The organism is Sorangium sp. So ce204, from assembly GCF_051526795.1.
In the GTDB taxonomy this organism is placed as follows: domain Bacteria; phylum Myxococcota_A; class Polyangia; order Polyangiales; family Polyangiaceae; genus Sorangium; species Sorangium cellulosum_B.
Genome location: NZ_CP150317.1, coordinates 8373361 through 8429956, shown reverse-complemented (window position 1 = coordinate 8429956; position 56596 = coordinate 8373361). Strand labels below are relative to the sequence as shown.

General features: G+C 73.1%; 50 protein-coding genes and 1 pseudogene (2 of these 51 running past the window's edge). 26 read left to right on the top strand and 25 right to left on the bottom strand.

The window, feature by feature from the left end; genetic code table 11:
* From ptsP to WMF22_RS31315, 4 genes are all read left to right on the top strand, one after another.
* Positions 1-353: the final stretch of a phosphoenolpyruvate--protein phosphotransferase gene (gene ptsP, locus WMF22_RS31330; protein ID WP_438032157.1), read on the top strand. Its footprint begins 1618 nt before the window's first position; only the last 353 of its 1971 coding nucleotides appear in the window; the start codon falls outside the window, past its left edge; its stop codon occupies positions 351-353.
* The gene (locus tag WMF22_RS31325; protein WP_438032156.1) at positions 350-2569 is read left to right on the top strand and encodes a bifunctional metallophosphatase/5'-nucleotidase; all 2220 of its coding nucleotides are present in this window, start codon (positions 350-352) and stop codon (positions 2567-2569) included. Before ptsP ends, WMF22_RS31325 begins: the two co-directional genes overlap by 4 nt.
* Positions 2566-4011, top strand: a complete 1446-nt coding sequence (locus tag WMF22_RS31320; protein ID WP_438032155.1) for a hypothetical protein — start codon at positions 2566-2568, stop codon at positions 4009-4011. The genes WMF22_RS31325 and WMF22_RS31320 overlap by 4 nt, the downstream gene beginning before the upstream one ends.
* Before the next feature lie 73 nt (positions 4012-4084).
* Positions 4085-5890, top strand: a complete 1806-nt coding sequence (locus WMF22_RS31315) for a hypothetical protein (RefSeq protein ID WP_438032154.1) — start codon at positions 4085-4087, stop codon at positions 5888-5890.
* Between the two features lie 88 nt (positions 5891-5978).
* Here the strand turns inward: WMF22_RS31315 and WMF22_RS31310 are convergent, their stop codons facing one another.
* A complete protein-coding gene (locus WMF22_RS31310) occupies positions 5979-6785 on the bottom strand; it encodes a helix-turn-helix domain-containing protein (RefSeq protein ID WP_438032153.1) in 807 nt (268 codons plus the stop codon).
* Positions 6786-7297: 512 nt separating this feature from the next.
* Positions 7298-8986 (bottom strand): acyl-CoA dehydrogenase family protein, encoded by a 1689-nt coding sequence (locus WMF22_RS31305; RefSeq protein WP_438032152.1) that lies wholly within the window; start codon positions 8984-8986, stop codon positions 7298-7300.
* Between the two features lie 297 nt (positions 8987-9283).
* Here WMF22_RS31305 and WMF22_RS31300 point away from each other — a divergent pair, with 297 nt between their 5' ends.
* The 9 genes from WMF22_RS31300 (at position 9284) to WMF22_RS31260 (ending at position 17260) form a co-directional block, all read left to right on the top strand.
* Positions 9284-9763, top strand: coding sequence for an RrF2 family transcriptional regulator (locus WMF22_RS31300; RefSeq protein ID WP_049876407.1), 480 nt, complete (start codon positions 9284-9286; stop codon positions 9761-9763).
* A 9-nt stretch (positions 9764-9772) separates the two neighbouring features.
* Positions 9773-10834, top strand: a complete 1062-nt coding sequence (gene cysK, locus WMF22_RS31295) for a cysteine synthase A (RefSeq protein WP_438032151.1) — start codon at positions 9773-9775, stop codon at positions 10832-10834.
* On the top strand, positions 10831-11835 hold the full coding sequence (locus WMF22_RS31290) for a HesA/MoeB/ThiF family protein (protein ID WP_438032150.1): 1005 nt from the start codon (positions 10831-10833) through the stop codon (positions 11833-11835). The genes cysK and WMF22_RS31290 overlap by 4 nt, the downstream gene beginning before the upstream one ends.
* Entirely contained in the window at positions 11828-12106 is a 279-nt protein-coding gene (locus WMF22_RS31285; RefSeq protein WP_437293659.1) for a MoaD/ThiS family protein, read from the top strand. The genes WMF22_RS31290 and WMF22_RS31285 overlap by 8 nt, the downstream gene beginning before the upstream one ends.
* 1 nt (position 12107) lies before the next feature.
* Complete coding sequence (locus WMF22_RS31280; RefSeq protein ID WP_437293658.1) at positions 12108-12458, top strand: hypothetical protein; 351 nt, start codon at positions 12108-12110, stop codon at positions 12456-12458.
* Positions 12455-13405 carry a PLP-dependent cysteine synthase family protein gene (locus WMF22_RS31275; RefSeq protein ID WP_437293657.1) on the top strand — a complete coding sequence of 317 codons (951 nt, stop codon included), beginning with the start codon at positions 12455-12457 and terminating at the stop codon, positions 13403-13405. Before WMF22_RS31280 ends, WMF22_RS31275 begins: the two co-directional genes overlap by 4 nt.
* Entirely contained in the window at positions 13399-13971 is a 573-nt protein-coding gene (locus WMF22_RS31270; protein ID WP_437293656.1) for a Mov34/MPN/PAD-1 family protein, read from the top strand. Before WMF22_RS31275 ends, WMF22_RS31270 begins: the two co-directional genes overlap by 7 nt.
* A 129-nt stretch (positions 13972-14100) precedes the next feature.
* Positions 14101-15846: a sulfate adenylyltransferase gene (sat, locus tag WMF22_RS31265; protein WP_437293655.1), complete on the top strand. Its 1746-nt coding sequence runs from the start codon at positions 14101-14103 to the stop codon at positions 15844-15846.
* A 70-nt stretch (positions 15847-15916) separates the two neighbouring features.
* Positions 15917-17260, top strand: coding sequence for a hypothetical protein (locus tag WMF22_RS31260; protein ID WP_437293654.1), 1344 nt, complete (start codon positions 15917-15919; stop codon positions 17258-17260).
* Positions 17261-17266: 6 nt separating this feature from the next.
* On the opposite strand, the gene WMF22_RS31255 is transcribed toward WMF22_RS31260, so the two are convergent.
* The 5 genes from WMF22_RS31255 to WMF22_RS31235 form a co-directional block, all read right to left on the bottom strand.
* On the bottom strand, positions 17267-19240 hold the full coding sequence (locus WMF22_RS31255) for a serine/threonine protein kinase (protein WP_437293653.1): 1974 nt from the start codon (positions 19238-19240) through the stop codon (positions 17267-17269).
* Positions 19241-19663: 423 nt separating this feature from the next.
* Positions 19664-19987: a thioredoxin gene (trxA, locus tag WMF22_RS31250; RefSeq protein ID WP_438032149.1), complete on the bottom strand. Its 324-nt coding sequence runs from the start codon at positions 19985-19987 to the stop codon at positions 19664-19666.
* 221 nt (positions 19988-20208) lie between these two features.
* Positions 20209-20655, bottom strand: coding sequence for an Rrf2 family transcriptional regulator (locus tag WMF22_RS31245; RefSeq protein ID WP_438032148.1), 447 nt, complete (start codon positions 20653-20655; stop codon positions 20209-20211).
* A gap of 110 nt (positions 20656-20765) precedes the next feature.
* On the bottom strand, positions 20766-22562 hold the full coding sequence (locus WMF22_RS31240) for a hypothetical protein (protein WP_438032147.1): 1797 nt from the start codon (positions 22560-22562) through the stop codon (positions 20766-20768).
* A gap of 112 nt (positions 22563-22674) precedes the next feature.
* Positions 22675-24135, bottom strand: a complete 1461-nt coding sequence (locus WMF22_RS31235) for a PLP-dependent aminotransferase family protein (RefSeq protein ID WP_438032146.1) — start codon at positions 24133-24135, stop codon at positions 22675-22677.
* 154 nt (positions 24136-24289) lie between these two features.
* Between WMF22_RS31235 and yedA the strand changes: the two genes are divergently transcribed.
* Both yedA and WMF22_RS31225 read left to right on the top strand, forming a co-directional pair.
* On the top strand, positions 24290-25474 hold the full coding sequence (yedA, locus tag WMF22_RS31230; RefSeq protein ID WP_438032145.1) for a drug/metabolite exporter YedA: 1185 nt from the start codon (positions 24290-24292) through the stop codon (positions 25472-25474).
* A gap of 160 nt (positions 25475-25634) precedes the next feature.
* Entirely contained in the window at positions 25635-26729 is a 1095-nt protein-coding gene (locus WMF22_RS31225; RefSeq protein WP_437293648.1) for an SMP-30/gluconolactonase/LRE family protein, read from the top strand.
* A 34-nt stretch (positions 26730-26763) separates the two neighbouring features.
* Here WMF22_RS31225 and WMF22_RS31220 read toward each other — a convergent pair whose 3' ends face one another.
* Complete coding sequence (locus WMF22_RS31220; RefSeq protein WP_437293647.1) at positions 26764-27048, bottom strand: hypothetical protein; 285 nt, start codon at positions 27046-27048, stop codon at positions 26764-26766.
* A gap of 347 nt (positions 27049-27395) precedes the next feature.
* Between WMF22_RS31220 and WMF22_RS31215 the strand changes: the two genes are divergently transcribed.
* A complete protein-coding gene (locus tag WMF22_RS31215; protein ID WP_438032144.1) occupies positions 27396-29657 on the top strand; it encodes a hypothetical protein in 2262 nt (753 codons plus the stop codon).
* A 15-nt stretch (positions 29658-29672) separates the two neighbouring features.
* Positions 29673-31964 carry a M20/M25/M40 family metallo-hydrolase gene (locus WMF22_RS31210; protein WP_437293645.1) on the top strand — a complete coding sequence of 764 codons (2292 nt, stop codon included), beginning with the start codon at positions 29673-29675 and terminating at the stop codon, positions 31962-31964.
* 139 nt (positions 31965-32103) lie between these two features.
* Here WMF22_RS31210 and WMF22_RS31205 read toward each other — a convergent pair whose 3' ends face one another.
* The 3 genes from WMF22_RS31205 to WMF22_RS31195 form a co-directional block, all read right to left on the bottom strand.
* The gene (locus tag WMF22_RS31205) at positions 32104-32916 is read right to left on the bottom strand and encodes a fibro-slime domain-containing protein (RefSeq protein WP_438032143.1); all 813 of its coding nucleotides are present in this window, start codon (positions 32914-32916) and stop codon (positions 32104-32106) included.
* Between the two features lie 325 nt (positions 32917-33241).
* Positions 33242-34279, bottom strand: a complete 1038-nt coding sequence (locus tag WMF22_RS31200) for a 1-aminocyclopropane-1-carboxylate deaminase/D-cysteine desulfhydrase (protein ID WP_437293643.1) — start codon at positions 34277-34279, stop codon at positions 33242-33244.
* A 168-nt stretch (positions 34280-34447) separates the two neighbouring features.
* Positions 34448-34909: a PaaI family thioesterase gene (locus WMF22_RS31195; RefSeq protein ID WP_437293642.1), complete on the bottom strand. Its 462-nt coding sequence runs from the start codon at positions 34907-34909 to the stop codon at positions 34448-34450.
* Positions 34910-35063: 154 nt separating this feature from the next.
* Here WMF22_RS31195 and WMF22_RS31190 point away from each other — a divergent pair, with 154 nt between their 5' ends.
* Entirely contained in the window at positions 35064-35975 is a 912-nt protein-coding gene (locus WMF22_RS31190) for a glutathione S-transferase family protein (protein ID WP_438032142.1), read from the top strand.
* Positions 35976-36048: 73 nt separating this feature from the next.
* Here the strand turns inward: WMF22_RS31190 and WMF22_RS31185 are convergent, their stop codons facing one another.
* Together WMF22_RS31185 and WMF22_RS31180 are read right to left on the bottom strand one after the other, a co-directional pair.
* Entirely contained in the window at positions 36049-36738 is a 690-nt protein-coding gene (locus tag WMF22_RS31185; RefSeq protein WP_438032141.1) for a hypothetical protein, read from the bottom strand.
* Positions 36739-36788: 50 nt separating this feature from the next.
* A complete protein-coding gene (locus tag WMF22_RS31180; protein WP_438032140.1) occupies positions 36789-37850 on the bottom strand; it encodes a GH12 family glycosyl hydrolase domain-containing protein in 1062 nt (353 codons plus the stop codon).
* Between the two features lie 563 nt (positions 37851-38413).
* On the opposite strand from WMF22_RS31180, the gene WMF22_RS31175 reads away from it, so the two are divergent.
* From WMF22_RS31175 to WMF22_RS31160, 4 genes are all read left to right on the top strand, one after another.
* On the top strand, positions 38414-39103 hold the full coding sequence (locus WMF22_RS31175) for a RibD family protein (protein WP_437293637.1): 690 nt from the start codon (positions 38414-38416) through the stop codon (positions 39101-39103).
* 91 nt (positions 39104-39194) lie between these two features.
* Entirely contained in the window at positions 39195-40181 is a 987-nt protein-coding gene (locus WMF22_RS31170) for a zinc-dependent alcohol dehydrogenase (protein WP_437293636.1), read from the top strand.
* Positions 40182-40203: 22 nt separating this feature from the next.
* Complete coding sequence (locus WMF22_RS31165) at positions 40204-40602, top strand: 6-pyruvoyl trahydropterin synthase family protein (protein WP_437293635.1); 399 nt, start codon at positions 40204-40206, stop codon at positions 40600-40602.
* A gap of 52 nt (positions 40603-40654) precedes the next feature.
* Positions 40655-41698, top strand: coding sequence for a glycosyltransferase family 4 protein (locus WMF22_RS31160; RefSeq protein WP_438032139.1), 1044 nt, complete (start codon positions 40655-40657; stop codon positions 41696-41698).
* A gap of 51 nt (positions 41699-41749) precedes the next feature.
* Here WMF22_RS31160 and WMF22_RS31155 read toward each other — a convergent pair whose 3' ends face one another.
* Positions 41750-42628, bottom strand: coding sequence for a 1-acyl-sn-glycerol-3-phosphate acyltransferase (locus WMF22_RS31155; RefSeq protein ID WP_438032138.1), 879 nt, complete (start codon positions 42626-42628; stop codon positions 41750-41752).
* Between the two features lie 139 nt (positions 42629-42767).
* Between WMF22_RS31155 and WMF22_RS31150 the strand changes: the two genes are divergently transcribed.
* Positions 42768-44237 (top strand): cytochrome P450, encoded by a 1470-nt coding sequence (locus WMF22_RS31150; RefSeq protein WP_438032137.1) that lies wholly within the window; start codon positions 42768-42770, stop codon positions 44235-44237.
* A gap of 120 nt (positions 44238-44357) precedes the next feature.
* On the opposite strand, the gene tpx is transcribed toward WMF22_RS31150, so the two are convergent.
* From tpx to WMF22_RS31120, 6 genes are all read right to left on the bottom strand, one after another.
* Positions 44358-44852, bottom strand: a complete 495-nt coding sequence (gene tpx, locus WMF22_RS31145; RefSeq protein WP_437293631.1) for a thiol peroxidase — start codon at positions 44850-44852, stop codon at positions 44358-44360.
* 203 nt (positions 44853-45055) lie between these two features.
* Positions 45056-45427: a hypothetical protein gene (locus WMF22_RS31140; RefSeq protein ID WP_437293630.1), complete on the bottom strand. Its 372-nt coding sequence runs from the start codon at positions 45425-45427 to the stop codon at positions 45056-45058.
* Positions 45428-45679: 252 nt separating this feature from the next.
* Entirely contained in the window at positions 45680-46984 is a 1305-nt protein-coding gene (locus WMF22_RS31135; protein ID WP_438032136.1) for an SGNH/GDSL hydrolase family protein, read from the bottom strand.
* Positions 46985-47090: 106 nt separating this feature from the next.
* Positions 47091-48284 (bottom strand): hypothetical protein, encoded by a 1194-nt coding sequence (locus WMF22_RS31130; RefSeq protein WP_438032135.1) that lies wholly within the window; start codon positions 48282-48284, stop codon positions 47091-47093.
* A gap of 373 nt (positions 48285-48657) precedes the next feature.
* Positions 48658-50028 carry an endo-1,4-beta-glucanase gene (locus WMF22_RS31125; protein ID WP_438032134.1) on the bottom strand — a complete coding sequence of 457 codons (1371 nt, stop codon included), beginning with the start codon at positions 50026-50028 and terminating at the stop codon, positions 48658-48660.
* A gap of 156 nt (positions 50029-50184) precedes the next feature.
* The gene (locus WMF22_RS31120) at positions 50185-50724 is read right to left on the bottom strand and encodes a tetratricopeptide repeat protein (protein WP_438032133.1); all 540 of its coding nucleotides are present in this window, start codon (positions 50722-50724) and stop codon (positions 50185-50187) included.
* 103 nt (positions 50725-50827) lie between these two features.
* On the opposite strand from WMF22_RS31120, the pseudogene WMF22_RS31115 reads away from it, so the two are divergent.
* Together WMF22_RS31115 and WMF22_RS31110 are read left to right on the top strand one after the other, a co-directional pair.
* Positions 50828-51094: pseudogene (locus WMF22_RS31115) on the top strand (phage integrase N-terminal SAM-like domain-containing protein); the annotation flags it as partial.
* Between the two features lie 97 nt (positions 51095-51191).
* Positions 51192-51770 carry a DUF6000 family protein gene (locus tag WMF22_RS31110; protein ID WP_437293625.1) on the top strand — a complete coding sequence of 193 codons (579 nt, stop codon included), beginning with the start codon at positions 51192-51194 and terminating at the stop codon, positions 51768-51770.
* Positions 51771-51836: 66 nt separating this feature from the next.
* On the opposite strand, the gene WMF22_RS31105 is transcribed toward WMF22_RS31110, so the two are convergent.
* From WMF22_RS31105 to WMF22_RS31085, 5 genes are all read right to left on the bottom strand, one after another.
* On the bottom strand, positions 51837-52610 hold the full coding sequence (locus tag WMF22_RS31105; protein WP_438032132.1) for an SRPBCC domain-containing protein: 774 nt from the start codon (positions 52608-52610) through the stop codon (positions 51837-51839).
* The gene (locus WMF22_RS31100) at positions 52607-52927 is read right to left on the bottom strand and encodes an ArsR/SmtB family transcription factor (protein WP_437275476.1); all 321 of its coding nucleotides are present in this window, start codon (positions 52925-52927) and stop codon (positions 52607-52609) included. Before WMF22_RS31100 ends, WMF22_RS31105 begins: the two co-directional genes overlap by 4 nt.
* A 360-nt stretch (positions 52928-53287) precedes the next feature.
* Entirely contained in the window at positions 53288-54220 is a 933-nt protein-coding gene (locus WMF22_RS31095) for a tetratricopeptide repeat protein (protein WP_437293622.1), read from the bottom strand.
* Positions 54220-54696, bottom strand: coding sequence for a hypothetical protein (locus tag WMF22_RS31090; RefSeq protein WP_437293621.1), 477 nt, complete (start codon positions 54694-54696; stop codon positions 54220-54222). The genes WMF22_RS31095 and WMF22_RS31090 overlap by 1 nt, the downstream gene beginning before the upstream one ends.
* Before the next feature lies 1 nt (position 54697).
* The gene (locus WMF22_RS31085; protein ID WP_438032131.1) at positions 54698-56044 is read right to left on the bottom strand and encodes an AAA family ATPase; all 1347 of its coding nucleotides are present in this window, start codon (positions 56042-56044) and stop codon (positions 54698-54700) included.
* 194 nt (positions 56045-56238) lie between these two features.
* Here WMF22_RS31085 and WMF22_RS31080 point away from each other — a divergent pair, with 194 nt between their 5' ends.
* Positions 56239-56596, top strand: the start of a protein-coding gene (locus WMF22_RS31080; protein WP_438032130.1) for a hypothetical protein. Its footprint extends 458 nt past the window's final position; only the first 358 of its 816 coding nucleotides appear in the window; the start codon lies at positions 56239-56241; its stop codon lies beyond the right edge, outside the window.

Genomic DNA, 56596 nt, shown 5'->3' with positions numbered 1-56596 from the left:
GCTCGCTGGCCTACCTGGCCTCGCCGTTCGATCCGTCGATCCTGCGGCTGATCACGAAGGTGATCCAGGCAGGTCAGGACTTCGGCAGGCCGGTGTCCCTCTGCGGGGCGATGGCGAGCGATCCGCTCGCCGCCCTGCTGCTGCTCGGCCTCGGCCTCCGCGACTTCTCGATGGAGGCGGCGGCGATCCCGGAGATCAAGGAGACGCTCCGGCGCATCACGGTCGCCGAGGCCGAGGCGGTCGCGGCGGAGGCGCTCGCCTGCGCGACGGCGGAGGAGGTCGAGTGCTGCGTCGCCGCCGCGTTCGCGCCGGACCTCTACGACCTGCTCACGGGAGAGCGCGCCACCCGGTGAGCGGCGCGCTGGGTGCGGTGGGGCCGGCGCCCGCGGTGCCGGTCGCGTCCGGCGTGGCGCGCGCGCTGGCCGCCTGCGCTGTGGCGCTCGGCCTGTGCGCGGCGGGCTGCGAGGAGGAGGCGCCGCCGACGCGGCTCGTCGGGCAGGTGCACCTGACGCTGCTCCACACGTCGGACATCCACTCGCGGCTCTTCCCGTACAACCTGCAGCTCGGCCAGGTGGACGCGGGGCTCGGCCTCGGCGCGGCGGCCTCGATCGCGAACGTCGGCGGCGCCGCGCGCATGTCCCATCTCCTCGGGCGCGAGCGCGCACGGTCGTCGCGCGCGCTTCACCTCGACGGCGGCGACTGCTTCCAGGGGGCGCCGATCTTCAACTTCTACTCGGGAGAGGCGGAGATCCGCGCCCTCGGCGCCATGGGCGTCGACGCGATGATCGTCGCCAACCACGAGTTCGACCGCGGCGCGCTGAACCTCGGTATCCAGCTCCAGCAGAACGCCGGCTTCCCCGTCCTCGCGGCGAACTACCAGCTCGAGGACCCAGCGCAGCCCGGCGCCTCGCCGCTCGGCGCCATCCTGCAGCCGTTCACGGTCTTCGACCTCGAGGGCCTCAAGGTCGGCGTCGTCGGCATGGGCAACCTCTCCAGCCTGACGTCGATCTTCGAGGCGCCGAACCGGCTCGGCGTCACCCCGCTGAACACGACCGAGGTCGCCCAGTTCTACGTCGACCTGCTCCGCCCCACGGTGGATGTCATCGTCTTCGTCACCCACCTCGGCCTCGACGGCGACGAGCGGATGATCGAGACCACGACGGGCATCGACGTCGTGCTCGGCGGGCACAACCACGTCGTCCTCCAGCCGCCGAAGCGCGTCCGCGACTGCTCGCGGTACTACGACGACGAGGAGCAGCGCCACTACATCCTCCTGAACGACGAGCGCTCGCCCGGGGAGGGCGCGAAGCGCCGGCGTTACTGCGCGCCGCGCGACGTGCTGCTCGCGCACTCCGGCGCGTTCGCGAAGTTCGTCGGGCGGCTCGACCTCGTGCTGTCCAGGGACGCCTCCGAGCTCGGGGGCGGCTACGACCCGCTGAACGGCTTCGAGGTGCTCTCGGACCGGTACGAGCTCTTCCCGGTGACCGAGGGCGTGCCCGCCGATCCGATCGTCGCCTCGGTGCTCGAGCCGTACGCGCAGGGGCTCGACGCGCTCGCGAACCTCGATCTCCTTGTCGGCTACGCGCCGGGCGGCTCCCGCCGCGCCTCGGCGAGCGGCGGCGACTCGCCGCTCGGCAACCTCATCGCCGGGGCGATGTGGCTGCGCCTCGGCATCCAGACCGATTTCGCGCTCACGAACACGACGGGCATCCGCGCCGACCTCGTGCCCGGCCCGGTGACGGTCGAGCAGATGTTCAACGTCTTCCCCTTCGACAACTCGATCTCGAAGTTGCAGCTCTCCGGCCTCGAGGTGCAGGAGCTCTTCGACTTCGTGGCGCGCCGATCGAGCGGCCGCGGGTGCGTCTCGCAGGCGCAGATCGCGGGCGCGCGGGTCGTCATCGACTGCGCCGCGCGCTCGGCCGACGGCGCCGCGTCCGGCGTCGCGACCCACGTGTACATCGGCGCGCGCCAGCCGGCGATCGCGTGCCCGAACGGCGACGCCGACTGCCCGGGCGGCGAGGTGGGCAGCTGCGACGTCGAGGCGAGGCGCTGCTGGCAGCCGCTCGATCCGATCGCGACCTACGAGCTCGCGACGTCGAGCTACCTCGCCCAGGGCGGCAGCGGGTTCCGCGTGCTCCAGCGCAACACGACGCAGCTCGACACCCAGGTGCAGCAGCGCGACGCGCTGATCGACGCCATCCGCGCGGGCAGCCCGTGCGGCGCGGACGGGCGCGGCGAGCTCGCGTCGTGCCAGCGGGACGCCGACTGCGCGGGCGCGGGCGAGGGCTTCGTCTGCGCGTGCCCCGAGTCGGTGGTCGAGGGGCAGGCGTGCAAGACCGGCGAGGCGCCGTGCTCCCGGGGCGCGTGTGTGCTCGCGCGTTGCCGCGATGACGTCGCCGCCTACCAGCGCGACGTCTGCGCCGAGGCGCCGACCGACTGGGTGCGGGAGCAGTGCGAGAGCGCGCTCGCCCCGTGCAGCGCCGCGGGCGAGCAGTGCAAGTACCTCGCGTGCGTCGACCGGCGGCTCGGCAACTTCTCCGACGGCCGCTTGCGGATGGTGGGCCAGTGACGCCGCGGGCGAGGCGCTGGGCGGCGCTCGCGGCCGCCGCGCTCGCCGGGTGCGGCAGCGACGGCGGGCCGCCCCGGGGCGTCTCGAGCTTCTGGGTCCAGGTCGTGCAGGTGAACGGGGAAGCGCCCCCCTCCGCCGACGCGCCGCTGCCGGCCAACCGCGGCGACACGGTGGACACCTGGTCGTTCAGGATCGAGGCGCGCGACGCTGCCGGCCGGCGGACGCCCTTCGACGGCATGGTCAGGCTGAGCGTCGATCCCGGGGCGGTGCTCGACGTCGAGGCGGCCGGCGAGGGCGTCGCGGTCGGCCGCAACATCCGCCTGCGGGACGGCGTCGCCGAGGGGAGCGCCCGCGTGACGGCCGTCTACGGGCCCATCCGGCTGTGGGTCGAGGACCTCGGCTACCGGCCCGCGTCCCGGGGCGACCGCCCCGCGTGCGCCAACGGCGTCAACGACGACGCGCCCGGCGACGCGCTCGTCGATTTCCCCGCCGATCCCGGGTGCGCCTTCGCGGACGACGACACCGAGGAGGGCGGCTCCTTCAGCGCCGGTGTCTCGAAGCCAATCGCCTACGCCTTGCCGCGCATCGCCGACGTGCAGGGCGGCGGCTCGGCGACGCCCTACCCGTCCGAAGCGATGCGGATCGACACCGCGGCTCCCCAGCAGGTCGTCGTCACGCGGGTCTCGAGCGACGGCTTCTACGTCACCGATCTGGCCGGCCAGGCCAGCGGCTTCAACCACCTCTTCGCGTACAATTTCAACACGCCTGCCAACCTGCGTGTCTGCGATCGGCTCGAGTACCTGGCGGGCACCGTCGACGAGTTCTTCGGCTTCACCCAGCTCTCGTTCCCTTCGTACGAGATCGCGCGCGCGCAGGGAGGAGCGGAGTGCCTGGTCCCGGAGCCGACGGTGCTCGACGGGCCGACGATCGCCGGCGACCTGGCCATGGAGCGCCTCGAGAGCGGGCTCGTGCGCGTCGAGGGGTTCCACATCGGCGAGCGCTTCGGTCCGAGGCCCGCGAGGGGCAACGTCTTCGCCGCGGAGCAGTCGAACTGCGATCTGAACGGCGACGGGCAGGTCGATTTCGACAGCCAGGCCGAGAGGAGCTGCGCGAACGCGTGCTCGGACGACCCCGAGTGCAGCGAGTGGACGAGCTACGCCGCGCGCGGCAACTACAAGATCACGGACGGGTCGAGCAGGATCCAGATCCAGACGGGCACGGTGAGCGCCTTCGATCCGCCGTCGCACCGGGGCGAGGTGATCGACGCGGTGACTGGCACGCTCCGGAGCTTCTCGGGCGGCTCGCTGAACTGGACGATCGAGGCCCGCTGCCCGGACGACCTCGTCTGCCGGGCGCCCGGCTGCGCGCCCGCCACGAAGCCCTCGAAGGAGTCCTGCGTCCGGACGCGCAGCCTCGACGACGACGACGCGGAGACCAACTAGCCACCTCCTCGCCTCCGCCGCGGCCGCGCCGCGCCCGCCGGAACACCCAGGCCCAGGAAATCCACCGCCCGCCATGCACCGAAGCGCGCTCCTCGCCCCTGCTGCCTCCGCGGCCTTGCTGTTCACGCTCGCGCCGCCGGCGCTGGGCCAGCCGCAGCCGCCGCCAGCGCCGGCGGCGCCGGGCCCGGACCAGGCCGCGCCGGCCCCGGCGCCGGACGCGCCAGGCTCGGACCAGGCCGCGCCGGCCCCGGCGCCCGCCGCGCCGCCTCCGATCTCGCAGCCCGCCCCCGCCCCCGTTGCCCCAACCCTCCCGCGGATCGAACCCTACCTCTCGCCAGCGGCCGCCGAGCCGCCCGTCCGCGCGGGGGACGCGATGGACACGCGCCTCACGTGGACGCTCGGCGACGACGACCTGCTCCACGACACGGGCCAGGTGCAGCCGCTCTCGCCCAACCTCAGCGTCGGCGATCGGAAGCGATACCGGCTCTTCTTCGACAACCTCAACTCCCGCTTCAGCGGGCGCGAGAACCTGACGCACCTCGCGCTCTACAAGAAGATGCCGGGGTTCATCGCGCGGCTGGACACCGAGGCTTCGGTCGTCCTGCGCGTCGATCTCGCCGCGCTGTCGAGGAACAACAACAACCTCAATCAGGCGTTTTACGACGCCGGATCGTTCATTCGCGCCTTCTATCACATAGGCGGCAGGGCAGAGGGGAAGACCGGCGTCGGTGTCACGCTCTGGCCCATCGACACGGACCGGTTTCGCCTCGGCTATCTCTACGAGATCTCGTGGGGCGGGACGAACGCCTCCATCAACCAGTCCATCTTCCCGCGCAGCATCGGACCCGCGCCCGGCGCGAAGGTCCAGCTCGATGCCGACCGGTTCAGCGTGTACGCGGGGTTCAAGATCGCGAGCCTCACCCAGGTCCAGGAGGTGCTCACCCCCGGCACGAGCGAGACCCAGGAGATCCCGATCGCTCAGACCAACTACGGCTTTCTCCTTGGCGGGGAGGCCGATCTCCACCCCCACGTTCACCTCGACCTCGGCGCCGGCTACTTCCAGCAGGGCCGCTTCGACTTGCCCGACGTCGCCGGCGACCCGGTCTACACCTACGGCGCCTCGGCCCGGATCGTCGCCCACGCCAGGAACGAGCCCATCCCGCAGTCGATCGACTTTCTCCTCTATCGCAACGACCCCGACAAGCCGCAGATCCTCTTCAAGCCCGAGGCGTACGCGCCGGGCAAGACGACATGGGCGGTGATCCTCGAGGCGACGAACCTCTTCCAGAACCTCAAGGACTTCGAATCTGCCGGCGCCACCACCCACCAGCCGGCACGCGCCGGCGCCCTCCAGGCGGTCGTCAAGTCCGGGTACGCGCGCGCGAGCGTCACGGGCGTCTACCGCGACCTGCCGTTCGTGCTGCGCAACCAGCCGAGCTTCATCCCCTTCCAGACGATCCCGAAGACCGCCCAGACATCGACGGCCGACGAGCTGTTCTTCGCGCTCGCGGCCGATTACCACCTCGCGTCCGCGCGGCTCACGCCCGGCCTCGGCGTGGGCCTGCAGTTCCCCGCCGCCTTCAGGACGATGTCCATCGACGCCATGAGCGCGGTGATCGCGCGCACGTCCGTCGTCCGGGAGCAGGGCAATGTGTCGATCCTCCCCTTCAACACCTCCGCCACCCCGATCTTCCAGCTCCGCGCGAGCCTCAAGTGGGATATCAGCAACATCCTCTCCGCGGTGGCGTGGGCTCACTATGTGCGTGACAACAACGGCACCTTCATGGAGCGCGATCCCTCCGAGGGCACCGTGGCCCTGCGCACCTTCGTGAACCCCGACTTCCTCGGCCTCGGCACGAGCTTCCAGGCCCGCTTCTGATCCGGCGACCGCGCCGAGCGTTCACCGCGCACCCGCGTCGCGCGCTCGCCGCGCGCCCGCGTCGCGCGCTCGCCGCGCCTGCCCGCGCTCATCGCGGCTGGAAGTCCTTGAACGCCGCCACGGCCCTCGGCGACGTGCTCACGGTCTCCACGATGCGGAAGCCGCCGCGCAGGTAGAAGCCCTCGAAGTGCAGCACGCTCTCGCCCTCGGCGGGCTCGATCTCCCAGTAGCGCGAGCGGTCCTTCGACGTGCCGAGCACCGCGATCCGCCGCCACCCCGCCGGGATCATCCCCGTCCACTCGGGGCCGCGCTTCTCCGACAGCTCGAAGTCGTCACGGCTGTGCTTCACGCGGAAGCTCGCGTCCGGCCCCGAGCCGATACGCGCGTCGAGCGTGGCCCCGGGCGGTCCCTTCGCCATCTGGTCCTGGCGCCGCGGCCCCCGCTTGCTCACCCGGTAGCCCGCCACCGACTGAGGATCGAGGTAGTAGGTGCCCCCTTCCTTGCTCGCGCGCAGCCGCCCCGCGTAGATCGCCTGGCGCACCGCGCTCTCCGAGATGCCGAGCTGGTGCGCGGCGTCCGGCACCGTCATCGTGAAGCGCGTCCGCGGCGTGACGACCGCCGAATCGGGCGGCAGCCGCTTCCGCGCCACGCAGTCGAGCATCACGTGGAAGGCCGGGTCGCGGTACACGTCGGCGGTCGCGACGCTCCGGCCCGCGACGGCGGTCCTGTCCAGCAACGGGTTCTCCGGGCCGAGCACGAGATCGAGCAGCTCCGCATCGGACACCGACGGATCCCTGGCCGCCGCCAGAACCCGGGACAGAAAGGCGCCCAGCTCGCCCGCCGGCGTCGGGAACTCGACCGTCTCGCCGGACAGCAGCGTGTATTGCGTCTTCATCTCGCCTCTTCGCAGCTCGCAGCTCGCAGCTCGTCGTGTGCGCTTGCCCACACCGCGCGCCGCACGCGTGCCCGGGCCCACGCGAGCCCGATCCGTCCAGGAGGCGGACGAAGTCCCACGCACGCGCCGGAGGCGTGCGCAGGCGGATCTCACCCCAGCGGGGACGCCGCGCCGGCGGAGCCCGCCTCGATGGACGGGCCCGCCCGCACGTCGCCCGCGTCGGGCACGCGTTCAGCGCCGCAGCTACGCATTACTGTAAGCCCGTTCAGGTTGTCCCGTCTAGTGCCTTCTCAGACCGCTAGGACAAATGCCGTCCGCTTCCAGGACGGCCGCGCGTTCGCAACCGTCCGAAACCAAACGTTAATTCTGTATGATCAGAACGCGGCGCGACCACGGAAAAATCGTCGAGGGTCGCGAACAGGGCGCGGATCGCCGCGCCACGCCCGCCTCGAGCTGGCGCCGCGACCGGGTCGCCGGAGGGATCTGTTCAGTGGGTAGGCCCCACCTTTTGTTCAGGTGTCCGGCCGCGGTCGCGTCTCGGCGAGGGCCTCGATCGTATCGCGATCGTGGTCCCGGATGCAGTCGACGCCGTTGCGCTCGAACTGGATGGCGGCGGCCAGCGCGGTCCGGCTTCGCTCGCGGTCCATGGCCCACGCGGCGTGTCGCACGAGCAGGGCGAGCTGCAGCGCCCGGCCCAGGGTGATCGCGACCCGGCGGGCGCCCGCCTCGAGGCCGGGGCGGTCGGCGGCGGCCATCTCCTTGATCCACGCGCGGGCGTGCGACACCGCGCGCGACGCGGACGTCTCGGCCTCGGCGAGCTTCGGCTCGACGACGCCCGTCAGGAGGCGCGCCACCTCGGCCGCGAGGATGTCGAGCGAGCCGTCCTTCAGGATCACCCGCAGCGCGTCGAGGGCGAGCACGTTCGTCGTGCCCTCCCAGATCGTGAGGACCTGCGCGTCCCGGAGCAGGCGCGGCAGCCCCGTGTCCTCCACGTAGCCGGCCCCGCCGAACGCCTCGAGCACCTCGCTCAGCACCGACACCGCCTGCTTGGCGGTCGTGAGCTTCGCGAGCGGGATGATCAGCCGCAGCAGCTTCGCCTCCGAGTCCGTGAGCGAGCCCGTCTCCTCGCGCCCGAGCAGCTCGATCGCGCGGAAGGTCAGGTGGAAGGCGCCCTCGAACTCGGCCTGGATCTCGGCGAGCGTGTCCATGTGCAGCGGCTTCTCCGCCAGCGTCGCGCCGAACTGGACTCGGCTCTGGGCGTACGAGCGCGCCAGCGCGAGCCCCCGGCGCATCCCGGCGATGGCGCCGATCGCGTTCCAGGTGCGCGTCACGTTGAGCATCGGCGCGATCGCCCGGACGCCGTTCGACAGGCCCGCCACCGGCGTGGCGAGGACGCCGTCGAGCGTGAGCTCGGCGGTCGGCACCTTGCGGGTGCCGAGCTTGTCCTTCAGCCGGTTGATCAGCACGCCGTGGCGGCGCCCCGCCTCGCCCGCGAGCTCCACGTAGAAGAGCGCGAGGCCGCGGCTGCCCTCCGGGTTGCCCTCGGGGCGCGCGAGCGTGAGCGCCATCTCCGACGTTGTCGACGAGGCGAACCACTTCGTCCCGTGCAGCCGGTAGGCCCCGTCGGGGCCGAGGCGCGCCGCCGTCTCGCTCCGCCCCACGTCCGAGCCGCCGGTGCGCTCGGTCATCCACTGGCCCGAGGTCCACGCGGCGGCGGGGTCGCGGCTTGTGAGCCGGGGCACCGCGCGGTCGATGAGCGCGCGGTTGTCGCTCGCGAGCAGCGTCCGCGCGGCGCCGTCCGTCATCGCGAGCGGGCACGTGTACACGTCGCTCGACGCGTCGAAGAGGTACGCCAGCGCGAACTGATGGACGCGCGAGAACGCGCCGTGCGCCCGCTCGTAGGCCGTCGCGACGACCCCCCGCTCGCACGCGATCCGGGCCGCCTCCTTCCAGAGCGCGGTCACCTCGACGTGGTCGACGCGCCTTCCCCAGGCGTCCCACGACGTGAGCTTCGGCTCGTTCGCGCGATCGGCGAGCTGCAGCTGGTACAGGCGGCCGCCGGCGAGCTCGCCCATCTCCCGCAGCGAAGGCGTTATCGACGCGGCCACCTCGCGCGGCAGGGCCCGCGCGAGGTAGGACCGCAGCACGCGGTCGTCGTCGTACTGGTTCCCGAGTGTGGGGGGGTCTTGATAGAAAGCCACCGGCCGACTCCTAGGTTGGTGCGCCGCAACCCGAACCGTGCGACGCCCGCGCGCCGATCACGTTCCGCGCGCCCCTCCGTGCACGCGCGGCGACTCGCAGCCTCGATAGAGCTCGAAGCTACTGAACCCGTCCCACCCGGTTCAACAGGAAGCCGGAGGCTGCGTCGCGCCGACGCGGCGAACGGTGAACCTCTGCTGGTAATTTCGCCGCGTCGCCCGGTTTTTGTGGGCTGTTCGGGTGCTGTGTCGCACGGAAAGAAGCGGAAGTCGCTGAATGTGCAGTTCTTGACTTCTCCGATGTACCAATGCATATGGCTGGCGGTGAAGCTCTCGAACAAGGGTCGCTACGGTGTGCGCGCATTGTTCGATATCGCATTCCACAACGACGGGCGGCCGACCCAGATCCGCGAGATCTCCGAGCGGGAGCTCATCCCCGCGCGCTTCCTGGAGCAGATCTTCCAGGACCTGAAGAAGGCCGGGCTCATCAGCTCGAAGCGGGGGCCGCGCGGCGGCTACCACCTCGCGCGGCCCGCGAGCGAGATCAGCCTGGGCGACGTCGTCCGCGCCCTGGAGGGGCCGGTCGCCGTGATCGCGCCGGATGACGACGGCAGGCCGGAGGGCTCGCCGCTCGACCCGCCCACGGCCGTGTTCCACGATCTGGCGCTCGCGATCGAGCGCTGCTTCGACTCGGTGTCGATCGCCGACGTCTGCGAGCGCGGCGTCGAGCTCGGCGTGCGCCGCAAGGGGCGGCCGGAGCGCTCGACCTACGTGATCTGAGCCGACACCATGAGCAGCCCCGAACGATCCGCACAGTCCACCGGCGCCCCCCGCGCCCCCGCGGAACCCGCCGAAGGCGCGGCGCGGCTCCCGCCGCTCCCGTCGCATCCGCGCGTCGTCGACAGCCTCCTCGACCTCGTGGGCGACACGCCGCTCTTCGAGATCCGCCGCGTCGACGCGGCGACGCCCCGGGGGCGCGTCTTCGGGAAGGCCGAGCAGCAGAACCCGGGCGGCTCGCTGAAGGACCGGATCTGCCTCGCGATGATCGAGGGCGCCGAGGCGCGCGGGCTGCTCGGCGCGGGCGGCGTGGTCATCGAGCCCACGTCGGGGAACACAGGGATCGGGCTCGCGATCGTGTGCGCGGCGAAGGGGTACCGCTGCATCCTGACGATGCCGGCGAGCATGAGCCTGGAGCGGCGCCAGCTGCTCGAGGCCTACGGCGCGGAGGTCGTCCTGACCGAGCCCGAGGCGCAGATGGAGGGGGCCATCGCCCGGGCGCGCGAGCTCGCGGCGGACATCCCGGGGGCGATCATCCTCAGCCAGTTCGACAACCCCGACAACCCGCGCGTCCACGCGGAGACGACCGCGCGGGAGATCCTGCACGCGATGGCCGGCCTCGACGCGCCGGGGCGGCCCGGTCCCCGGCAGTCGCTGACGATCGACGCGTTCGTCGCCGGCGTGGGGACGGGCGGGTCGGTGAGCGGCGTCGGGCGGGTGCTCAAGCGGATGCGCGCGGCGACGCGCGTCATCGCGGTCGAGCCCGAGTCGTGCGCGACGATCTCGCGCGGCGAGCGCGGGCCCACCAAGATCCAGGGGCTCGCCGCCGGGTTCGTCCCCGCGAACTACGATCCGCGCGTGGTGGACGAGGTGCGGACGGTGAGCGATCGCGCCGCGTACGACACGAAGGTGGCGCTGGCCCGGCAGGAGGGGCTGCTCGTCGGCATCAGCGCTGGCGCGGCGGTGCGCGTCGCGCTCGACGTCGCCCGCGAGCTCGGCCCCGACGCCAGCGTGGTGACCGTCCTCTGCGACACCGGCGAGCGCTACTTCAGCCTGGACGAGTATTTCCGATGAGCGGCGGCGGCGAGGTGATCCGCGGGTGCGTCCTCCTCGTCGGGGCGGGGGGGATCGCCGCGCCCGCCGGGCTCGCGCTCGCCGCCGCCGGGGTGCGGGAGCTCCGGGTCGCGGACGACGACCAGGTCGAGCTGACGAACCTGCACCGTCAGATCCTGTTCGACGACGGCGACGTCGGGCGGCCGAAGCTCGATGCGTTCGCGGAGGCGCTGCGCCGCCGCTTCCCCGGGCTCCGCGTCGATCGCCGTCACGGCCGCTTCACGCCGAGTGCGGCGGCGGGGCTGATGCCGGGCGTCTCCGTGGTGGTCGACGCGACCGACAACTTCGCGTCGCGGTTCCTGATCGCCGACGTGTGCCGCCTCACGAGGACGCCGGTGGTCCATGCCGCCGCGATCCGCTGGCGCGCGACGGTGATGGCGGTCGCGGGGGAGGGGGCGCCCTGCTACCGCTGCCTGTTCGAGGACCTGCCGACCGGGGACGCGCCGGATTGCGCCACGGCCGGGGTGGCTGGCCCGGTGTGCGGCGTGGCCGGCGCGATCGCGGCGGATCGCGCGCTGGCGATCCTCGCGGGCGACGCGTCGATCTTCGGCCGGATCGCGACGTACGACGGCCGCACGGACACGCTGCGCAGCGTCCCTGTCTCCGCGCGGCCCGCCTGCGACCTGTGCGGAGCGCGCGCCTCGATCGCGACGATCGACGCGTCCCGCTACGTCGTCGCGTGCGCGGCCGAGAGCGGATCCCCGACCCACGTTGAAGGGGACCGCGAGAGCGGATCCCCGACCCACGTTGAAGGGGACCGCGAGAGCGGATCCCCGACCCACGTTGAAGGGGACCGCGAGAGCGGATCCCCGACCCACGTTGAAGGGGACCGCGAGAGCGGATCCCCGACCCACGTTGAAGGGGACCGCGAGAGCGGATCCCCGACCCACGTTGAAACTGAAAAGGACCGCGAGAGCGGATCCTCGACCCACCTCAAGACTGGAGAGCAAGACCATGGCTGACACCGCGACCGTCCGCATCCCGACCCCGCTCCGCACGCTCACCGGCGGCCAGGACGAGGTCAACGCCGCCGGCGGCACCGTCGGCGAGCTGATCGAGAACCTCGAGAAGAGCTACCCCGGCATCCGCGACCGACTCCTCGACGAGAAGGGCGTGCGGCGCTTCGTGAACATCTTCGTGGGCGACGAGGACATCCGCTTCCTCGACGGGCTGAAGACGCCCGTGAAGGGCGGTGACCAGGTGGCGATCGTGCCCGCGATCGCCGGGGGCTGAGGTGGTCGACCCGCGCTATCTCCGCCAGGTGTTGCTCGCGGAGATCGGTCCAGAGGGACAGGCGAGGCTCGGGGCGGCGACGGCGCGCGTGCGCGGCGGCGGCAGCGACGCGCCGCCGCTCGCGCACGAGGTGGCGGAGCGCTACGCGCGCGGCGCCGGCTTCGGCGCGCTCGCGGACGGCGCGATCGACCTCGCCGCGCTCGCGCCCGCGGACCTCGTCGCCTCGCCCGCCGCGCGCGCCGTGCTCGCCGGCGCGCGCGCGGCGCTCGCCGAGATGCGCGCCGCGCTGGCGCTGGGCACCGCCGCGGGGAGCGCGGGGCAGGGGAGCGCGGGGGAGGTCGACCCGTCATGAGGCACTCGCTCGCCCGCTCCAGCCGCCTGGGGTCGGTCGTCGACGCCGTGGGTGACACGCCGCTCTTGCGCCTCTCGCGCGTCGGCCGCGACACACCGTCGGTCGAGGTCTACGCCAAGCTCGAGTTCGCGAACCCCGGCGGCTCGGTGAAGGATCGCGCCGCGCTGCGGATGATGACCCGCGCCGCCGCGGACGGGCGCCTCACCAGCCAGAAGACGCTCATCGACTCGACGAGCGGCAACACCGGGGTCGCCTACTCGCTCTTCGGCGCGGCGATGGGCTTCAAGGTGGCGCTCGTCATGCCGTCGAACGTGTCGAAGGCGCGCAAGGACATCGCGCGCGCGTTCGGCACGGAGCTCATCTTCAGCGACCCGATGGAGGGCTCCGACGGCGCGATCCGCCTCGTGCGCTCGCTGGTCGAGAAGGAGCCGGAGCGGTACTTCTACCCGGATCAGTACTCGAACGAGGACAACCCGCTCGCCCACTACCACGGCACGGCGCGCGAGATCCTGGAGGCGGTCGGCGACAGGATCACGCACTTCGTGGCCGGCATCGGCACGAGCGGCACCATCGTCGGGACGAGCCGGCGGCTGCGCGAGCACCACCGCCCGATCCGCTGCGTCGCCGTGGAGCCCACGGAGGCGCTCCACGGGCTGGAGGGGCTCAAGCACCTGCCGAGCTCGCTCGTGCCCGCCATCCACGACGAGGGCGCGTACCACGAGACGATGCGCATCGCGACGGAGGACGGCTGGGACATGTCCGATCGCCTCGCGCGCGAGGAGGCGCTGCACGTGGGGCACTCGGGCGGCGCGGCCGTCTTCGCGGCCTTCGAGATCGCGAAGCGCCTGCACCGCGAACAGCAAGGGGGGTGCGTCGTGGCGATTGTCCCCGACCGGGGTGACCGCTATTTTGCGCCCATGAAATGGGAGAAGCGTTACGTATGGTGATGTCTCCACAGCCGTGGACCGCCGGCGGGGTCGTCCTCAAGGCGAGCGTGCTCAAGGCGGTCGAGGACGAGGCGCTCGCGGGCTACGCGCGCGACGAGGAGGCCTGCGGGTACCTGAAGGGGCCCGCGGACGAGCCGCTGCTCTGCGACGAGCACGTCCGGATGGACAACATCGCGAACAAGCTCCACGCCGTCGATCCGGAGCGGTACTTCCGGACGGCGCGGACGTTCTTCGATTTCAACGGCAAGCGCTTCTCCGACGCCGTCGAGAAGGGCGCCTCGGCGGGGCGCCCGGTGAAGGTGCTCTATCACTCGCACCTCGACGCCGGCGCTTACTTCAGCCCGACGGACGCCGCCATGATGAGCGGCGGCGAGCCGCCGGCCGAGGAAGGGGGCCAGATCGTGATGGGGCCCGGGCCGGCGTTCCCGCTCGCGTTCCTCGTCACCAGCGTGCGCGGCGGCTCCGGCGAAGGGCGCCCGGAGGAGGCGCCCCGCATCGCGGAGCACCGCCTCTTCGTGTGGGACGGCGGCGCCTTCGTCGCGTCGACGTTCTCCGTCGTCGATTGAGCTCATCGCGCCGGGGCGCGCGCCGACGCGCTCTCGCGCAGCCCTCCTCCGCTCGTTGAGGGGTCTGCACCCGAGGCCCGGAGCGGCCGAGTCCGTAGTCGTCACTTGATCATCGAAGGAGTTGCCTAAATGTCAGGTTTTGTTGTCTGGTTCACCGGTTTGAGCGGCGCCGGCAAGAGCACGCTCGCGGCGATGCTCTCGGCCGAGCTCCGCGCCCGCTCCGTCCACGTGGAGGTGCTCGACGGCGACGAGGTGCGCACCAACCTCTCGAAGGGCCTCGGGTTCTCGAAGGAGGACCGCGATACGAACATCCGGCGAATCGGATACGTGGCGAAGCTCATCGCCCGGTCGGGCGCGTGCGCGATGACGGCCGCCATCAGCCCGTACAAGGCGATCCGTGACGAGCAGCGGGCCCAGATCCCCCACTTCGTCGAGGTGTTCTGCTCCTGCGAGATCCCCGTGCTCGCCGAGCGCGACGCGAAGGGGCTCTACAAGAAGGCGCTCGCGGGCGAGATCAAGAACTTCACGGGCATCGACGATCCGTACGAGGCGCCCGAGAGCCCCGAGGTGGTCGTTGACACCGGCAAGGAGACGAAGGAGGAGAGCCTCGCCAAGATCCTCGCCAAGCTCGAGGAGCTCGGCTACGTCCCGCGCCGCGGCGCCGCGGTCGCCGTGTCCGGCGCGGCCGCCGCGGGGGCGGCCGCGGGCGGAGCGCGCGGGCTGATCGCGCCGCACGGCGGCGAGCTCGTGAACCGGTGGGTCGAGGGCGCGGCGAAGGCGTCGCTCGCGGAGCGGGCGAAGGGGCTGCCGGTCATCGAGCTCGACGAGCGGACCGAGAGCGACGTCGAGATGATCGCGATCGGGGCGTTCTCGCCGCTGCGCGGCTTCATGAACTCGAAGGACTACCTGCGCGTCGTGCGCGAGATGCGGCTCGAGAGCGGCCTGCCGTGGTCGATGCCGATCACGCTCGCCGTCTCCGAGCAGGCGGCGGAGGGGCTCCGCGTGGGCTCCGAGGCGGCGCTCCGCGCGCGCGACGGCCGCATCGTCGCGGTCATCGAGCTGAGCGACAAGTGGCGGCCGAACAAGGAGCTCGAGGCGCAGGAGGTGTTCCGGACGACCGAGACGAAGCACCCGGGCGTCGCGTACCTGATGGGCACGGGCCCCGTGTACGTCGGCGGCGAGATCCGCGTGCTGGAGCGGCCCGTCGACTCGGCGTTCCCGGCGTACGACCGGGGCCCGGCGACGACGCGGGCGTACTTCGCCGAGAAGGGCTGGCGCCGCATCGTCGGGTTCCAGACGCGGAACCCGATCCACAGGGCGCACGAGTTCATCACCAAGACGGCGCTGGAGATCTGCGACGGCCTGATGATCCACCCGCTCGTCGGCGCGACCAAGTCGGACGACATCCCGGCGGACGTGCGGATGCGTTGCTACGAGGAGCTCATCGCGAAGTACTATGTGAAGGACCGCGTGCTCCTCTCGATCTACCCGGCGGCGATGCGCTACGCGGGGCCGCGCGAGGCGATCTTCCACGCGCTGGCGCGCAAGAACTACGGCTGCTCGCACTTCATCGTGGGGCGCGATCACGCCGGCGTCGGCAGCTACTACGGCACGTACGACGCGCAGGAGATCTTCAATGCCTTCAGCCCCGGAGAGCTCGGCATCACCACGCTCAACTTCGAGAACGCGTTCTACTCGACGGTGGTCGGCGCGATGGCCACGGCGAAGACGGCGCCTGGTGATGCGTCGACGCAGGTCAACCTGTCCGGGACGAAGGTGCGCGAGCTGCTGCAGCGCGGCGAGCTGCCGCCGCCGGAGTTCTCCCGTCCGGAGGTCGCGCGCATCCTCATCGAGTCGATGCGCAAGTCGTCGTAGCCGCGAGCGCCTGAGGGCCGCGGCGGGCGGCGCCGCCGAGCGGGGCCGCGCGGCATCCGACGGGGCGCGTGTGGCGCGGGCCGCGCGCGCCGCGGCCCTCTCGCTCCTCGCCGCGCTCGCCGGCGTCTCCGCGGGGACGCCGGCGCGCGCGGATCTCAGCGACGACGCCGCGCGCGTGGCGCGGATGTGGTCGCTCTCGGGCGCGCGCGTCGCGCGCCTCCCCCCCATCTTCCTCGAGCACGGCCGCGCCCGGGTCGTGGCGATCGATCCGCCCGCCGGCCCGGCCCGCGCGGCTGGCGCTGCCGGCGCGGCGGCGGACGAGTGCCTCACCGCCGCGTTCCTCGCGCCGCGCACGGCGGAGTTCACGCTCTCGCCCGAGGGGCCGTCGGGCGGCGTCTCCGCCCTCGAGGGCCTCGTCCAGCAGCTGCGCGGCGCGGAGCCCGAGGACGACCGCCGCGTCCCGAGCGTCGCCGGGGTCGCGGCCATCACGCGGTGCGGAGCCGAGCGCGAGGGGCTGCGCCGCGTGGCGATCGAGGTGCTCTCGACGCGCAGCGCGTTCGACGTCGTCGTCGCCGCGTCGAGCGGGCCGCTGGAGCGCGTCGAGGCCATCCTGCCGGAGCGCGCGTCCGGGCCCGTCGCGCCGCGCGGCGACCCCGGGCGGCCCTCCGAGCCGGGGCCGCTCGACGCCCGGGTCGCGCGGGCCGCGCGGCGCGCGCTCGCGGAAGGGGCGCCGCGCGTCGCTCCGACCGACATGCGCGCCTCGTCGATCGGGACGGGGCAGTTCTCGGTCAAGCTCCCCGAGGGCTGCCACCGCCTCGACCTGATGGCCGAGGTGCCGAGCGCCGCGTTGCGCCGCGCGACCGACCTCGACGCCGAGGCGCGCGAGGGGACCACGGGCAGGCTGCTCGATCGCGACAGGTCCGACGCGCCCGACGCGCGGCTCGATTTCTGTCTGGGCGAGCAGGGGGTCGTCGAGGTGCCCTTCCTCGGGGCCGCGGGGCCGGTGAAGGTCGTGCTGTCCGACGCGCAGTGGCCGATGTCCGCGTTCGTGCCGGGGCACTTCGGCGCGCGCGCCCGGGGCAACCTGGCCGCCGCGCTGCGCCGCCGCCACGCGCCCGCGCCGCGCGCGCAGGTGATCGCCGAGGCGGTCGGCGCGCAGGGCGACACGCTCGTCCCGGTCCAGGTCGAGCCGGGCCGCTGCTACTTCGCGGCGGCGGCGCTGGCCCGGGGCGAGCTGCGCGCGCTCCGGATCTCCGTCGAGATCGGCGACCGCGCCGGGCGCGACGACGCCGGCGAGAACGGCGAGAGCGCCGGCGTGGCGTTCTGCTCCGAGATCGAGGAGAGCGCCGCCCTCCGCGTGTCCGCGCGCGGCGGCTCGCCTATCTGGGTCGTCGCGGTCTGGCCGATGGACTGACCCCGCTCACTCCGCGGTGCGGGGGCGCCTCGGGCGGCGGCGTGGGGCCTGCTCCAGGCCTGGGCCGGCCGCGGCGCCGGGCTGGGCTCGCTCCGGCAGCAGCTGGCGGAGCTGCCAGGCCTGCAGGAACGCGCGCCGCTCCGCCGCGCGCAGCGCGTGCTGGTGCTGGCCCATCATGAACGCCGGCACGACCAGCATGAACAGGGTCGTCAGCGTCAGCGCCGTCATGGTCGCGATCTTCGAGTGCTCGACGGCCTGCGGCAGGATGACCATCGCGCCGCCCGCGAACTCGTACGAGCGGGGCAGGACGCCCGAGTACTCGATCCACGCGGCGGCCAGCACCGCGACGCAGCTGGTCACGACGACGGCGACGCGGTAGGCCGTCCGGTACGTGAACGAGTTCGCGTACGTGAGGATGACGAGCAGCATCGGCATGAAGAGCAGCGGGCCGAAGCCGCGCCCGATGCACAGGAAGCTGAGCACGTTGAAGACGAAGCCGGCGTAGGCGTACCACTCCGCGGACGGGCGGTGGACGACGCGCGCGGCGAGGAACTTCATCAGCGCCGCCAGGGCGGTGAAGCCCAGGATGAAGGCGAAGACCTGCCACTCCCGGATGCCCAGCCACACGGCGGCGACCAGCGTCGCGATCGCCGTCGCGAGCAGCTCGGCGCGCATGCCCGCGCGCAGCTGCAGCCGGTGCCGCGCCGCCGCGGCCGCGTCCAGCTCGGCGAGCACCTCCGCCGGCATCTCGCGCGGCGGCTCGGTCAGGACGCGCCGGAGCGTCTCCAGGGCGCGCTCGTTGGACGGATCGAAGGCGAGCGCCTGGCCGACCTCGCTGAGCAGCGCCTTCCGCGCGCCCTCGGCCTCCTTGCCGCCGGCGAGCGCCTCCGTGACGCGCTCCTCGGCCAGCCCCGCGTGCCGCGCCGCGAGGTCGCGGCGGAGCTCCACGTCCTTGTCGCCGTCGAGGAACCGCTCGACCGCCTCGTAGAGCGCGCGGGCGGACGGGTAGCGCTCGGAGGGCTCGCGCCGCGTCGCCGTCACGCAGATCGCGTCGAGCTCCGGCGGCACCTCGCGCTCGGGCGCGCGCACCGACGCCCGCGCGTCGGCGCCGTGGAGGAGCGAGTCGAGCATCTCGGTGCGGTCCTTCTTCGGGTGCAGCGGCTTGAGCGTGAGGAGCTCGAAGAGGATCGCGCCGAGCGAGTAGATGTCGCTGCGCACGTCGAGCGTGTCGACGCACCCCTGCGCCTGCTCCGGCGACATGTACCCGAGGGTCCCGAGCACGTCGCCCGGGATGGTCCGCGTGCTCATGGGATCTTCGCCCATGTCGATCGTCTGGAGCGGCGTGTCGATGAGCTTCGCGACGCCCCAGTCGAGCAGGTACACCTCGCCGAAGTCGCCGAGCATGATGTTGGCGGGCTTGAGGTCGCGGTGGAGCACGCCGCGCGAGTGCGCGAAGTCGACGGCGATGCAGACCGACGAGAAGGCGGTGAGCAGCCTGCGGCGCGAGAAGCTCTGGAGCGCCGTCGGGTCGCCCTCGCGGAGCTCGTTCAGGATCCTCGCCAGCGTGAGGCCCCGGAGGCGCTTCATCGTGAAGTACGCCGAGCCCTTGTTGTCCGCGCCGAGGTCGTAGACGGGCACGATCGACGGGTGCTCGAGCTGGCCCTGCACCCGGGCCTCGCGGAGGAACCGGTGGCGCAGCGTCGTGTCGCCCTGGTGCTCGGCGCGGATGACCTTCATGGCCACGTCGCGGCCGATGCGGCGGTCCCTGCAGAAGTGGACCTCGCCCATCCCCCCGACGCCGAGCAGCGACCGCATCTCGTAGCGGGGGCCGTCGCTGGACAGATCCGTGAGCTCCGCGCGGGCGCGGCCGAGGCTCACGGGGGTGGGGCTCTGGCCGTGCGAATCTCCGCCCTTCCCGCGAGATTTTCGCATCTCGGGGAGCTGCTCGAGCGTCTCGAAGTCGTCGTCGAACAGGGCCATGGCGTCCGGGAAGCCAGGCTCGGTCGCGCCGTGCCAGAAATACCCACATCGGCAGGGCTCCGCGTGGCGACCCTCGACCGCCTCGACGGACGGCAGCGAGCGGCGTTGCGGAGTGCTGGGCTTCCTCGGACGAGAAAATCTCGTATCGGGTGGTCATGTCAACGGGATGCTGCGTCCGTAGAAGACGGCCGGCGCGCAACGCGACGGCGGCGCGCCGCGCACATCCCGTGCGGTCGGGGTGAAGGCGGGAGCCGCTCGCGAAATGAAGGTCGATGTCGGGGGTCCAGCGGTCCTGGCGCGCGCTGTGGTGGCGTCTCCGTCGCGCAGGGGGCGCGATGTGGGGCGCGTCACGTCACGGCGCGGACGATCGCCGGCGGAGGCTCGAGGTGCGCGATGCGCTCGAGGTGCTCGCGCTCGGCGCGCTCAACGTCCGAGGAGCGCGAGCAGCGTCTTCTTGTTCGTGAGGCCGACGTGCCGCCCGACGGGCTCGCCCTTCTGGAAGGCGACCACCGTCGGCAGGCCGCGGATGCCGAACCGCTGCGCGGCCTCGGGCGACGCGTCGACGTCGAGCTTGACCACCTTCACCTCGCCCGCCGTCTCGGCGGCGATCTCATCGACGATCGGCGCGAGCCGCTTGCAGGGGGCGCACCAGGATGCCGAGAAGTCCACGAGCACCGGCGTGTCCGTCTGCAGGACCTCCTGCGCGAAATTCAGGTCGTTGACTTCGATGACATGGTTGCTGCCCATGGCGCTGTCCTTTCGGTTGTCTCGGGATTGAGCGGGCCCTGGCCGCGACGCGCCGGCCCGATGCCGGCCCGCGCCTCGACAGCCACGCTCGCTCCAACTGTTATATGCACGGTTTCAGTTTCTGCCAGGGAAGCGCCTCGGCCGCCCGCAGGGAGGGCGGCCACGCGTGTCCCGGGCAGGGGGCCGGCGCGGCGTCGCCGCGCGGCCAGGCGCCTCCGCGATCAGCCGGCCTTGACCGGCGCAGGCGCCGGGCGGCCGAGGTGCTGCGCCCGGAGCGCGATGTCCGCGACGGTCTTCTGCGCGAGGCCGCGCAGCAGCCCTGCGTTGGCGGCCTCCGCGACCTCATCGAACGCCCGCTGGATCCCCGACCCGATCGGGCACCTCGCGTTCGGCTCGCACGGGCTCGGCGCGATGGCGCCTTTCGGCTCGACGGCGGCGTACACCTCGCTCAGGCGGATCTTCTTCGCCGGCCTCGCCAGGCGATAGCCGCCCGAGCGGCCCTCCCGCGCCTCGATGAGCCCGGCCTGCGACAGCCGCGCGAGGATGCGCCGCAGGAAGGCCGGGTTCGTGTTGATGCTCGCCGACAGCGCGTCGCTCGCGCAGCTCTCGTCGGACTGGGCGAGCAGCGCGAGGGCGTGCGTGGCGATGGCGAAGCGACCCGAGGACATCGAACGGCCCCTCGGCCGTCATCTGAGGGCTCGGGGGGTTCCGCTGTCAAGGCGCGGCGGGCGGCCTGGCGCTCGTGCGTTCGCGCGCTCGCGCCTCGGCGCCTGCTCGCTCAGCGAGACCTGGGCGAGGTGCGGATCAGCACGAGGGCGTCTCCCTTGCCGTCCGCGAGGCGCAGCTCGATCGACGCGGGGACGGCCGCCGGGCCGGCGCAGCGGCTGTCGGACACGACGTGCCGCGCCCTGGCGAGCGAGCTCTCGCCCGTCGAGGTGTCGACGAGCCGCAGGTCGACGCCCGCGCCGTCGGCGTCGAGCGCCACGATCACCTCGGCGCACGTGTTGGCCGGGATCGGGAGCGGGAGGATCTTGAGGCGCGCGGCGTCGAGCCCCACCGCCTGCGCGCCGGCCGCCCCCGCGGCGTCGGCGGGGCCGGCGGCGCTCAGGCGCCCGAGCAGCCTCGCGGCGGCGAGCGGATGGGCGACGAGCGCCGGCGGGGCCTCGGGCTCCTTGCGGACCTCCACGGCGAACGGGCCAGGCTGCGCCATCGACTCGACGTCGACGCGGGCCGGGCCGCCGCGCCCGCAGGTGAAGAGCGTCGCCCGGGCGCCGCCACGGGCGCGGCCGAGGAGGGCGTGGCCCTCGCTCCAGAGCTCCGCGAGCACGTCGGCGAGCGGCTTGCCGGCCAGCACGTCGATCCGCGCGCAGCCGGCCGGCAGCTCGATCGGCAGCGTCGTCCGGCTGCCGAGCCGCGCGGCCCCTGTCGACACGCGCGGCGCGCCGTGGCCCCGGCCGGCGAGCGCGCGGGCGTGGTCCGCCCGCGCCTCGGCGAGGTCGCGGCCCTCGGTCACGCGCTCGATCGGCGTGGCGCCGGAGATCTCCGCCTCGGCGCCCGGCTGCGAGCGGCCCACGACGACGGCCACGAGGCCCTGCGTGCCGCGCGAGCGGATCGCGATCGAGAGATCGACGGAGACCGCCGAGCAGAGCAGCAGCGAGCGATCCTGGCCCCGCTCGCGCGCGCGCGCGACGACCCTGCCGGTCTCGTCCTCCGCGACCACCTCGAGCGAGGCGACCTCGTCGCTCGGCGAGACGAGCACGTCGAGGCAGCGGCCGCCGTCGAGGGTGGCGCCGATCCGGCTCGCGGTCCTCGATCCGACGGGCAGCGCGACGCGCCGGACGTCGTCCCAGCGCGCGCCGACCGCGGCGCGGCGCGCCCTGATCTTCGCCTCCAGGCCGGGCCACGACTCGAGGCGCCCGCTCTCGTCGCCGGACCTGCCGCGCGCGCCGACGGCGCGCGCGACCGCGTCGGCCGCCTTGACCGGCACGCTCTGCACGCCGACGCTCACCGCCCCGGCGCCCGACATCACGCGCGCCATGACATAGAGCCTCCGCGGGTGCGGCGGGCAGACGAGGATGGACGCGCGCGCGTCGGCGGCCTCGTCCGTCGAGAAGGCGCTGCCGTCGTCCTCGAAGGCGAACAGGTCGACGTCGCTGATCGTCGGCGAGACCCGCGCCATCGCGAGCATGCACTCGCCGGCGGGCACCTCGACGAAGGCGCCGAGCCGATCGCCGTCGGACGCCATGTCCGCGCCGATCACCCGCAGCGCGCTCGCGCCCGCCTGCGCTGCGCGCTGGGCGTCCCCGCCGAGGAGGGTGCTGCCGTCGATGCGATCCGGCAGCGCGCGCAGGGTCTCCGGCGGCGGCGCGCCCGGCGAGGCGATCGCCCCGGCGCCGCAGGCGGGCAGGACGGCGAGCGAGGCCGCGAGCGCCCAGGCCGCGAGGGCGGGCGATGGAGCCGCGGCGCGGGCGGGCTCGGACGGGCGGCGCGCACGCAGGATCGGGAGCGCAGGCCGCGGCGCGGGCGTCGGCGGGGGCGCGGGCGAAGGAAGGGACGCGGGATGTCGGGGGCGCAAGGGCGTGGGCTCGTCGGGGCGGGCGCTCGATCGAGAGGGAAGGTTCTACTTCAGCGCGGGTACGGCATCCAGGGCGCGCCGGCCGCCGCCGGGGCCGCGGCCGTCCACCGCGTCATCCCTCGGCGGTCTCGGCGCAGATCCGCCCGAGCGTCCGGACCGCGTGCTCGCTCAGCTCCGTGAACGGGTAGCCGCAGTTCACCCGGATGTAGTTCGAGAAGCGGTGCTTGGCCGAGAAGATCGGCCCCGGCGCGACGCTGATGCCGTGCTCGAGCGCGCGCTCGTGCACGTCGAGCGCGCTCGTGCCGGGCGGCAGCTCGACCCAGAGCACGAAGCCGCCGGCGGGGCGCGAGACGCGGGTGCCGGGCGGGAAGTGCTCGGCGATCGCCTCGCTCATGCGCGCGACCTGGGCGGCGAGCCGGCGCCGGAGCGTCCGCAGGTGGTGGTCGTACCCGCCGATCTCGAGGAACTCGGCGATCGCCATCTGCGGCAGCGTCGCGGTCGCCACGCTCTGCGCGAACTTGAGCTGCTCGACCTCGTCGAGGAAGCGGCCGGGCGCTGTCCAGCCGACCCGGTAGCCCGGCGCCACCGTTTTCGTGAACGACGAGCAGAGCATCACGAGGCCCTTCTTGTCGAACGCCTTGGCGGGGCGGGGGCGGACGTCGCCAAAGTGCAGATCGCCGTAGATGTCGTCCTCGATGAGCGGCACCTCGCGGCGCGCGAGCATCGCGACGAGCCGCTCCTTCGCCTCGTCGGGCATGGCGCTGCCGAGGGGGTTGTTGAAGTTCGGGATCGCGAGGCACGCCTTGATGCGGTGGCGGCCCAGCATCTCCTCGAGGACGTCGAGGTCCATGCCGGTGCGGGGGTGCGACGGGACCTCGATCGCCTTGATGCCGAGGCTCTCGATGAGCTGGAGGAGCCCGTAGTACGCCGGCGACTCCAGCGCGACCGTGTCGCCCCGGCGGGCGACAGCGCGCAGGCAGAGGTGGAGCGCCTCCATGGCGCCGACCGTCGTCACGATGTCGTCGGGGGAGAGCGCGACGCCCGACTCGACCGAGCGCCGGGCGATCTGCCGCCGCAGCGCCGGCAGGCCGGGCGGCGGATCGTACGAGACGCCGGCGCCGCCCGCGCTCCGCGCGATCGCGCTGAGGATCCGGTTCAGCTTGTCGGTCGGCAGGAGCTCCGGGCTCGGGCACGCCGCGCCGAACGGGACGATGTGCGGGTCGCGGCACGCCCGGTAGACCTTGGACACGAGGCTCTTCACGCTGACCCGCGTGGCGGTCGTGCAGGGGCGCGCGGCCCGGGGCTCGGGCAGCGCCGTGCCCCGGCGGGCGCGGACGTAGTGCCCCGACTGCGGGCGCGCCTCGATGAGCCCGCGGTTCTCCAGCTGCATGTACGCCTGCAGCACCGTCGCGACGCTGACCCCCTGCTGCCGGCTGAGCCGCCGCACCGACGGGATCCGGTCGCCCGGCCGCAGCGCGCCGCGCGCGATCAGATCCGCGACGTGCGCGGCGACGCGGTCGTAGAGGTGGGCCTCGTCATCTGCTTCCGCTTCGATGGGCGCCTGCACCTGCACGAGACGAAGTGTACAGCCGGGCGGGCCCTGCGGTACCGGTACAGCTGCCGGGCGTGAGGACCAGCACAGTCGCCTGTTCCGGAAACTGTACCGGCCTCAATTACCAACCGACTGCCTCTGTACCGGTCGCTCGCCTGGCCCCACCCTCCGGGGCATGAAATTGACCTCACTTGTTTCGGAGCCGCCATCGCGCCTCCTGGAGCCGTCGCGGATCGAGCTCGGGAAGGGTCGCCTGTGGACGCACCGCCTGCGGGGCGGCCCGCTGCTCCTGAGCTGTACCGCCGGCGCGGTCTGGATCACCCGCGAGGGGGAGCCGGAGGACGTGGTGCTGGAGGCCGGCTCCAGCTATGGAGGCGAGGGGCGCGGGCTCCTCGTGGTGGAGGCGCTCGAGCCGGCGCAGATCGCGGTGGCGAGAGGCGAGGCAGGCAAGACGCTGCGCGCGGCGCTGGCGAAGGCGCGGGGGAGCTGGCTGGTGCTGCTCTCGCTCCTCGCGCTGTACGTGATCTGGGGCTCGACGTACCTGGCGGTCTCGGTCGCGCTCGAGACGATGCCGCCCTTCTTGCTGGCCGGGACGCGCTTCATGACGGCGGGCGCGCTGCTCTACGGCGTGCTCCGGCTGCGCGGCGCCCCTCGCCCGACGCTGCGGCAGTGGGGCGCGGCCGCGCGGGTCGGGGTGCTGCTGCTCGTCTTCGGCAACGGGTTCGTCGTCGTCTCGCAGCAGTGGGTGAGCTCGGGCGTCGCCGCGGTCGTGGTGTCCACGATGCCGCTCTGGCTGGCGCTCTTCGCCACCGCGCGAGGCAGGGGCGCCGCCGGCGGCGCGCCCGCCGGCGCCCCGGCGGTCTCCCGGCGCGAGTGGATCGGGCTCCTCGTCGGGTTCGCGGGCGCGGCGCTCCTCCACCTCGGCGGCGATCTCCGCGCGGCGCACGCCGGGGCCCTGCTCATCTTGCTGGCCCCCGTGTCGTGGGCGCTCGGCTCGCTGTACAGCCGCTCGCTGCCGCTCCCGGAAGGGCCGATGGCGGTCGCGGCGGAGATGCTCGCGGCCGGCGCGGTGATGCTCGGGGTGAGCGCGCTCTCGGGCGAGCACCTCGCGGCGGCGCCCTCATCGCGGTCGCTCCTCGCGCTCGCCTATCTGGCGGTGTTCGGATCGATCGTGGCCCTCAGCGCGTACACGTACCTGCTGCGGAGCACGCGCCCGGCGATCGCGACGAGCTACGCGTACGTGAACCCGATCGTCGCCATCGCGCTCGGCGTCCTGCTCGGCGGCGAGCGGGCCTCCGCGACGACCTGGGCCGCGGCGGCCATCGTCGGCGCCGGCGTCGTCATCGTCTCGCGGCGCTAGGCGCGCCGCGACGCGCCGCGCTGCGCTCACCGGCCACACCCACCCCCACCCCGCTCCGACGGCGCGTCGCGCCGGCCGCCTTCGCGCCCCGGGCGCGCGCCGTCGACCGTAGGCAATGCGGGGGGCGGCGTGTAGTGTGCGCGGCGAGGAGGCGAGGTAGATGAAGAGAGGGTACCGGCTGCTCGGCTGGGCGCTGCTCCTGTTCGGGGCGCCGTCGGCGTGCAGCGGCGGCCACGTCGGCGCTGCGTCGAGCAGCGGGGCGAGCGCGGGCGCCGGCGAAGGCGGCGGCGCGGCCACGAGCACCGGAGAGGGCGGCGGCGCGGCAGTGGGCGCCGGAGAAGGCGGCGGCGCGGCGGTGGGCGCCGGCGAAGGCGGCGGGGCGGCCGTCGGCGCGGGCGCGGGCGCGGGGCCGAGCGGCGAGTGCGCGGCGCTCGCGCCCGGACCCTTCGAGCCGGCGCTGGTCACGGACGTGTTCAGCGGCAGCGAGGACTTCGTGTTCGACGGCCGGGGTTACCTCGTCGCCAAGCGGGGGCCGAACCTCATCCGCTTCGACGCCACGGGCCGGACCACGAACTTCGCGTCTCTGCCGGGCCCCGTGCCCGGGCTCCGGTACCGGCCCGACGGGACCCTCGTGGCGGCGCGGCCGGAGCTGGGCGCCGTCGTCCAGGTCTCGGCGACCGGAGCGGTCGACGACTACGTGACAGGCCTCACGGACCCGAACGGCCTCGCTCCGGACGCGCTGGGCAACGTCTGGGCGACCGACCTCGCGGGCGGCCGGGTGATTCGCATCAACCCCGATGCCACGATCGACGAGATCGCGAGCGGCGCCCCCGAGGTGAGCGAGCCGAACGGAATCGTCTTCGACCCGGCGCGATGGGCGGTTTTCTACACCAACTCCTCTGCCGGCGAGATCCGCAAGATCGACCTGAACAACCCAGGCGAACCTCCCTCGCTCGTGGTCACGGTCGCCTCGTCCGTGCTCGAGGGACTCGTCCTCGATACGTGTGGTCACCTCTACACGGTCGATGACGAGAACCGGACGCTCCATCGCGTGAGGCTCGACGCGGGCGGCGCCGCCCTTGGGGAGGCGGAACTCCTGGCGCGCTTCCCCACCGGGGTGGCCAATGCGCAGTTCGGAGCGGGCCCGGGGTTCGATGCGAGGACCCTTTACGTCGGAGGCGCAACCGGCTCGATCTATGCTGTTGCCGTCGGCATCGGCGGCGCGCCGGTCCCCGCGCCGCCAGAAGCGCCGTGATGGACGCTCCCCGGCGGCGCGCTGGAGGCGGGGCTCAGCGGGCGCCTTCCGCTGCGGCCACTTCACCCTTCTTGAGCTTCTCTTGAAGCTCGCCGAGCTTCCCCGCCGATCGTTCGAGGGCGCGCGCGGCGCCCTCGAGCGCGATCCGCCCGTAACCGATGGCCACCCCTGCCCAGGAGGTGCTCAGCTCGCGCAGCGTCTCGACGAACGGCGGCTTGACCGGCGCCCCGCCGCTGGCGTCCGCCGCCTGCGCGGGCCCGGCGCTCCCGTTCACGCTGTTCTCGGCCTTCGGCTCCGTGATGCTCTGGGTCTCACTCATGGTCTGCCTCCCACTTCGGTATGTCCCCCCGCGACGACCGCGGGCGTACAGAAATGATGAATCCAGCGTTGACCCCCGTGCCCCGCGCGTCGCCCGCTCTCGCGGGCTCGCCAGACGCGATGTGCACTGGAGCGAGGGGCGCCCCGCCGCACGGCCGTGCCCGCGAACAGAGCCACCTCGTGGCTTCGTCGGAGGCACAATCGCGACGCCACGACACTGCGACGCGACGCGTTAACTGTCAAGGCCTCATGTCGATTTTGTTGCCGTCGTTTTTCCCTAGGTTGTTTGATGAGGACGCTGCGGCGGCCATCGCGTTCGCTCGGCAGGTCAAGGAAGGGAGTCACCCTATGTCGCTCGCGCGCTGGAACAAGGCCACGCCACCAACGCTGTTGTGGCTTCTCGTGGTGCTGTCGCTGCTCGTCGTTCCGTCGCTCTCGATGGGGCAGGCGCCTGACGCGCCGACGGCGGCGCCTGCCGCGGGCCCGGCGCCAGCGACGCCCGCGGCGAAGAGCGCCGCGGCGCAGGCGCAGGCGCACGGGCCGCCGCCGGACTCGTGGGCTGGGCAGCTGGAGATGCTCTCTCGCTGGGTCGATCAGCGCGGCGGCTCGGGGGGCTGCGAGGAGCGCTGTTACGCGCTCGATCGGCTGCGCATCACGGGCGCGGTGGGCGAGGGGCCGCTCCAGTTCGAGCTCTCGGGCGGCGTGCTCACGGACCGCCCCGTGGCCGTGCCGCTCTTCGGGCCGCCGGCGCACCTCCGCATCGAGGCCACGCTCGACGATGGACGGCCGGCGTCGCGCCGCGAGGCCGCGCCGATCAGCTTCGAGGACGACCACTACTACCTCTGGACGGCCGCGCGCCGCTTCGTGCTCCGGGGCAGCCTGTGGCTCGAAGGCGACCTCACGCTCCTGGTCGCCGGTCCGCTCAACACGTTCGAGGCCGACATCACCGGCGGCTCCGTCGCCGAGGGCGCGCGGCTCTCGGGGCTCCGCGGGGCGACGCTCCACTTCACCCCCGACGGGGGCGAGGGGTCGCAGAGCGCGGGCCCCACGGTGTTCCAGCTGTCGCGCGCGGTGCGGGTCGGTCGGGAGATCGGCTTCGAGTACCGGCTCGTCATGCGGTCGGGCAGCGACCTCGGCGTCGTGCGCCTGCCGCTCGCGTTCGGGGAGAAGGTGCTCGACGTCGCGGGCGCGAGCGGCTTCCGGGTCGAGGGCGGCGAGCTCGTGCTGCCCACCTCGGGCCGCGCCGCGGAGATGAAGATCTCGGGCACGCTCCCGAAGGTCGGGGCCTTCTCGCCCGATCCGCGCTCCGCCTACGAGTGGTGGCTCTTCGAGTCCGACGCCGAGCACCGCCTCACGGTGAAGGGCGACGCGCGCCAGGTCGACGCCGCCGAGTCGCCGATCCCGCGGACCCAGGCGACGTCGCGGCTCCTGCTCGTGCAGCGAGGGCAGCGCGTCGAGGTCGCTGTCGAGCCGCTCTCGGGGGTCGAGGTCCTCGCCGCGGTGGTGCGCGACCACCGCCGCACCCTGGTCCTGACCGAGCGCGGAGACCTCGTGGCCGACGACGCGCTCACCTACGAGAACAACGGCATCGACTACCTGACCTACGCGCCGGGCGGGCGGCCGATCTACCTCGCCACCGACGGGAAGGCGCAGCGGATCATGCACCAGGGCAAGGCCGCGGAGGAGGTGCTCGTGCCGCTGCAGACGGGGAGCCACACGATCCAGGTGCAGTCGCTGGCGCAGGCGGCGGTGCACTCGCTCGGAGGGACCCTGGAGCTGCCGATGCCGGGCTACCCGCTCACCGCGAGCGAGGTGGCGCTGACGGTCGGGCTGCCCGATCGCGTGGTGCCGCTCGCGCTGCTCGGCGGCGACCGGCCGGTGTGGTTCGCGGACGCCGGCGACGCCTTCGCGGTGGCGGTCGGCTTCGTGGCCGCGTGGATCGCCGTCCGCCCCGGCGGGGCGGCGAGCCGCGGGCGCGTGCGCGCGCTGCGCGCGCTGGGCGGGGTGCTCATGGCGGGCCTGTGGTTCCTGGCGCCCGCCACGTTCGTGGCGCTGCTGGTCGGCATCGCGACGGCCCTGGCGGCGTGGCTCGCGGGGCGGCTCCTCGGAGGCCGCGGCCGCGCCGCCGCGATGGTGGTGCTGCTCGGTCTGGGCGGCCTGGCGCTCCTTGTCGGGCTCTTCGCCGTCTCGGCGAGGAGCTACAGGGCGGAGCGCTGGAACTCCACGTACAGCGAGTCGGCGGCGCCGGCGCCCGCCGCCGTGCGCAGGGCCAAGGACGACGATCTGGCCAAGGGCGGCGGCGCGCTCGCCCCTGGAGGCGCGGTGCTGGAGGGGGTGACGCCGGTCGCGCTGTCGCTCCCGGACTACGAGCGGACCGTTCGAGCGCGCCGCGAGCTCGTCACGCGCGAGCGCGCCTTCCGCCCCGTGCTCGTCTACACGACCTCCTCGGCGCTCGTGCCGCTCGTGCTCCTGTGGCTGGCCGGGGTCACGGCGCTCCTCGCCGCGCACCGCGCGCCGCTCACGGAGCTCTACCGGCGCGCGGCCGCGCGCCTCGCGCGCAGGCCCGAGGACGAGCTCGCCCAGGGCGAGCCCCCGGCGCGGGTGCGCTGAGGCCGACCGACCGCCATGGCGTGGTCTCCTCGCCTCGCCGCGGCCCTCGCGCTCCTCGCGCTGGTCGCGCTCCGCATCGCGCAGCTGAGCCCTCCCGACGTCGTCCCGGCGAGCGCGCCGCCCGAGGTGTTCTCGGCCGAGCGGGCCAGGGCGCACCTCGCGCACATCGCGGCCGAGCCGCGCCCCACCGGCTCGGCGGGCCACCGGCGGGCGCGCGACTACCTGCTCGCGGAGCTCTCGAAGCTCGGCGTGCAGCCCGAGGTCCAGCGCGCCTCGGTCCTCGGCCGGCAGTGGGGCCTGCCGTACGACGCGGCGCACGTCGAGAACATCGTGGCGCGGCTGCCGGGCGCGGACAGCACCCGGGCGGTCGCGCTCGTCGCGCACTACGACTCGGTGCCCGGCAGCCCGGGCGCCGCCGACGACGGCAGCGGGGTGGCGGCGCTCCTGGAGGCCCTGCGCGCCCTGAAGAGCGGTCCCCCGCTGCGCAACGACGTGCTGCTCCTGTTCACCGACGCGGAGGAGGGGGGCGTCCTCGGCGGCAAGGCGTTCATGGACGAGCACCCGCTGCGCGGCGAGGTGGGGATCGCGCTGAACTTCGACGCCCGCGGGGCCGGCGGCGTCGTCGCGATGTTCGACACCGGGCCCGGCGACGCCTTCCCCGTCCGCGAGCTCGCCAGCGCCGCGGGCTACCCGGTGGCGTCGTCGCTCTTCCCCGAGGTCGCGCGGCGCATGGGCCACAGCACCGATCTCAGCGTCTTCAAGCGGGCGGGGATCCCCGGGCTGAACTTCGCCTTCAGCGACGGCGCCGCGCACTACCACGCCCCGTCCGACACCGTGGACAACCTCGACCTCCGGAGCGTGCAGCACGCCGGCGACTACGCGCTCTCGCTCGCGCGGCGCTTCGGCGCGCTCGACCTGCGGGATCCCGGGCGCGGAGACGCGGTGTACTTCAACACGTGGGGCGCCCACCTCGTCTCGCACCCGATCGGCTGGACGCTCCCGATCGCCGCGCTTGTCACCTGCCTGTTCGCGGGCGTGGTGCTCCACGCGGTGCGGCGGCGGGCCGCCTCGCCGGGCCGGATCGCCGCGGGGCTCCTCGCCTTCCTGGCGCTGCTCCTCGGCGTCGCCGCGGCCGTGGGCGGGCTCGCGTGGATCCTCCGCGGCGTGCACCCGGCCCTCCGGGTGATGCCGTTCGAGCCGTACAACGCGCCCGCGTACCGGCTCGCGCTCGCGCTCGCCGCGCTAGCGGCCTCCGCGGCGGGCTACCGGTTCTTCCGGCGGCGGCTCGGCGCGTGCGAGCTCGCCCTCGGCGCGCTGCTCCTGTGGCTGGTGCTCCTCGCGGCGGCGAGCCTCTTCATGCCGGGCGCGAGCTTCTACTTCGCCTGGCCGCTCGCGTTCGCCTTGCTCGGGCTCGCTGCGGTGACGATCCGGCGCGGCGACGCCCCGCCCACGCTCGCGGGCGCCGCGATCCTCGTCGCGACAGCGGTGCCGGCGGTCGCGCTGGCCGTGCCCGGCCCGTACCTGTTCTTCGTCGCGCTGGGCCTGCCGAAGGCGGCGGTGCCGGCCCTCGCCGTCGCGCTCGTCTTCGGGCTCTTCCTGCCGCACGCCGAGCTGCTCGGCGGCGACCGCTCGCCGCGGCTCTCGCTCGCGTTCGGCGTCTCCGGCCTCGCAGCGCTCCTCGTCGCCTGCGCCACCACGGGCTTCACCGAGGCGCGGCCCCGACCGGCGAGCCTCGCCTACGCGGTCGACACCGCCGCCGGGGAGGCCCACTGGCTCTCGGCCGACCGAGACCTCGACCCGTGGACCGCCGCGTACTTCCCGGACGATCGCGGGCAGGCGCCCTCGTTCGCCGTGCCGTTCGTGCGCGTGACGCGCCAGGCCGAGGCGCCGGCCCTCGCCCTCCCGGCGCCCTCGCTCACGGTGCTCGGCGACGTCCGGCGCGACGGCGTGCGGGCGCTCCGGCTCCGCGTCGCCTCATCCCGCGGAGCCCCCTGGCTGTTCGCCGAGGTGACGTCCCCGAACCGGGTGATCCGCGCCGAGGTGGACGGAAAGGGCGTGGAGGAGCGGGGTCGCGCGGCCGACGCGAAGCGCGATGTCCGCTGGGGGTTCACCTACATGGGTTTGCCGCAGGGAGGTATCGAGTGGTCGCTGGAGGTCGAGGACTCCGGGCCGATCGAGATCCGGCTGATGGACCAGACCTACGAGCTCCCGCGCGAGCTCGTGCGCGGGCCGCGGCCCAGGGAGATCATGGGCGTGCCGTACCGCCTCGCCGATTCGACGTTCGTCAGCGGGTCGTTCCGGCCTTAGCCCCGGCGGGCTCGCGGAAGCGGGCCCGCCGCCCTCGCTGGGCAGGAGAGGTGGAGCGGGATCAGTCGAGCGGATCAGTCGAGCGGATCAGTCGAGCGGATCAGTCGAGCGGATCAGTCGAGCGGATCAGTCCAGCGGATCAGTCCACAAAGATGGGTTCGCAGTTCGTGAACGCGAGCGTCGACTGGATGGTGAAGTTCGATTCGGTCGTGTGCCGCTCGGCGTGGAAGAAGTCGAGCGCGTACTCCTGCCCGGGCGTGATCTCCAGCTCGTTCGCCATCGCGTCGAGGTCGAGCCTGTCGTCCTGCGGGCCGTGGAGGCCGCCCAGATCGATGGCGAGCCGGTTGTTGATGAACACCCAGAGATCGTCGTCGCCGGAGAACCTGAACTCCTCGCCGCCGTTGTACACGAACGTCATGTGGAGCTCGAACGTGAAGTGGAAGTTGTGCCGTCTCCCCTCGTTCCCGAAGCCCTGCTCGTCGATGGGGAAGAAGGCCCGGTTCTCGTAGGTGGCGATGCCGTCCGCGCCGACGACGGGCGTGATCGTGAACTCGATCGGCATGTTCACGCCGTCGACGTCGCGGTACCACTGGTTGAACTCCGCGGGCCCCGTCGTGTGCGCGGTCCCGCCGTCATGCGCATAGACGGGCTTCTGATCCGGGCCCAGCTCGCGCTCGACGATGCCTTTCAGGCCCTGGCCCGTGAAGGTCTCGAAGTCGGGGTGCCCCTCGCCGTCTTCGTAGGCGCGGAAGTCGCGCACGATGCCCGTGAGGCTCGCGTTGCACCCGTCGCCGCTGCCGCTGCTGCCGTTCCCGTTGCCCGCGCCCGCCGACACACCGGACCCGAAGTCGCTGCCGCCCGTGCCCGAGCCGTACCCGGCGCCGGCGCTGTTGCTGGAGTCGCTCGCACCATCGGTGCTGCCCCCACACGCGACCCCGGCCAACACAAGCATGGTTGCGAGCGGAGCACACCAGTTCGACTGTCGCGGCCTAAGCATGTAAAGACTCCTTCTGTGGGGGATATCGCGCGTGGTCTGCGCGTCCGTTGTGCGTGGTTTGCGCATGTTTTGCGCGCTGTGTGCGCGTGGGCCGCGGCGTTACGAGCGCCGGGGTGGGCGGTCGCCGAGGGCGCAAGCGAGACAGCGATTCTATCTCGTCGCAATGGCGGTGCGATCCAGAAAATTGCCGCCGTGCGCTGGCAGCACGAGGCCGAAGCGGAGAAAAGTGCAGCCGAGCGACAGCGCACGAGCGCCGGGGAGGCGCCGAGATGTAGGTCGTTTATCGAGATCCGCCGCCGCAGTGGGCGCCGAGGCGCCGCGACAGCGCGGCCGGGAGCCGCTCGCAAAAGCCGTCGTGTCGGGGCAGGGGCTCGCGCCGCGCGGTTTGCCAGAACAGCACCGGGCCGAGCCGGCGCTCCCGCGCGTGCGCCATGAGCGCGGCCATGGCCTTGCCGGTGTAGACCGGCTCCAGCGAGATCCCCTCGGCGGCGAGGGCGTCGCAGGCGGCGAGCGACGCGGGCGTGGGCGATCCGTACCCGCGGCCCAGGTAGCCGTGCACGATGTCGATCGGCGCCGCGGGGGGCACGGGCGCGACGCCCCGCCGCGTGAGCGCGGCGCGGAGCTCGGTGGTGAGGGCGCGGAGGCGGAAGCGCGAGGCGAGGAGGCGCTCGACGACGGCGACGGCCACGACCCGCGAGCGCAGGCCCCCGAGCGCGAGCCCGACGGCGAGCCCGGCGGCGGTGCCGCCGGAGCCGAGCGGCACGTAGACGCGCGCGGGCTCGGGGAGCTCGCCGGCCCGGATCTGCGCGCCGAGCTCGAGCGCCGCGCGCGCGGCGCCCAGCATGCCGAGCGCCGACGTGGCGCCGAGCGGCACGATCGCCGCGCCGTCGTCGTCCAGGGCGCGGAGCGGCAGGAAGAGCGACGGGCGCGCGAGCGCGAGCTCGACGCGCGACGGGTAGAAGCGGATCGAGGCCGGGCCCGAGGCGGTGAACGCGAGGTTGTCGAGCACGCCCCTGGAGAGGTCGGTCCAGAAGAGGTGCGCGTGCACCCTCCGGCCGAGCCGCTGCGCCGCGGCGACGAGCGCCGCCACGTTGCCCGAGCCGATGCCGCCCGCCGCGGACCACGCCGCCGCGGTCGAGAAGGGCGGCGCGGCGAGCACGTAGTCGAGCTTCCGCATCTTCATCCCGCCGTGGAGGGGCTCGCAGAGGTCGTCCCGCTTGACGCCGAGGAACTCGACGCCGAGCGCGGAGGCGAGCCGCGGCAGCGCCGTGACCGGCGAGGGCGCGCCGATCCAGCCGAGCCGGGGAATGGAGTCCATGATCCGAAGGGCGGCTGCGTCGCGCAACGGGGGCACCTCGCGAAGGGTGTAAGGCGCTCGGGCGAGCGGGCAATCGGGCGAGCGGGCAATCCGGGGGTCAGGCGAGCCGGCGATCGGGCAATCCGGGGTCAGGGGGAGCTTTCGGTCAGGCGCTCGCGCGGCCTTCGATCACCCGGGCGTGCCGGCGCGCTGCCCCGCGAGCGTCGCGTCCGGCTCCAGGACGAGGAGGCGCACGCGCCCCGAGGCGCAGAGCCGGCCCTCCTCGTCGTAGACCGAGCCTTCCCAGACCTGGGTGCGCCGCCCGCGGTCGAGCGGGCGCGCGGTGGCGCGGAGCCGCCCCGACCGGACCGCGCGCAGGAAGCTCGTGTGGTTCTCGAGCCCGACGACCGAGCGGCCGTCCGGCAGGGCATGGAGCGCGGCGCCGATCGACGCCAGCGTCTCCACGATGCCCGCGTGGACGCCGCCGTGGACGATGCCATACGCCTGCCGGTGCTGCGGCCCGATGTCGAGCTCGGCCGCCACCTCGTCGCGCGTGGCGCGGATCAGCCGGAGACCCATGGCGCTGATCCAGCCGTCGATGGCCGCGTCGTTCAGCGCGGCGGCGAAATCCTCGGGTTCCCCTTCGGCCATGGCGGCAGCGTAGTACAGGCCTTGCCGGGAGCTTCCGGCGATTTCTCCGCGGGCGCGCGGGATCGCAAGATCCTCCAAGAGCGGCGCGGGCCGCCCTCATTAGGTTCGACAGCGAACGCCGACCCGAAGAGGTCGCCAGCGCACGAGGTCGTCCATGGCCGAGCTCATCTTGCATCACTATCCGTTATCGCTCTTCGCGGAGAAGATCCGCCGGATCCTCGCGTACAAGAAGATCGCGTGGAGATCGGTCGAGCAGCCGATGATGGCGCCGAAGCCGGAGCTGACGCCGCTCACGGGGGGATATCGGCGGATCCCGGTCTTGCAGATCGGCGCGGACATCTACTGTGACACGGCCTGCATCGCGCGGCGCCTGGAGCAGGTACGACCGGAGCCTTCCTGCGTCCCGCCGGGCCAGGCGGGGCTGGTCGAGCTGATCGAGGACTGGGCGGATCATCGGTTGATGTCCCAGGCCGTGCCGCCGGTGGTCGTGGAGATGTTCGCTGTCCTGCCGCCCGGCATCCTGGCCGATCGCGCGGCGATGTCGCCGGCGCTCAGCAAGGAAGCGATCTTCCAGGCGGCGCCGCACGCCCTGAGCCAGGCGCTGCTGTCGCTCGATCGGCTGGAGGCCCAGCTCCGTGGCCGGCCTTTCCTGCTGGGCGACGCGTTCTCGATCGCGGACGCGGCGTGCTTCCACCCGGTCTGGTTCCTGAACCGGAGCGCCAGGCTGTCTGCCGCGATCGAGGCGCGGCCCGCGCTCGCGGCGTGGTTCGCGCGCATCGAGGCGCTCGGCCCCGGCGACGTCCGAGCGATGACCGCCGCCGAGGCGCTCGCGGCGGCCCGCGCGTCCGAGCCGGCCGACGTCGCCGGCGGGGAGACCGCGGCCGGAGAGGGCCTGTCGCCGGGAGACGCCGTGACGATCACGGCTGACGATTACGGTCCAGAGGAGACCCGGGGCGTGGTCGCGCGGCTCTCGGCCGGCGAGATCACGATACGACGCAGCGATCCGGACGTGGGGGAGATCGCGGTGCATTTCCCGCGCGCCGGATATCGCATCAGGAAGCTCTGAGCCGCGCCGTGCGCCCGGGCCAGCGCGCTCTGCGTGGCGCCTCGGCGCGCTCTGCGTGCCGCCGCGGTCCTCGCTAGCCGCCCGTGCTCGGCATCGCGCGCCGGAACGCGCGCATGTGGAACTCGCGCTGCTCGTCGGGATAGATGTGCTCCTGCCCGATCGGGCAGGCGCGGCGCGACAGGCACCCTCCGGTCATGCACGTCGCGCCTGGCCCGGCGTCGAGGTGGCCGACACACGCGGCGACATCGTAGCTGCCAGGGGAGAACGCGGACACGGGGCAGGCGCTCAGGCAGGGCTCTCCGGCGCACGAGACGCAGGGGCTCGCCCGGTCCTCGCGCGGCGGGAGCGACAGCCGCTCCGCGAAGACGAGGGCGGCGCGGTACCCGTGCCAGAGGCCGAATCGCGGGTGGATGAGGATGGCGAGGGGGGACGGGGACAGCGCCTCGGCCTGCTGCGCCCAGCGCTGGAACGGCCAGTAGGGAGGGCCGGTGAAGGGGAACAGGGCCGTCGCGCCGAGCTCCGCCGCGAGCGGGGAGACGACCGCGACGGTCCAGTCGTCGAGCGCGAGATCGGGGGCGTCCCTGCGGGCGCGCGAGAACGCGCGCCACATCGACGGGCCGGCGTTGCCGAGCAGGACGAGCGTCCCCGCGGGGAGATCGCCCGCCGCCGGCGCGCCGTCGCCCTCGCGCGGGTGGAAGCCGCCGCGGAGCGGGAGGCCAGCGCGCTCGCAGCGCGAGGAGAGATCCGGCCAGCTGATGGGCATCGCGGCGCGCTTAGGACGCCCGGCGCCTCGCGGCAAGCGAGCCGTGGCGCTCAGTTCACGTCGACGTAGAAGTCGAGGCTCTTCAGGTTCGTGATCGGGCCCTCCCAGATCTCGAACCCGACGGCGACCGCGTTGACCGTGTTGCCGGGCACGCTGATGCCGCGCGTCTGCGCGTCGCGCACGAAGTCCATCACGTCGAACTCGATCTCCGAGCTGTCTTGCCCCTCGGCGCGCACCCAGTTCACGATCGGCAGGCCGTTCACCATGCCGTTCCAGATGTTCCACTTGCCGGGGACGTTCGCGACCTCGATGCCCTGGTGCGCGGCGTTCGGCTGCCCGGCGGGCTGAAAGCGCGTCGGATCGCGCAGCCACACCATGAGATAGCCCTGGAGCTGCGTGCCGTTGCCCATCCAGATGTCGAACGCGGCGTTGTACTGGCCCTCGTTGCCATTTTTCTCCCACCGCCAGCCGGTGCGCAGGCTCTTGATGGAGCTGCTCGGCGCCGGCAAGCCGCAGTCAGGCACCTCCCTCACCGAGTAGCGACCGCAAAAGACGGTCGGGTACGAGGCGGGCTGACCCATCGAGCCGGCCGAGCCGCTCATGCTCTCCACCGTGAACGACGTGCCTTCCCACGAGACGGTGTGGTTGCCGAAGCCGGGGCCCCAGCCGTTGGTGATGAGCACGTACGGCGTGCCGTCGCGCGAGACGAGGCCCGTTTCGTACCGCTCGCTCGATTTGCCGGAGCCCTCCATGGCGCCGTTGCCGAGCTCGGAGCCAGGGTTCGCGCCGCCGCCGGTTCCCGCCGTGGTGCTGCTCGCTTCGCCGCTACCCCCGGTGCCTGCCGCCGCGCCGCCGCCGGTTCCCGCCGTGGTGCTGCCGGTGCTGCCCGCGCCGCCGGCGCCGGTGGTGACGCCGGCGCCGGTGGTGACGCCGCTGCTGCCCGACGTCGAGCCGCCGCTGCCGCTCGCGGCGTCGCCCGTCGAGGCGCTCGCGCTGGGTAGCCCGCCGGAGCTCGCCGCAGCGCCGGGGTCTCCGTCGTCAGCGTCAGAAGATCCAGAGCAACCGGCGGCGAGAGCCGCCGTCAGCGTGAGAAGCGCAAAAGATTCAGCCAAGGTATGTGTACGCATGGCGCGCAACATACACCTGCATACAGGCGCACGGCGGTGCGCGGCGCCGCCGTGCGCAAAAAAGCAGCGCGTGACTTGAACAATTGCAGCAACAGCGATGGCGTCACCACGCGACTCGAAAAATGCGGCGTGCGCCGCGTCATGCGCTTCGTGGACTTGACGTCGCTCCGGCGACCTCGACGCTTTGCGTGTTCGCATGGGAGCGCGGCTCGACATCGTTTTGCGCCCTTTGCGCCCTTTGCGCCCTTTGCGCCCTTTGCGCCCATCGAGGGTCGGAGTCGCCAGAGAGACGATCGAACCGTATCTCGCTGATCTTCATCGATGCTTCGAGTCGCCCGGGGACGGATGAGGCCGTTGATTGTGGAGATGAATGCGTTCCTGTAAAGCGTGGAATCGGGTGATCGAGTGCGCACGCTCCTCCCCGGTTCCCGCGTTCTGGTCTAGAGTGCCGTCGTGCCCCGGAGGCTCCACTGTCGGCTCGGGACGGCGGCAAAGTCCCCTCTCCCCTGCGCGTTCGTTTGCGCCGGACGCGCACCCGCGAGCGCGCCATGAGCCAGCCGCGCCCGCGGGTCACGCTCCACTTCGCCCAGACGCTCGACGGCCGGATCGCGGCCCGGGACCAGCGCGTCATGCTCAGCACACCCGCCGGGATGGTGTGCGCCCACCGGGCGCGCGCGGAGCACGACGCGGTGCTCGTGGGGATCCGCACCGTCGTGATCGACGATCCGCGGCTGACCCTGCGCGGGTGCGAGGGGCGCCAGCCGTTGCGCGTGGTGCTGGCGAGCGCCCTCGGCGTGCCGGAAGGGGCGCGCCTGCTGCAGCCGCCCGGCAGCGGAGAGCCGGCCGGCGGGCGCGTTGTCGTCTTCGGCGCGGCGGGGCGCGCGTCGCGCGCGGCGCAGGCGTGGATCGAGGAGCGCGGCGCCGAGGTGATCGTCGTGCCCGCGGACGACAGCGGCCTCGTCTCGCTGCCGCACGCGCTGGCCGAGCTCCACGCGCGCGGCGTGCGGCGGCTGCTCGTCGAGGGGGGCGGCGCCGTGCTCACCTCGTTCCTGCGCGCGCGCCTCGCCGACCGCGCGGAGGTCGAGATCGCGCCGCGCTTCCTCGGCGACACGGCGATCCCCGCGGTCGGCGCGCTGGGCGAGGCGCCGCTCGCGTCGGCGATCGACCTGCGCGAGCCGGCGGTCGAGCTCCTCGGGGGCAACGTGCTCTTGCGAGGGGAGGTGCGTTATCCCGACTGACGCGCCCGCGCCGCCCGGGGCCATCGCGCCGAGCGACGCCGCCCCGCCCCTCGCCAGGGAGCTCTGGTTCGTCCGGCCAGGGCTCGTCGAGGTGCGTCCGGGCGCCCCGCCGCGCGCGCCCGGGCCCGGCGAGATCGTGGCGCGCGCGCTCGCGTCGGGCGTGAGCCAGGGGACGGAGCTGCTGCTCTTCCGCGGCGAGGGGCCGACGCCGTTCGACCCGTCGCTCGACGCGCCCGGCGCGCCCGACGCGCCCGACGCTGAATGCGCGCCGACGTACCCGCGCCGCTACGGCTACGCGTGGGTCGGCGAGGTCGTCGCCCGCGGCGAGGGCGCGGCGCTCGGGCCGGGCGACCGCGTCTTCGCGCTCGCGCCCCACGGCGATCTCCACCTGCTCGGGCCGGGCGCGGCGCGCGGCCTGCCACGCGCGATCCCGGCCGAGCGCGCGGTGCTGGCCGCGAACCTCGAGACGGCGATCACGTGCGTGTGGGACGCGGGGGTGGGGCTCGGAGACGCCGTGGTGGTGCTCGGCGGCGGGGTCGTCGGGCTGCTCATCGTGGCGCTCGCGCGGCGCGCCGGGGCGGTGGTCCGGCTCGTCGAGCCGAGCGAGCGGCGGCGCCAGGTCGGCCTCGCGCTCGGCGCCGCCGCGGCGCTCCGGCCCGAGGAAGACCGGCCGCGCGGCGACGCGGACGCCGTGATCGCCGCGACCGGCCATCCGGAGGAGCTCGACCGCGCGATCGCGCACGCGGCGCGCGAGGCGACGGTGACGGTCGCGTCGTTCTACGGGGCGCGGACGAGCCCGGTCGCGCTCGGCGCGGAGTTCCACCGCCGGCGCCTGCGCCTGCGGGCGAGCCAGGTCTCGACGATCCCGCCGGAGCGCGCCCCCCGCTGGGACCACGCGCGGCGCTTCGCGCTCGTCCGCGCCCTCCTCGACGACCCGGCGCTCGACGCGCTGCTGGACCCGTCCGTCCCGCTCGACGCGGCGCCGTCCGTGTACGCAGCGCTCGCGGCCGAGCCCGGGGCGCGGCTGCAGACGGTCTTCCGGTACGGCGCACGATCGGCTACGCGAGAGGCAACCTAAAAGACAGAGGCCCGCCACCGCCATGTTCCTCCTCGGCGTCAGCGATCACGTGATGATCGCGCACAGCTTCTCCGATCCGTTCTTCGGCCCGGCGACCCGGATGCACGGCGCGACGTACTCCGTCGAGATCGAGATCCGCGCGAAGGCGCTCGGCCCGCACCACGTGGTCATGGACATCGGCGCGCTGCACGCGTCGCTGCGCCGGGTGCTCGACACGATCGACTACACGAACCTCGACGAGCACCCCGCCTTCCCCGGGCGCACCTCCACGACCGAGCGCGTGGCCGAGCACGTGGCCGGGCTCCTCGCCGAGGAGATCGCGAGGCTGCCCGCGGGAGAGGCGCCGCTCCCGGGATCGACGCTGAGGGTGCTCGTCCGGGAGTCGCCGTCGGCGTATGCGGGCTTCGAGCGCGACCTGTAGCGCCGGCCGCGGCCGCGAGGGCGGCCACCAGGCCGGGCCGCTCCCCTGACCCATGCGCATCGCCTGGATCGTCTACGGCGCCCTCGACCAGACAACGGGCGGCTACATCTACGATCGGCTCGTCGTCGAGCGGCTGCGCGCCCGGGGCGACGCCGTGGAGGTCGTGTCCCTCGATCCGGCGCCGCGGTCGCGGGCGCTCGCCGGCCTCGCCCTCGCGCGGCGCCTCGCCCGGATCGACCCCGCCGTGGTGGTCGGCGACGAGCTCTGCTTCCCCGAGCTCCTGCCGGCGTTCGCGGCGCTGCCGCGGCGGATCGCGCGCGCTCTCCTCGTGCACCACCTGAGCGCGTGGGAGCTCCCGCCCGGCCCGCGGCGCGCGGCGCTCTCGCTCGCCGAGGCGGCGGTGATCCGCCTGTGCGACGCGCACCTCGCGACGAGCGCGACGACCGCGGCGCGGCTCCGGCGCGAGATCGGGCTCGCCCGGGTCGACGTGGCGACGCCGGGCGCGGACCGGCTCCCCTTGCTCCCCCGCGCCCGGCGGGACGGCGGCCCGCTGCGGCTCCTGTTCGTGGGGAGCTTCATCCCGCGCAAGCGGCTGCTGGAGCTCCTCGCGGCGTTCGAGCGGGTCGGGAGCGCGCATGCCACGCTCGTGCTCATCGGGGACGCGGCGCGCGACCCGGCCTACGCCGGGCGGGTGCGCCGCGCGATCGCCGGCTCCGCGTTCCTGCGGGCGCGCGTCTCGGCGCCCGGCGTGCTCGGGGACGAGGCGCTCGCGGCCGAGCTCGCGGCGGCGGACGCGCTCGTCCTGCCCTCGTCGCTGGAGGGCTACGGCATGGTGCTCACGGAGGCGGTCCGGGCCGGCGTTCCGGTGCTCGCCGCCCGCGCCGGCGCGATCGCGGAGGCGGTCCAGGACGGCGCCGAAGCGCTGCTCTGGGACGACGTCGAGGGCCCCGCGCCGGCGCTCGCCCGCTTCCTCGAGGACGGCGCTCTCCGGGCGAGCATGAGCCGCGCGGCGGCCGTCCGGGCCGCGACGCTGCCCACCTGGGACGGCGCCGCGGCCGCGGTGCGCGCGGCGCTCGCGCGCGTGGCGCGCGGATGACCGGCTCGGCGAAGAGCGGGCGGGATCCTGCCGCCCCGGGGCGTCGGGCCGTCACGCCCCCGCGAGCAGCGACGCCGCCTCGTCCTTCAGCCGTCGCGTGAGCGCCGCGTCGTCGCGGACCCCGCGCGCCACCTCCGCCGCGTCCCGCGCCTCGCCCAGGCGGACCCGCACCTCGACGTCGCCGAAGCCCGGCAGCGCCGCCTGCAGGAGCGGCGCCAGCGTGGTGATCCCGCGGCGCTCGGCCCACCGCGTGATGGCCAGCCGCTTCGCCCGCGGCGAGTGCACCCCCGAGACGATCGCCACGGCGGCGCGCCCTCCCGCCGCCGCGGCCGCGCGCAGCAGCACCCCGGCGCTCGGATGCCACGCCGCGAGCAGCGCGTCGCCCTCGCCCGCGAACGCCGGATCCGCCTCGATGCGCCCCGCGGGGAAGTGCAGCAGCGCGCCCCCGCGGCGCAGGTGCCGCAGCGCGCGGCGCACGCCGGCCGACCGCGCCGCGAGCGCGAGCGCGCCGCCCTCGTCGATCGGCACGAAGAGCAGCCGCCGGCTCACGTGGGGCAGCGCCCGCAGGAACCGCCGATCGGCCGCGACGATCATGAGGTCTTCCCGGCCGAGCGCCGCCATGAGCGCGAGCGCGTCGTAGGCGCCGGGGTGGTTCGACACGACGAGCAGCGCCCCGCGCGACGGCGGCGCCGCGCCGGCCGTCCAGCGGGCCCCCAAGCCGGCGAGCGCCTCCCGCGCCGCGACCTGGAGCCCCGCCTCGCCCGTGCGCCGATCGAAGCGCGCGAGCGCGCGCCCGAGCGGCCACGAAGGGACGGCGAAGGCCGCGCGCCCGGCCCGGCGCACCCACGCCGGCGCCCCGCCGAGGCCGAGCGCCGCCACCATCTCCGCGCCGGACAGGTTCGCGAGCTCTCGCTCCAGCGGCTCCGTCATGTCCGCGTCTTACTCCGTGTCGACGCCGCCTCGCCAGCGCCGGCGCGCCGCCCGCCCGACATCGTCCAGCGCGATGGAGCGCGTCCTCTGTCGCCTGTCGGGTTTGCGTCGGGGCGCGCCGCCTCTGTATGAAGGGGGCATGAACGCCACGCTCCCTGCCCTGGAGGACGCGATCGGCCGCGGCGACGCGGCCGCGCGCCCCCGGCGGACGCTCGCGGATCTCCCGGGGCCGCCGGGCTTGCCTGTGCTCGGCAATCTGCTCGCGCTCCACCCCGACCGCTGGCACCTCGAGTTCGAGCGGTGGTGGCGCGCCCATGGAGACCTCTTCGTCGTGCGGATGGGCCGGCAGCCGGTCCTCGTCGTTGTGGACGGCGAGCTCGTGCGCGACGTGCTCCAGCGCCGCCCCGCGGTGTTCCGGCGGGTGCGCGCCATCGAGGCCGTGTCGCGCGAGGCGGACATGGTCGGCCTGTTCTCGGCGGACGGCGACGCGTGGCGGAAGCAGCGGCAGCTCATCCACCCGACGTTCCACCCGAGGCACGTCGAGGGCTTCTTCCCGAGCATCCGCGACATCACGGGCCGGCTGCGCGAGCTCTGGGCGCGGGCGGCCGACGAGCGCGCCGCCCGCGACGTGCTCGGCGATCTCATGCGCTACTCGGTCGACGTCACCTCGTCGGTCGCCTTCGGCCGCGATCTCAACACGCTCGAGCGCGGGGCGGACGCGCTCCAGGAGCACCTCCAGCGCGTGTTCCTCGGGCTGAACCGGCGGATGCTCGCGCCGCTGCCCTACTGGCGCTACCTGGGCCTGCCCGCCGACCGCGCCTACGACCGCGCCCTTGTCGCGGTGAAGCGGCTCATCCTCGATCTCGTGACCGCCGCGCGGCGCGAGATCGAGGGCGGCGAGGACCGGCCCGCGCGCCCGCGGACGCTGCTGGAGCTCATGATCGCCGCGCGGGACGGCGACGATCCGAGGGCGCGCCTCTCGGACGCCGAGGTCTACGCGAACGTGCTCACGATGCTGCTCGCGGGCGAGGACACCACCGCGAACACCCTCGCGTGGATCCTCTATTACCTGGGCTCGCGCCCCGACGTGCAGGCGCGCGCCCGCGAGGAGGTCGATCGCGTGCTCGGCGGCGGCCTGATCCCGACGCTGGAGCAGTGCAAGCGCCTCGAGTACACGGCCGCCGTCACGCAGGAGACGCTGCGCCTGCGCTCCGCCGCGCCGCTGCTCTTCCTCGAGGCGAACCACGACACCGCGGTGGGCGACGTGGCCGTGCCCGCCGGCGCCGGCGTCGTGGCGCTCACGCGCGCGACAGGGAGGAAACCCGAGTATTTCGGCGATCCGGAGTCGTTCCGCCCCGAGCGCTGGCTCGGGGGTGCGGCGTCGACGCTACCCCACGAGCCGAGGATGGCGCTCGCGTTCGGCGGCGGGCCGCGCGTCTGCCCGGGGCGCGCGATGGCGCTCCTGGAGTGCGCGGTGACGGTCGGCATGGTGCTCCGGAGCTTCACGGTGCACCTCGCGGATCACACCGCGCCGGTGCGGGAGCGGATGGCGTTCGCGATGCAGCCGGAGGGGCTGCGCATCCGGTTCACGAGGCGCGCCAGCGCGTGAGATCACGAGGCGCGCCAGCGCGTGAGATCACGAGGCGCGCCAGCGCGTGAGATCACGAGGCGCGCCAGCGCGTGAGATCACGAGGCGCTCGCGCGGGCGGCCAAGCGCCGGCGCTCCGGCTCACTGCACCTTGGCGAGGGCCGCGTCGTAATCGGGCTCCTGCGCGATCTCCGGGACGAGCTCGACGTGGAGCACCTTGTTCTGCTCGTCGAGCACGAGGACCGAGCGCGCGAGCAGGCCGGCGAGCGGCCCGTCGACGAGCGTGACGCCGTACTTCTGGCCGAAATCTCCCCGGAACGTCGACAGGCCTTCCGCGTTCGAGATGCCCTCGGACGCGCAGAACCGGGTGTGCGCGAACGGCAGGTCCGCCGAGATGTTGAGCACCGTCACGCCCGGGAGCTTCTCGGCGCGCTCGTGGAACGTGCGCACGGATCGCGCGCAGACCGGGGTGTCGACGCTCGGAAAGATGTTGAGGATCTTCTTGCCGGAGTACGACGAGAGCTTGCGCTCGGAGAGATCGGTCTTCACGAGCGTGAAATCGGGGGCGGTCGCGCCGACCGACGGCAGCTCGCCTGTGGTGTGGATGGGGCTTCCCTTGAACTTGGTCTCAGCCATGGTCACATCCTCCTCTGTGCTCTGTGCAGCTGTGCGGCAGCGCCTCTCGTAGGCGCGCCGAGGGCGGACGCCAAGCAGAACCAGCCAGACCGCCTCGGCCGGAGCTCCGCTCGTGTGGCGTGCGGGCGCTGCGCTGGCCGGGCGGTCTTGCCCGGGCGGGCGGCGCGCGAGCGTCGAGCGCCCGCGCGCGGTGGGACGCGCGATCAGCGGACGGGCGAGCGATGGACCAGCGGAAACGGCTCGACCTCGCCGTCATCGGGGTTCGTCGAGTCCCTGCTGTACCCGATCTCCTGTTCGTCCGTCGTGATGACGAAGGGGCCCCCGATCTCCTCTGGCTCCACCCTGTCTTCGTAGTCTTCGGTGGTGTCGCCCCTGCCCGATGTCGCCGAGGCGACGTACTGCTCGGCGATCTGCTCGGCGAGCTCGTCGAGCACCTCGGGGGGGCCGTCGCCCGGGTCGGGGATGAACGCATCTCGGCTCTCCGCGCGACCGGCGCTCCTGCGCGCCGCCTCCATGAAATCATGGCTGTGGTTCCTGCCCGTGGCCCGCAGGGAGCTGTCTCGCTTGGTCTGCATGGATGATCTCCTCGCTCGGCGGCGCGCTCTCACGCGCTCTCGGCGTCGCCGCCCTTCCGCTGTTCTGATGGCGAGGGATGCACCGCGTGTACCATGAAGCTGGATGGCCGATCCGCGCGCGCCATGGCGAGCGGATGGGACCGCCGCTCGCTCCCTGCGAGGTGCGCGCTGCGTTTGCGTGGGATGCGTGGTGCGTCGTGCCACAGCGGTCGCGAGGGGCCGGTGGCACGATGCCCCGGCCTCGCGCCGCCCTTACCAGTCGAGCTCTTCGCGGATGGCCTCCGCGAGCTGCTGGGCCATGAGCGCGTTCGTCTTGACGCTCGGGTGGTAGTCGCAGCCGAGCCCGTTCGCCGCGCCGTCCTGCGCAGGGAACTCGAGGACGCGCACCTTGTCGTCGCCGCTGTCGTTCCGGGCCTTCACCACCTGGCCGATGTAGGAGCGCGCCCTGGTGAGCGCCTGGGCGCCTTCCGGGTACGAGTCGCTCAGCATGGGCCCGATGGTGCAGAAGATGAACGCGTTCGGGTAGTTCGTTCTGACCGTCTCGACGAGGCCCGCGTAGGCATTGGTGAACGGCGTGCGGAACTGGGCGTCGCCCGGGACGTTGATGCTGAAGTCGTTCGTGCCCAGGTTGATGACCACGACCTGCGGCACCCAGGACGAGAAGTCCCATGCGGGCTGCTCCTCGTCGGCGATCGTCCGGCCGTAGATCTCGGGCATCGTGGGCGCGACTTCACCGTCGTAGTTCCGGTACACGCCTCTGCCGGACCAGGCGACGATCGTTGTGTCGGCCCCGACCAGCCGGCCTGTCAGGGCGCTGTAGGCGAGGTAGTTGTTCTCCGTATCGCTCGTGAACGGGCAAGTCTCGTTGGCGCCATCGACGCCGTAGCCGGCGGAGATCGAGTCGCCGATCACCTCGATCCGGCGCGCGGGCGCCGCCGGGACCGGCAGGAGCGCCTCGCCCTGCTCCGGGACGAACTCGAGGAACTGCGACACGCCGACCAGCGGCTCGGTGCGGCGGTGGAGCACGAGGTCGTGCTCGCCGTCGGGCAGCCCTTCCGCGACCGTGTAGAGATCCTCCTCGCTGTTGACCTTGAGGACGCCCTTCGCCTCGCCGTCGATCACCACCTGGAAGAAGTTGGATTCCGCCGCGGTCGACTCGTCGTTGAAGCGGACGCCGATCGACGTCCCCGAGAACCGCGTGACGATCGCGCTGCCGGCCCAGGAGAAGCGGGGGCCCTCGGCGTTCGTCGTATCGAAGCGCCCGATGAAGCGGATGGTGTCGCCGGAGGGGTCTGAGCCGCCGGCGCCGCTCGTGCTCGACGAGGTGGTGCCAGGATCCGCGCCGCCGCCGCCTTCGCCCGTGCCGCCGCCTTCGCCCGTGCCGCCGCCGTCGCCGCCCGTGCCGGAGGCGCTGCTCGAGGTGGGTGAGCCGCCGCCCGAGCCCGTCGTTCCAGTTGTTGCATTCGAGTCGTCGTCACCGCAGCCGGCCAGCGCCGACCAGGCGATGCAGCAGATGGAAGCGAGCCTCGGGAGATTCGAGTAAGCTTGTCGTTTCATGCGCGCGAGGATGCTCTAGGTCCGTGGCGCGGACAACTCCAATCTCCTCCTGCGCGCAGGGGCAGACACCGCAGCGCGGCCGTCGAGGTGCGGAGATCGGTTGATCTCAGTTCCAGGTCCGGTCCTGGCTCTGGTACCTGGAGCGGCCGCTGTCCTCGGCGGGGGAGCGCTCGTGGCCCTGGCCTTGCGAGGCGCGCACGTCGTCGCGCTCGTGGACGCGGGTCGAGTACCCCTGCGGGATCTCGTCGCCCATGAAGCGGCCGAACCCGGGCCGGCGCTCCGGGCGATTGTAGATGTCGCCGTATCCGCTGCGTTCCTCGCCGCGGCCGCGGCCCTCGCGCTCCTCGCCGCGGCCCTGGTAGCCGCGACCGTTGTCGCCTCGGCCGTCATGGTGGCCAGGGGCGTTTCTCTCGTCGCCGCCTCGATATCGATCCTGGTCCTCGCCGCGCCCGTAGCCATGGCTGCGATACCGATCCTCGCGGCCCTGGTAGTCGTCTCGCGCATAGCCGCGGCCCTGGTAGTCGTCTCGCGCATAGCCGCGGCCCCGGTCGTCGTATCGCCCGTGGTCGTCGCCCTGGTAGCGCCGGCTCGTGCTCTCTTCGTCGCGGCCGCGGTCGTGGCGACCGTAGCCGCGGCCCTGGTCCTCGTCCGGTCCGGAGAAGCCGCGGCCCGCGTCGCGGCCGTAGTAGCCGCGGTTCTCGTCGCGGCCGTAGTAGCCGCGGTTCTCGTCGCGGCCGTAGTAGCCGCGGTTCTCGTCGCGGCCGTAGTAGCCGCGGTTCTCGTCGCGGCCGTAGTAGCCGCGGTTCTCGTCGCGCCCTCGCTGCACCGAGCCGAACCCTCTTCGCTCGTCCTCGCCGCCCCGCCCGCTGAAGTGATCGTCACGCCCGCCGATCCGCTCCCATGAGGCGCTGTCCTGTCCGTAGGCGCGGCGCTCCTCGGGCTCGCGGTAGCCGCGCGCGCCGGCGCCGCCCTGCTCCTGCCAGCGCCTCTCGGAGCCGCCGCGGTCGTCCCATGTGTGCTGGCTGCCCGCCCTCCACGGGTCTCTGCCGTCTCCCCGCCCTTGCTGACCGTACGGCCGCGGCAGCTGGCCCAGCTCTCCCTGCCGGCTGCCGCCGCTCTGGTTCGCGTAGTTGCCGCGGCTGTACGACCCTCGCTCGAACGCGTCGCGGTCCCCCTCGTGACCGCGGAATCCGCGCTGATCGTCCTCCCGCGGCACGCGCCACCGCTCGTCCCGGGGACGCCAGTCGTCGCGCGGCCCCTCGTCACGGAAATCCCGGCCCTCGTAGCGATCTCGTGCCATCTCGCTCTCCCTCTGGGTGCTGGTGAACAACTCTCGAGCCTCACGGAGGCGGTCCCCTCCGTGAGCAGCGGGCCCACCCGTTTCCACCCGTTTCCACCCGTTTCCACCGGTTCAGCAACCGACGTGCCCCAGTTGAAACCTGGTCGCGAGGAGAGGAGCGCCGGCGCCCCGACAGACGGCCTCGCGGCCGCATCGCGCCGCCGCGCGACAATGCGCCACACGCTGGGGCAAGCTGTCACGCAGGCGCGGCTCGTGTCACCGAGGACGAGCTCGCCGGGCCGGCTCAGCGGTCCAGCTCGGATCCGGGGCAGGGGAGCAGGGAAGCGGGAAGCAGGGAAGATGGGCGCCGCGGGCAGCGGCGCTCACCCGGCGCTCAGTAGCGCGTCTCGCAGGGGTGCTGATCGGCGAACGCCTTCACGGCGGTCTTGTGGGACGACCACGGGAAGTTCCGATCGGTGATCGACCACGAGAGCGCGCCCGCATACCCCATGTTGTAGAGGTCGCCCACGAACTTGTCGTAGCGCACGTCCATCTCGTCCATGTTGATGGGGAACTCGCCCATGACCACCGGCTTGTCCGTGAGGCCGTACTCGGAGAGGGGCTTGGTGTACGGGAAGTAGTCGTTGACCCAGCCGTACATGTGGACCTGGTAGAAGTCGACGTCCGAGCGCGTCCACGCCTGGCCCCACTTGATGGCGGCGCTGCCGACGCTCACGGGCGCGCCGGTCTCTCCCCTCAGCACGGCGGCCGACTCCTTGGCGAGCGCCTCCATCTGCTGGTGTGTGACGAGATCGAACTTGCTGGAGTCCCCCTCGAACGCCGGGTCGTCGCCGTAGAGGCTCGGCCCGGTCATCGCCCACTCGGGCTCGTTGATGACGTCCCAGGCCAGCATCCGGTCGCGGTGCGGGCTCGACGCCACGGTCCGAGCGATGGGCCGGACGACGTTCTCGATGAGCTTGGCGCGCCGGCCCGCGTCCGCGACGAGGGGCCCCATGCTCGCGACCGACAGGCCGTTCGGCGGGTTGTGCGATGTCTTGTAGAAGCCATCGAAGGAGAACAGCGTGAACATCACGTTGACCTGCGCCTGGTCCGCGAGCTCGAGCGCCGCCAGGATGTCCTGCGTCGAGGTGCCGCCGAGCCCGGTCGGGTTGCCCTGTCCGTCGAAGTTGATCTGGTCCCCGTAGAAGCGGGGGTAGATCCACCAGCGGACCACGTCCACGCCGTTGGCGCGCATGTCCTGCAGATCGGCGAGCACCTGGCTCTTCTTGCCCGAGATGCCCGCCTGGCTCCACTTGGACTGACCGCCGAAATCGGCGCCGAAGTCGCGCCAGGCGTAGTTCACGCCGTACATGAAGCGAAGGCGGCAGGCGATCTCGACCCCTGCCTCGAACGGACATTCGTCCTCGCCGGCGCCGGCGCATTCGCTGGGCTCTCCCCCGCTGCTGGTGCTGCTGCCGGCCACGGGATCGCCGCTGCCCGTGCTCGCGGGTCCGCCGGTGGGCTCGCCTGCGCCCGCGCCGGAGCCCGTGGATGTGCCGGCGCCCGCGCCCGCGCCCGTGGATGTGCCGGCGCCCGCGCCGGAGCTCGCGGGTGTGCCGGCGCCCGAGGAGTTGCTCCCGCTGGGGCCGCTGTCCCCCGCTTCGCCGCCGGCGCCGCCCTCGCCGCCGCCGCCCGATCCGTCGCCACAGCCGAATCCAGCCACGGAGAGCTGGAGAACCCCGACAAGAAGAAGCCAGTTGCGCATGCCCGATTATCACCAGAAACGCGCGCCGGACCAGCCCGAACTCTTAATCGGTTCAGTGACTCACTGCGTAACGTTCTGCTCTTGCTACAAGATCGTGGTCGCAGCGGCCCTGACGAAGATCACGTGAGCTTCGCAGGGCACCCGCGGTATCGCCGCTTACCTGGACGGCCCGCGCGGCCTCGGGTGGATCCCCATGTACGCGGCCGCACTCTTCGCCGAGGGATCGTCCGGGTAGCGCTCGATGAGGTCTTCCGCGAGGCTGCGGGCCTTACCGATCCGGTCCAGGCGCACGAGCGCCCGCACGCGGAGCAGGCCGCGCTCGGCGGCGCGGGGGCTGTCGCCGAGGTCGCGCGGCGCCTCGTCGTCGAGCCGGAGCACCTCCTCGGGGTTGGTCGTCAAGGCGGCGCGCATGCGGTCGATGAGGCTGGCCTCGGGGTCGGTGTCCGGCGCCGGCTCCGACCCCTGTGCTGCGGCGCTCACGGTGGCAGCGGCCGGCGGGGGAGCGGGGGGGACGACGGGCGCCTCGTCGCGGCGCTGCGGCTCGCGGGCCACGCGGGGCTCGGCGCTCGGCGGGCGTGCGTTCGGCGCGGGGCGCTCGTCGCGACCCACGAAGAGAAAGGCCGCCGCGGCGAGCGCGGCGATGGGAAGGCCGATGAGCAGCGCGCGGCGAGCGCCGGACGGTCGGGGGGCGTCCACGGCGGCGAACGTAGCGCGGAGGAGCGGCCGGCGGTAGCAGGCGGAGCGAGCGGAGAGCGAAGGAAGGGGAGAGCCGTCGAGGTGCGATGGCCGCCGCCGTCCGCGCGACCTCGGGCCGGCCCACGTCGAGGGGTTCCTCACGCGACCGGCGACCGACCAGCACGTCAGCGCCTCGACGCAGAGCCAGGCCCTCGCCGCCATCAACTTCCTCTGCACCCACGTCCTCGCGCTCTCTCCTCGCGCAGCACATCGATTTCACCCGAGCGAAGCGCCCCGCGCGCCTCGCCGCGGCGCTGCCGGCGGCGTTGGACGGGTCTACCCTGTTGCGCTGGACAGCCTTTGGGCCTTGCAGCGCAGCGCCGATACGTGAGATTTCTCGTGAGGGGCGCACAAAAGCGACGAGCTAGACAGACCTGGGCTGCCGGCATCGGTTGGCCAATCGATGGATAGTTAGCCTGACTTTCCCAATGGACGCTTGGTCAAGGTACGGATCCCCCCTCTACCTGCTCCTTCTGCACGCGAATTTCCTCGACGAGCCGCCGGAGCGGCGGCATGCGTTCGCGCAGCAGTTCTTGGATGCGGCGACGTCTCTCCCCGATCGCGAGCTTGGCTACTGGCTGAACGGCTCGTGGCGTGAGCAGCTGACGGCGGCATGGATCATCGCGGCCCGCCGGCTCGCCGCGTTTCGAGACGTGATCGGCGAGAGGCTGCTCGCCAGCGCGACCTGCTATGCGGGACAGGGCTTCTCTGTCGCGACCGCGCGCTACGAGGATCTACCTGCATCCGATGCGCTGACGCTCTATCTCCAGTCGTACTTGCCGGTTGGCGATCGCGAGTACGATCAAGAGTGGGCTGTGGGATCGTTGGTGTGGCTCGACGCTCGCCTGGCCGCGAATCGCGCGGCGCCCTTTCTGAAGGCTCCTGAGCTCTGGAAGGTATCCGAGCACGGCCGGGAGTTGGGGGCCTTGGATCCAGGACGCGGCGTGGCGCGGGTAGCGCGGGCCATGGCCTTCCTGGACGACCTCGGCGCCAACGAGGTCAGCTGATGCGCGCGCGCGTGGTCCGCTGGCCGCGCGCGCGCGGCCAGCCGGGGCCCGCCATCGCATCCGCCGTCAGTACACGGCCGTGAGCATGGGCAGCGCCTCGTACCGCAGCCCGATGTTTGACTTGATGGCAGGATCCTCGTTCTGGAATGTACGGAGCTCGGCCTCGTCGCGGACGGCAACGATGCCGACGCCCCATCCGCCCGCCGGGTCGGCGACCGGTCCGAAGGCGATCACGTGGCCCTCGGCGAGCTTGCCGCGCCAGTACTTGCCGTGCGCCTGCATGACCGCGCGCTCATCGGCCGTCATGTCCTGCATGAAGGTCGCGCGCGACGGGAGCAGCCGACAGAGGAAGAAGCGCGGCTCCGGCTGCGGCGCGACGTGGTTCGTGAGCCAACCGAGGACACGCTCCCAACCTGCCGCGTGGCTCTCGCACGATGCCACACGAGCGCCAAACCCAGCGTGTCGGACCGTGAGGCGCGTACCCGTCTCGATGGCGTCGAGGAGATAGGAGACCGTCGTCGGGGGCGCGTCCGCATCCCACGACGGTTCCCATGTCTGGACGAGCCTTCGAGGCGGATCGAACTCGACAACTCTGCCGCCGACATGGAACGGCTTCCCGTCCGCCCCCACGCCGTCGGTTCGCCACGCCCCTCCGGCGCGAAGGTCGATCGTGAAGGCGGTCGTGCGATACATCTCCGCAGAACCCCACCACTTCGTCAGCTCGTCGGTCGTAAGCGCACGGAAAACGCGCTCCGGCGACGCGGCGATCTCGATGCGAGCGAGGATCGTCCCTTGAGCGACATCGGCGATCGAACGGGCTCGGATGCTATTGGCTGTCATGTATCCTCCAGGTAACGCTTCAGCGACTCGAGATTGCGACCCCAGAACGCGCGGTAGCCCTCGAGCCATGCCATCGCCTTCTGCAGCGGCGCGGGTCGCAGCGTGTAGAGCCGCTCGCGCCCGACCTTCTCCTCGGTCACCAGCCGCGATGCCTTGAGCACGCGGAGGTGCTTCGAGATCGCGGGGCGGCTCTGAGAAAAGTCGGCCGCGATTTCGTTCACCGGGGCAGGACCCGCGCGCAAACGATCGAGGATCGCGCGACGGGTCGGATCGGCGATGACAAAAAACACATCGATGTCGGCTTTCGCGGGCGCCATATAGGTAACCGTTGGGTTACCAGTATCGCGGTGGCCTGAGCTTGTCAAGCGCCTCGAAGAGTCTCCGCACGCCGGTCGTGGCCTGCGTGACATCGGCAGAGCTGACCCCCTGCTTCGGCAACAGCTCGTCTCGGACGACAAGCGGGTTGAAACCGTCAGAAGAGAGCAGAATTCGAACCGCCAAGGCGCCAAGGACGCCAAGAAAACACAAAAATCTTGGCGTCTTATGGCGCCTTGGCGGTTCACTTCTCGCTCGATCGATGTGATCGGTCTTCTAGCGGGCTGTCTGGTGCCAATTGCCCAACAGGCGGCTTGTGCCGGGCACGCCTCGCGCCGCGGCGGACCGCAACAGTCGGCAGCTCAGAAGTCGTCGCGGAGGCGCACGGTGTCGAGCTCGCGCCGGAGCATTCGCTGAAAGATGCCTGGCGCCACCCACGAATAGACGCAGATCCCGAGCCAGGCATACCCGATGAGCTGGGCGCCCGCCGGGCGGTCGAGGTCCTCGAGGGCGAGGCGGAGGACGCGCTGCGCGACGTACGCGGCGAGGAGGACGAGCATCGCGCTCGGACCGAGCCCCGCCAGCACCGAGCTCACCCGGAACCAGAGGCCGAGGAGCAAGCTCTCGCGCGCCTTGATGGCGGCGAGGAGCCTCAGCGCGTCCGGATCGCCCACGTCGGCGCGGATCGCCCAGACCGCGTGCTCGCGCGCGCCGCTCACGTCCCCGCGCCGGAGGAGCACGTGCCCCATGAGGACGAGCGCGTCGGCGTGCTCGGGCTCGGCCTCCAGCGCGGCGCGCGCCCAGCGCTCGGCCTCGTCGAGGCGGCCGCGCGCGAGGTGCGCATCGCCGAGGGCGACGAGCGTCTCGACGTCGTCCGGGTCGAGCGCGAGCGCCTGGGTCAGGAGCTCGGCGGCGCGATCGTCGCGATCTTGGTACCGCTCGACGGCGGCGAGGCCGCGCAGGGGCGCGGGCTCCGACGGATCGAGGCCGCGGGCCGCCTCGAAATGCTCCCGCGCCTCGCTGGGCCTCCGGTGCGCGAGCAGGACGCGGCCGAGGACCAGGTGCGCGAGCGGCGACTCGGGGGCGAGCCCGCGCGCCGTCTGCGCCTCGATGAGCGCCGCCCCGAGCCGCTTCAGCCGCAAGAGGGCCACGGCGAGCAGCGCGTGCGCGCGCGGCGCGTCCGGATCGAGCGTGAGCGCCCGGCGGAACCAGTCGATCGCGGCCGACAGCTGCCCGCGATTGAGCGCGCTCACCCCGAGGTCGGTCGCGCGGTCGGCGTCGTCTTGTCCCGCCATCACATCACCACGATCCCGAGCCAGTTCGACGCCTCGAACGCGGCGCGCACGACGTGATCCCGGGCGATGGCGGCCGCGATGGCGACCGCGGCGCCCTGGCGGACGCGCCCGCCGAAATACTCGTAGATCCCGAAGCTCCGGTGCTGCGACGTGTAGAGCCAGTACGCGGCGCCGAGCTTCGCCGCCGTGATGATCACGAACGCATAGGCGAGGGAGCGATCGGGTAGGTGGAGCGCCGAGATGGCGAAGGCGCTCAGCTGGGCGAGCACGACCGCCGCCACCGGCGTGAGCGCGGCGATGAGCGCTTCGCGCCGGAAGCCCGCGCTGCCCATGGCCTTGCCGTTGAAGATGAACCACGGCAGCCCGGCCCAGCTCCCCGCGAGCATCGTCGTGAGCAGCGGCCAGAACGGGTTCACCGTGTACTCGGCGAGGCGGCCCGGGCGGGGCTCGTCGGCGATGGTGTAGGCGGCGCCCACGTCAGCCCTTCCCGTGGCGCTTGAGGAAGTCGAGCACCTCGTCGTATTGCCCGGCCTCGTTCGCATAACGCGCGTAGTTGCGCGCCGTGGTGAGCCACTCCAGCGTGGTCGGCTTCACGTCGCGCAGCGCGGCCACGAGGTGAGCCTCCGCGATGGGGACCTCGGCCTTCTCCCCGAGCGAGGCCTCGATGGCCTCGTCGCTCGCGGTCTCGACGAGGTGCTCGAGGTCTGCGCCCGAGAAGCCGGACGTCCTCGCGGCGAGCGCCGCCACGTCGATGTCGCGCGCTGAAGGGCGGGCGTCGAGGAGGAGGCGGAGGATCGCCTCGCGCGCCTCTCGATCGGGCGGCGGCACGAAGAGCACGCGGTCGAAGCGACCGGGGCGGCGGAACGCGGCGTCCACGGCCCAGGGGACGTTCGTCGCGCCGAGGATGAGCACGCCCGCGTTGTTCTGGGTGAAGCCGTCCATCTCGGCGAGGAACTGGCTCACCAGCTTGGCGCTCGTCGCCTCGCGCGTGTGCTGGCGCTTGCCGGCGAGGGCCTCGAGCTCGTCGAAGAAGAGCACGGCCGGCGCGCTCGATCGGGCCTTCTCGAAGATGGCGTGGAGCTTTCGCTCCGACTCGCCGATGTACATGTCGAGGATGTCGTGGATGGCGACGTTGAAGAACCCGGCCTTGCACTCGCCGGCCGTCGCGCGCGCGAGGAGCGTCTTTCCGCAGCCCGGCGGGCCATAGAGGAGGATGCCGCCGCCCACGCGCTTCTTGAAGCGCTGGAAGAGCGAGGGCTTCTGGAAGGGCATGATGATGCGGCGCTCGATCTGCTTCTTGACGTCCGCGAGGCCGCCGACGTCGGCGAACGTGACCGCCTTCGCCTCCGGGTGGAGCAGGCGCGCCATGACCGGCGCGTCGGTGTCATCGTTCGAGATGACGCGCATGCGCGGGCGCTCGCCGGCCGGCGCTATCTCGCGCACGCGCGCCCCGAGCAGCGCCTTGAGGTCGACGTCCTCGAGCGTCGGGTTCTCGGCGACCGCGTCCTGGTATGCCTGAACCGCCTCTTTCGGGCGGCCGAGCGCGTGGAGGACGCGCGCCCGGAGCACCTGCGTCTCGCCGTCCTTCGCGTCCGCGAGCTCGAGGGACCGCTCGAGATCACCCGCCTCGAACAGGGCGCGGGCCGCGGCGCGCCGCTGCTCGGGGCGCTCGAAGAGCGCCGCTCCGGCGTCGCGCACGAGCCGAGCCGCCTCGGCGGCCTCGCCGCGCTCGACGAGGGCCGCCGCGACGACCGTGAGGAGATCCACGTTGCGAGGGGAGGCGGCGAGCGCCGCCCGGAGCGAGGCCAGAGTCGCGTTGTCCACCCGGAGGCGACCCATACCGCAGCAGGTTGGAGATTGCTATGGGATCGCTTTCCTGCGCGTGCGCGCCGCGGCGTCGGGCGTTCTGGACCCGGCGGCGTCCGCGGCGGTGCGGCGCAGCGCGCCCAGGTGGATGGAGGCGCTCCCGGCTCCCCGGAGAGGCGGCGGCTGCTGCCGCTGTTAGACGGGTCTGTCCCATGGCGCTGGACAGCAATTGGCCTTGCGACGCGGAGCGGATCTGTGAGAATTTTTGTGAAAAGGGCACCCAAAGCGATGACTTGGGCAGCCTTGGTCCGGCGGCTTCGGTTGACCAATCGACTGACAGCTGGGCAGATGAGGACGTGACGCCGATGGTGCGATCCCCCCACAGCCAAGGAAAGGGAAGCCGCCGCTTCCCCGGCCGTCCTGGCGGTGCAGGATCGAAGCCGCCGTTGGAAGACTGGCGACGACACACGAGCCACGCCGCTGCTCGCGCCGAGGACCTCGAGCCCGACCGCTATCGACTGTGGTTGCGAGCCGACTGGGACACTTCAGCCGCCGAGCTTGCCTACAAGG

What these genes read in the sequence shown, in the direction of transcription:
- WMF22_RS31315 (WP_438032154.1), top strand. Translation starts at nt 4,085, where the DNA reads ATGCACCGAAGCGCGCTCCTCGCCCCTGCTGCCTCCGCGGCCTTGCTG.
- WMF22_RS31310 (WP_438032153.1), bottom strand. Translation starts at nt 6,785, where the DNA reads ATGAAGACGCAATACACGCTGCTGTCCGGCGAGACGGTCGAGTTCCCG.
- WMF22_RS31300 (WP_049876407.1), top strand. Translation starts at nt 9,284, where the DNA reads ATGTACCAATGCATATGGCTGGCGGTGAAGCTCTCGAACAAGGGTCGC.
- cysK (WP_438032151.1), top strand. Translation starts at nt 9,773, where the DNA reads ATGAGCAGCCCCGAACGATCCGCACAGTCCACCGGCGCCCCCCGCGCC.
- WMF22_RS31290 (WP_438032150.1), top strand. Translation starts at nt 10,831, where the DNA reads ATGAGCGGCGGCGGCGAGGTGATCCGCGGGTGCGTCCTCCTCGTCGGG.
- WMF22_RS31285 (WP_437293659.1), top strand. Translation starts at nt 11,828, where the DNA reads ATGGCTGACACCGCGACCGTCCGCATCCCGACCCCGCTCCGCACGCTC.
- WMF22_RS31275 (WP_437293657.1), top strand. Translation starts at nt 12,455, where the DNA reads ATGAGGCACTCGCTCGCCCGCTCCAGCCGCCTGGGGTCGGTCGTCGAC.
- WMF22_RS31270 (WP_437293656.1), top strand. Translation starts at nt 13,399, where the DNA reads ATGGTGATGTCTCCACAGCCGTGGACCGCCGGCGGGGTCGTCCTCAAG.
- sat (WP_437293655.1), top strand. Translation starts at nt 14,101, where the DNA reads ATGTCAGGTTTTGTTGTCTGGTTCACCGGTTTGAGCGGCGCCGGCAAG.
- WMF22_RS31255 (WP_437293653.1), bottom strand. Translation starts at nt 19,240, where the DNA reads ATGGCCCTGTTCGACGACGACTTCGAGACGCTCGAGCAGCTCCCCGAG.
- trxA (WP_438032149.1), bottom strand. Translation starts at nt 19,987, where the DNA reads ATGGGCAGCAACCATGTCATCGAAGTCAACGACCTGAATTTCGCGCAG.
- WMF22_RS31245 (WP_438032148.1), bottom strand. Translation starts at nt 20,655, where the DNA reads ATGTCCTCGGGTCGCTTCGCCATCGCCACGCACGCCCTCGCGCTGCTC.
- yedA (WP_438032145.1), top strand. Translation starts at nt 24,290, where the DNA reads ATGAAATTGACCTCACTTGTTTCGGAGCCGCCATCGCGCCTCCTGGAG.
- WMF22_RS31225 (WP_437293648.1), top strand. Translation starts at nt 25,635, where the DNA reads ATGAAGAGAGGGTACCGGCTGCTCGGCTGGGCGCTGCTCCTGTTCGGG.
- WMF22_RS31220 (WP_437293647.1), bottom strand. Translation starts at nt 27,048, where the DNA reads ATGAGTGAGACCCAGAGCATCACGGAGCCGAAGGCCGAGAACAGCGTG.
- WMF22_RS31215 (WP_438032144.1), top strand. Translation starts at nt 27,396, where the DNA reads ATGTCGCTCGCGCGCTGGAACAAGGCCACGCCACCAACGCTGTTGTGG.
- WMF22_RS31210 (WP_437293645.1), top strand. Translation starts at nt 29,673, where the DNA reads ATGGCGTGGTCTCCTCGCCTCGCCGCGGCCCTCGCGCTCCTCGCGCTG.
- WMF22_RS31205 (WP_438032143.1), bottom strand. Translation starts at nt 32,916, where the DNA reads ATGCTTGTGTTGGCCGGGGTCGCGTGTGGGGGCAGCACCGATGGTGCG.
- WMF22_RS31200 (WP_437293643.1), bottom strand. Translation starts at nt 34,279, where the DNA reads ATGGACTCCATTCCCCGGCTCGGCTGGATCGGCGCGCCCTCGCCGGTC.
- WMF22_RS31195 (WP_437293642.1), bottom strand. Translation starts at nt 34,909, where the DNA reads ATGGCCGAAGGGGAACCCGAGGATTTCGCCGCCGCGCTGAACGACGCG.
- WMF22_RS31190 (WP_438032142.1), top strand. Translation starts at nt 35,064, where the DNA reads ATGGCCGAGCTCATCTTGCATCACTATCCGTTATCGCTCTTCGCGGAG.
- WMF22_RS31185 (WP_438032141.1), bottom strand. Translation starts at nt 36,738, where the DNA reads ATGCCCATCAGCTGGCCGGATCTCTCCTCGCGCTGCGAGCGCGCTGGC.
- WMF22_RS31175 (WP_437293637.1), top strand. Translation starts at nt 38,414, where the DNA reads ATGAGCCAGCCGCGCCCGCGGGTCACGCTCCACTTCGCCCAGACGCTC.
- WMF22_RS31165 (WP_437293635.1), top strand. Translation starts at nt 40,204, where the DNA reads ATGTTCCTCCTCGGCGTCAGCGATCACGTGATGATCGCGCACAGCTTC.
- WMF22_RS31160 (WP_438032139.1), top strand. Translation starts at nt 40,655, where the DNA reads ATGCGCATCGCCTGGATCGTCTACGGCGCCCTCGACCAGACAACGGGC.
- WMF22_RS31155 (WP_438032138.1), bottom strand. Translation starts at nt 42,628, where the DNA reads ATGACGGAGCCGCTGGAGCGAGAGCTCGCGAACCTGTCCGGCGCGGAG.
- WMF22_RS31150 (WP_438032137.1), top strand. Translation starts at nt 42,768, where the DNA reads ATGAACGCCACGCTCCCTGCCCTGGAGGACGCGATCGGCCGCGGCGAC.
- tpx (WP_437293631.1), bottom strand. Translation starts at nt 44,852, where the DNA reads ATGGCTGAGACCAAGTTCAAGGGAAGCCCCATCCACACCACAGGCGAG.
- WMF22_RS31140 (WP_437293630.1), bottom strand. Translation starts at nt 45,427, where the DNA reads ATGCAGACCAAGCGAGACAGCTCCCTGCGGGCCACGGGCAGGAACCAC.
- WMF22_RS31135 (WP_438032136.1), bottom strand. Translation starts at nt 46,984, where the DNA reads ATGAAACGACAAGCTTACTCGAATCTCCCGAGGCTCGCTTCCATCTGC.
- WMF22_RS31130 (WP_438032135.1), bottom strand. Translation starts at nt 48,284, where the DNA reads ATGGCACGAGATCGCTACGAGGGCCGGGATTTCCGTGACGAGGGGCCG.
- WMF22_RS31125 (WP_438032134.1), bottom strand. Translation starts at nt 50,028, where the DNA reads ATGCGCAACTGGCTTCTTCTTGTCGGGGTTCTCCAGCTCTCCGTGGCT.
- WMF22_RS31110 (WP_437293625.1), top strand. Translation starts at nt 51,192, where the DNA reads ATGGACGCTTGGTCAAGGTACGGATCCCCCCTCTACCTGCTCCTTCTG.
- WMF22_RS31105 (WP_438032132.1), bottom strand. Translation starts at nt 52,610, where the DNA reads ATGACAGCCAATAGCATCCGAGCCCGTTCGATCGCCGATGTCGCTCAA.
- WMF22_RS31100 (WP_437275476.1), bottom strand. Translation starts at nt 52,927, where the DNA reads ATGGCGCCCGCGAAAGCCGACATCGATGTGTTTTTTGTCATCGCCGAT.
- WMF22_RS31095 (WP_437293622.1), bottom strand. Translation starts at nt 54,220, where the DNA reads ATGGCGGGACAAGACGACGCCGACCGCGCGACCGACCTCGGGGTGAGC.